The organism is Streptacidiphilus pinicola (assembly GCF_003258295.1).
Lineage (GTDB): Bacteria > Actinomycetota > Actinomycetes > Streptomycetales > Streptomycetaceae > Streptacidiphilus > Streptacidiphilus pinicola.
On record NZ_QKYN01000021.1, the window covers coordinates 568 to 56,836 of the forward strand.

General features: G+C 73.0%; 48 protein-coding genes, 1 tRNA gene and 1 pseudogene (1 of these 50 cut by a window edge). 20 read left to right on the forward strand and 30 right to left on the reverse strand.

Annotation, left to right across the window (positions count from 1 at the left end; all coding sequences use genetic code 11):
* Positions 1-37 precede the first annotated feature (37 nt).
* From DN069_RS04795 to DN069_RS04815, 5 genes are all read right to left on the reverse strand, one after another.
* A complete protein-coding gene (locus DN069_RS04795; protein WP_111499556.1) occupies positions 38-388 on the reverse strand; it encodes a hypothetical protein in 351 nt (116 codons plus the stop codon).
* 145 nt (positions 389-533) lie between these two features.
* A complete protein-coding gene (locus tag DN069_RS04800) occupies positions 534-1,904 on the reverse strand; it encodes an AAA domain-containing protein (protein ID WP_207892046.1) in 1,371 nt (456 codons plus the stop codon).
* Positions 1,901-3,415 (reverse strand): hypothetical protein, encoded by a 1,515-nt coding sequence (locus DN069_RS39825; RefSeq protein ID WP_165845370.1) that lies wholly within the window; start codon positions 3,413-3,415, stop codon positions 1,901-1,903. The genes DN069_RS04800 and DN069_RS39825 overlap by 4 nt, the downstream gene beginning before the upstream one ends.
* On the reverse strand, positions 3,412-4,584 hold the full coding sequence (locus tag DN069_RS04810; RefSeq protein ID WP_111499557.1) for a hypothetical protein: 1,173 nt from the start codon (positions 4,582-4,584) through the stop codon (positions 3,412-3,414). Before DN069_RS04810 ends, DN069_RS39825 begins: the two co-directional genes overlap by 4 nt.
* 23 nt (positions 4,585-4,607) lie before the next feature.
* Entirely contained in the window at positions 4,608-5,471 is an 864-nt protein-coding gene (locus tag DN069_RS04815) for a phosphatase PAP2 family protein (RefSeq protein WP_111499558.1), read from the reverse strand.
* A gap of 154 nt (positions 5,472-5,625) precedes the next feature.
* Between DN069_RS04815 and DN069_RS04820 the strand changes: the two genes are divergently transcribed.
* Both DN069_RS04820 and DN069_RS04825 read left to right on the forward strand, forming a co-directional pair.
* On the forward strand, positions 5,626-6,336 hold the full coding sequence (locus DN069_RS04820) for a TetR/AcrR family transcriptional regulator (RefSeq protein ID WP_165845371.1): 711 nt from the start codon (positions 5,626-5,628) through the stop codon (positions 6,334-6,336).
* A gap of 156 nt (positions 6,337-6,492) precedes the next feature.
* Positions 6,493-7,134, forward strand: coding sequence for a histidine phosphatase family protein (locus tag DN069_RS04825; protein ID WP_111499605.1), 642 nt, complete (start codon positions 6,493-6,495; stop codon positions 7,132-7,134).
* Between the two features lie 82 nt (positions 7,135-7,216).
* Here DN069_RS04825 and DN069_RS04830 read toward each other — a convergent pair whose 3' ends face one another.
* Both DN069_RS04830 and DN069_RS04835 read right to left on the reverse strand, forming a co-directional pair.
* Positions 7,217-7,675 (reverse strand): heme-degrading domain-containing protein, encoded by a 459-nt coding sequence (locus DN069_RS04830; RefSeq protein WP_111499560.1) that lies wholly within the window; start codon positions 7,673-7,675, stop codon positions 7,217-7,219.
* Entirely contained in the window at positions 7,672-8,772 is a 1,101-nt protein-coding gene (locus tag DN069_RS04835; RefSeq protein ID WP_111499561.1) for a Gfo/Idh/MocA family oxidoreductase, read from the reverse strand. The genes DN069_RS04830 and DN069_RS04835 overlap by 4 nt, the downstream gene beginning before the upstream one ends.
* 56 nt (positions 8,773-8,828) lie before the next feature.
* Here DN069_RS04835 and DN069_RS04840 point away from each other — a divergent pair, with 56 nt between their 5' ends.
* Positions 8,829-9,956, forward strand: coding sequence for an ROK family transcriptional regulator (locus tag DN069_RS04840; protein WP_111499562.1), 1,128 nt, complete (start codon positions 8,829-8,831; stop codon positions 9,954-9,956).
* A 121-nt stretch (positions 9,957-10,077) separates the two neighbouring features.
* Here the strand turns inward: DN069_RS04840 and DN069_RS04845 are convergent, their stop codons facing one another.
* Entirely contained in the window at positions 10,078-11,445 is a 1,368-nt protein-coding gene (locus DN069_RS04845; RefSeq protein ID WP_341538436.1) for an NsdA family TPR-like regulatory protein, read from the reverse strand.
* A gap of 424 nt (positions 11,446-11,869) precedes the next feature.
* Here DN069_RS04845 and DN069_RS04850 point away from each other — a divergent pair, with 424 nt between their 5' ends.
* Both DN069_RS04850 and DN069_RS04855 read left to right on the forward strand, forming a co-directional pair.
* Positions 11,870-12,166, forward strand: a complete 297-nt coding sequence (locus DN069_RS04850) for a hypothetical protein (protein WP_341538437.1) — start codon at positions 11,870-11,872, stop codon at positions 12,164-12,166.
* An 86-nt stretch (positions 12,167-12,252) separates the two neighbouring features.
* Positions 12,253-13,194: a spermidine synthase gene (locus DN069_RS04855; RefSeq protein ID WP_165845372.1), complete on the forward strand. Its 942-nt coding sequence runs from the start codon at positions 12,253-12,255 to the stop codon at positions 13,192-13,194.
* 39 nt (positions 13,195-13,233) lie between these two features.
* On the opposite strand, the gene DN069_RS04860 is transcribed toward DN069_RS04855, so the two are convergent.
* The 3 genes from DN069_RS04860 to DN069_RS04865 all read right to left on the reverse strand — a co-directional run bounded on the left by DN069_RS04860 (position 13,234) and on the right by DN069_RS04865 (position 16,970).
* A complete protein-coding gene (locus DN069_RS04860; protein WP_111499566.1) occupies positions 13,234-14,961 on the reverse strand; it encodes an ABC transporter substrate-binding protein in 1,728 nt (575 codons plus the stop codon).
* Between the two features lie 325 nt (positions 14,962-15,286).
* Positions 15,287-15,463, reverse strand: coding sequence for a hypothetical protein (locus tag DN069_RS39830; RefSeq protein WP_165845373.1), 177 nt, complete (start codon positions 15,461-15,463; stop codon positions 15,287-15,289).
* Between the two features lie 37 nt (positions 15,464-15,500).
* Entirely contained in the window at positions 15,501-16,970 is a 1,470-nt protein-coding gene (locus DN069_RS04865) for a GH1 family beta-glucosidase (RefSeq protein ID WP_111499567.1), read from the reverse strand.
* A gap of 302 nt (positions 16,971-17,272) precedes the next feature.
* Between DN069_RS04865 and DN069_RS04870 the strand changes: the two genes are divergently transcribed.
* Together DN069_RS04870 and DN069_RS04875 are read left to right on the forward strand one after the other, a co-directional pair.
* Complete coding sequence (locus DN069_RS04870; protein ID WP_111499568.1) at positions 17,273-18,307, forward strand: LacI family DNA-binding transcriptional regulator; 1,035 nt, start codon at positions 17,273-17,275, stop codon at positions 18,305-18,307.
* 208 nt (positions 18,308-18,515) lie between these two features.
* A complete protein-coding gene (locus DN069_RS04875) occupies positions 18,516-19,460 on the forward strand; it encodes a slipin family protein (protein ID WP_424556252.1) in 945 nt (314 codons plus the stop codon).
* A 90-nt stretch (positions 19,461-19,550) separates the two neighbouring features.
* On the opposite strand, the gene DN069_RS04880 is transcribed toward DN069_RS04875, so the two are convergent.
* The 3 genes from DN069_RS04880 to DN069_RS04890 all read right to left on the reverse strand — a co-directional run bounded on the left by DN069_RS04880 (position 19,551) and on the right by DN069_RS04890 (position 21,926).
* Positions 19,551-19,626, reverse strand: a tRNA-His gene (locus tag DN069_RS04880).
* A 109-nt stretch (positions 19,627-19,735) separates the two neighbouring features.
* Entirely contained in the window at positions 19,736-20,338 is a 603-nt protein-coding gene (orn, locus tag DN069_RS04885; RefSeq protein WP_111499569.1) for an oligoribonuclease, read from the reverse strand.
* A 307-nt stretch (positions 20,339-20,645) separates the two neighbouring features.
* Positions 20,646-21,926 (reverse strand): helix-turn-helix domain-containing protein, encoded by a 1,281-nt coding sequence (locus DN069_RS04890; protein WP_243638918.1) that lies wholly within the window; start codon positions 21,924-21,926, stop codon positions 20,646-20,648.
* A gap of 738 nt (positions 21,927-22,664) precedes the next feature.
* Between DN069_RS04890 and DN069_RS04895 the strand changes: the two genes are divergently transcribed.
* Positions 22,665-23,516 carry a GNAT family N-acetyltransferase gene (locus DN069_RS04895; protein ID WP_111499571.1) on the forward strand — a complete coding sequence of 284 codons (852 nt, stop codon included), beginning with the start codon at positions 22,665-22,667 and terminating at the stop codon, positions 23,514-23,516.
* A 117-nt stretch (positions 23,517-23,633) separates the two neighbouring features.
* On the opposite strand, the gene DN069_RS04900 is transcribed toward DN069_RS04895, so the two are convergent.
* On the reverse strand, positions 23,634-24,347 hold the full coding sequence (locus DN069_RS04900; protein WP_111499572.1) for an HAD family hydrolase: 714 nt from the start codon (positions 24,345-24,347) through the stop codon (positions 23,634-23,636).
* Positions 24,348-24,690: 343 nt separating this feature from the next.
* Here DN069_RS04900 and DN069_RS04905 point away from each other — a divergent pair, with 343 nt between their 5' ends.
* Entirely contained in the window at positions 24,691-25,221 is a 531-nt protein-coding gene (locus tag DN069_RS04905; RefSeq protein ID WP_111499573.1) for a universal stress protein, read from the forward strand.
* On the opposite strand, the gene DN069_RS04910 is transcribed toward DN069_RS04905, so the two are convergent.
* The 4 genes from DN069_RS04910 to DN069_RS04925 all read right to left on the reverse strand — a co-directional run bounded on the left by DN069_RS04910 (position 25,222) and on the right by DN069_RS04925 (position 31,353).
* Positions 25,222-26,397 (reverse strand): acyl-CoA dehydrogenase family protein, encoded by a 1,176-nt coding sequence (locus DN069_RS04910; RefSeq protein ID WP_111499607.1) that lies wholly within the window; start codon positions 26,395-26,397, stop codon positions 25,222-25,224.
* A gap of 171 nt (positions 26,398-26,568) precedes the next feature.
* Positions 26,569-27,501, reverse strand: coding sequence for a hydroxymethylglutaryl-CoA lyase (locus DN069_RS04915; protein WP_424556255.1), 933 nt, complete (start codon positions 27,499-27,501; stop codon positions 26,569-26,571).
* A gap of 81 nt (positions 27,502-27,582) precedes the next feature.
* Complete coding sequence (locus DN069_RS04920) at positions 27,583-29,658, reverse strand: ATP-binding protein (protein ID WP_111499575.1); 2,076 nt, start codon at positions 29,656-29,658, stop codon at positions 27,583-27,585.
* 27 nt (positions 29,659-29,685) lie between these two features.
* Entirely contained in the window at positions 29,686-31,353 is a 1,668-nt protein-coding gene (locus DN069_RS04925; RefSeq protein WP_111499576.1) for a carboxyl transferase domain-containing protein, read from the reverse strand.
* 127 nt (positions 31,354-31,480) lie between these two features.
* Between DN069_RS04925 and DN069_RS04930 the strand changes: the two genes are divergently transcribed.
* From DN069_RS04930 to DN069_RS04940, 3 genes are all read left to right on the forward strand, one after another.
* On the forward strand, positions 31,481-32,119 hold the full coding sequence (locus tag DN069_RS04930; protein ID WP_111499577.1) for an SACE_7040 family transcriptional regulator: 639 nt from the start codon (positions 31,481-31,483) through the stop codon (positions 32,117-32,119).
* A 161-nt stretch (positions 32,120-32,280) separates the two neighbouring features.
* A complete protein-coding gene (locus DN069_RS04935) occupies positions 32,281-32,706 on the forward strand; it encodes a PPOX class F420-dependent oxidoreductase (protein ID WP_111499578.1) in 426 nt (141 codons plus the stop codon).
* A gap of 72 nt (positions 32,707-32,778) precedes the next feature.
* The gene (locus DN069_RS04940) at positions 32,779-36,927 is read left to right on the forward strand and encodes an ABC transporter ATP-binding protein (RefSeq protein ID WP_111499579.1); all 4,149 of its coding nucleotides are present in this window, start codon (positions 32,779-32,781) and stop codon (positions 36,925-36,927) included.
* A gap of 76 nt (positions 36,928-37,003) precedes the next feature.
* Here DN069_RS04940 and DN069_RS04945 read toward each other — a convergent pair whose 3' ends face one another.
* On the reverse strand, positions 37,004-37,855 hold the full coding sequence (locus DN069_RS04945; protein WP_111499580.1) for a hypothetical protein: 852 nt from the start codon (positions 37,853-37,855) through the stop codon (positions 37,004-37,006).
* A 120-nt stretch (positions 37,856-37,975) separates the two neighbouring features.
* Positions 37,976-39,277 carry an MFS transporter gene (locus tag DN069_RS04950; RefSeq protein ID WP_111499581.1) on the reverse strand — a complete coding sequence of 434 codons (1,302 nt, stop codon included), beginning with the start codon at positions 39,275-39,277 and terminating at the stop codon, positions 37,976-37,978.
* A gap of 62 nt (positions 39,278-39,339) precedes the next feature.
* Here DN069_RS04950 and DN069_RS04955 point away from each other — a divergent pair, with 62 nt between their 5' ends.
* The 4 genes from DN069_RS04955 to DN069_RS04970 all read left to right on the forward strand — a co-directional run bounded on the left by DN069_RS04955 (position 39,340) and on the right by DN069_RS04970 (position 43,006).
* Positions 39,340-39,936, forward strand: coding sequence for an ArsR/SmtB family transcription factor (locus tag DN069_RS04955; protein WP_111499582.1), 597 nt, complete (start codon positions 39,340-39,342; stop codon positions 39,934-39,936).
* Positions 39,937-40,061: 125 nt separating this feature from the next.
* Entirely contained in the window at positions 40,062-41,432 is a 1,371-nt protein-coding gene (locus tag DN069_RS04960) for a restriction endonuclease (RefSeq protein WP_133259828.1), read from the forward strand.
* A 103-nt stretch (positions 41,433-41,535) separates the two neighbouring features.
* Positions 41,536-41,979 carry a DUF6278 family protein gene (locus DN069_RS04965; protein ID WP_111499584.1) on the forward strand — a complete coding sequence of 148 codons (444 nt, stop codon included), beginning with the start codon at positions 41,536-41,538 and terminating at the stop codon, positions 41,977-41,979.
* Positions 41,980-42,220: 241 nt separating this feature from the next.
* A complete protein-coding gene (locus DN069_RS04970) occupies positions 42,221-43,006 on the forward strand; it encodes a ZIP family metal transporter (protein WP_111499585.1) in 786 nt (261 codons plus the stop codon).
* A 21-nt stretch (positions 43,007-43,027) separates the two neighbouring features.
* Here DN069_RS04970 and DN069_RS04975 read toward each other — a convergent pair whose 3' ends face one another.
* Together DN069_RS04975 and DN069_RS04980 are read right to left on the reverse strand one after the other, a co-directional pair.
* A complete protein-coding gene (locus tag DN069_RS04975; RefSeq protein WP_111499586.1) occupies positions 43,028-43,969 on the reverse strand; it encodes a LysR family transcriptional regulator in 942 nt (313 codons plus the stop codon).
* Between the two features lie 43 nt (positions 43,970-44,012).
* Positions 44,013-44,774, reverse strand: a complete 762-nt coding sequence (locus DN069_RS04980) for a trypsin-like serine peptidase (protein WP_165845375.1) — start codon at positions 44,772-44,774, stop codon at positions 44,013-44,015.
* Between the two features lie 162 nt (positions 44,775-44,936).
* Between DN069_RS04980 and DN069_RS04985 the strand changes: the two genes are divergently transcribed.
* The gene (locus DN069_RS04985; protein ID WP_111499588.1) at positions 44,937-45,944 is read left to right on the forward strand and encodes an EamA family transporter; all 1,008 of its coding nucleotides are present in this window, start codon (positions 44,937-44,939) and stop codon (positions 45,942-45,944) included.
* Between the two features lie 76 nt (positions 45,945-46,020).
* Here DN069_RS04985 and DN069_RS41310 read toward each other — a convergent pair.
* Positions 46,021-46,272, reverse strand: a pseudogene (locus DN069_RS41310) (MarR family winged helix-turn-helix transcriptional regulator); the annotation flags it as partial.
* A gap of 210 nt (positions 46,273-46,482) precedes the next feature.
* Here DN069_RS41310 and DN069_RS04995 point away from each other — a divergent pair.
* Complete coding sequence (locus tag DN069_RS04995; protein WP_111499589.1) at positions 46,483-46,827, forward strand: DUF2218 domain-containing protein; 345 nt, start codon at positions 46,483-46,485, stop codon at positions 46,825-46,827.
* On the opposite strand, the gene DN069_RS05000 is transcribed toward DN069_RS04995, so the two are convergent.
* From DN069_RS05000 to DN069_RS05010, 3 genes are all read right to left on the reverse strand, one after another.
* Positions 46,828-47,283 carry a GNAT family N-acetyltransferase gene (locus DN069_RS05000; RefSeq protein ID WP_111499609.1) on the reverse strand — a complete coding sequence of 152 codons (456 nt, stop codon included), beginning with the start codon at positions 47,281-47,283 and terminating at the stop codon, positions 46,828-46,830. It abuts the gene before it with no gap.
* Positions 47,284-47,324: 41 nt separating this feature from the next.
* Complete coding sequence (locus tag DN069_RS05005; RefSeq protein WP_111499590.1) at positions 47,325-47,813, reverse strand: glutathione peroxidase; 489 nt, start codon at positions 47,811-47,813, stop codon at positions 47,325-47,327.
* A 108-nt stretch (positions 47,814-47,921) separates the two neighbouring features.
* On the reverse strand, positions 47,922-48,692 hold the full coding sequence (locus tag DN069_RS05010) for a VOC family protein (RefSeq protein ID WP_111499591.1): 771 nt from the start codon (positions 48,690-48,692) through the stop codon (positions 47,922-47,924).
* Positions 48,693-48,870: 178 nt separating this feature from the next.
* Here DN069_RS05010 and recD2 point away from each other — a divergent pair, with 178 nt between their 5' ends.
* Positions 48,871-51,090, forward strand: a complete 2,220-nt coding sequence (recD2, locus tag DN069_RS05015) for an SF1B family DNA helicase RecD2 (protein ID WP_111499592.1) — start codon at positions 48,871-48,873, stop codon at positions 51,088-51,090.
* A gap of 167 nt (positions 51,091-51,257) precedes the next feature.
* Positions 51,258-52,547, forward strand: a complete 1,290-nt coding sequence (locus tag DN069_RS05020; protein ID WP_207892050.1) for a citrate synthase — start codon at positions 51,258-51,260, stop codon at positions 52,545-52,547.
* A 561-nt stretch (positions 52,548-53,108) separates the two neighbouring features.
* Here the strand turns inward: DN069_RS05020 and DN069_RS05025 are convergent.
* The 3 genes from DN069_RS05025 to DN069_RS05035 all read right to left on the reverse strand — a co-directional run.
* Complete coding sequence (locus DN069_RS05025; protein ID WP_111499593.1) at positions 53,109-55,385, reverse strand: heavy metal translocating P-type ATPase; 2,277 nt, start codon at positions 55,383-55,385, stop codon at positions 53,109-53,111.
* A gap of 33 nt (positions 55,386-55,418) precedes the next feature.
* A complete protein-coding gene (locus DN069_RS05030) occupies positions 55,419-55,634 on the reverse strand; it encodes a heavy-metal-associated domain-containing protein (protein ID WP_111499594.1) in 216 nt (71 codons plus the stop codon).
* 213 nt (positions 55,635-55,847) lie between these two features.
* Positions 55,848-56,269 carry the 3' portion of an SGNH/GDSL hydrolase family protein gene (locus DN069_RS05035; protein ID WP_111499595.1) on the reverse strand. It continues 382 nt past the right edge of the window, so 422 of the gene's 804 nt are visible here — the last part of the coding sequence; its start codon lies beyond the right edge, outside the window; its stop codon occupies positions 55,848-55,850.

Here is a 56,269-nt window from a genome sequence, read left to right on the forward strand (position 1 = left end):
CGCTTTGGCATATGCCAAAGCGCGCGGGGCGCCCGCCTCAGTCCACCGGCCGACGCTGCTGCAGGCTGCGGCCGTATTCGACCATCTTCGCGGCATAGTCGGGCGTCCAGTCCGCCGACTCGGCGATCTGCTCCAGGCTCAGGTTGTCGAACCGCCGAGTGTCCGCGAGCTGGGCCGCGGCCAGCGCCTGGAAGTCGCTCGCCCGCTCGGCGGCGGCGCGGAACGCGAGGGTCAGCTCAGTCGCCCGCGCGAGCAGCTCGCGGGGGTCCTCGATCGACTCCAGATCGAAGAAGTGCTCCGCCTCCGGCTCCGCGAGACCCGGCTCGAAGAGCAGCGGCGCGGGCCGAAGCCGCCGCTGCGGCGCGGGATCGACCGGGGAGTCGGACATCGGGAACCTCCTGGAGCGACGAGGGGGACAGGTGCGTGCCGACACTCCATTGTCCGGCCACGCCAACGCGTGAGGAACAGGGCCTTGCGCTGTGCGTATTCCCGGGCGGCCGGGCGGCGGCCCGGGCGAGCGGCCGGCGCGGCCCTCATCCGACCGGCACCCGGTGCCGCCGCAGGTGCTCCAGCACGGCGTGGTTGGCCTCCCAGCCGTCCGGGAACTTGGAGACCACGCCGAGCTGGACCGGCTCCGTGGCGGGGTGGGCGTCGAGCAGCTCCGGGATGCCGGCGCGGGTCACGACGACGCACGCGTGCCGGTGCCGGGAGGCGAGCACGCACAGGCGACCGGTCTCCAGATGGAACGCCGTCGCGTCCGGGCGCCCGGACAGCGGGTGGAGCACCACCGTGACGTCGTACTCCCGGCCCTGCAGACGGTTCGCGGTGTCGACGGTGACGCCCGTGACACCCAGCGCGGCCAGCGCCGCGCGGACCGCCGCGGCCTGGTCCCGGTGCGCGGTGCCCACGGCGATCCGCTCCGCGTCGACGGGCGCCGTGCCGCGCTCGGAACGGGCCTCGCCGCCCCGGGCCAGCAGCCGGGCGACCACCGCGGCGACCGCGGCCACCGCCTCCGGATCGGTGCGCACGGTCAGCCGCGCGGGCAGCTCCAGCAGCCCCCAGCCGGACTCCGCCGCCACGTCCAGCACCTCGTCCGCCGCGCGCGCCAGGCCCGGCGCGAGGCCGGCGGGTGGGGGAGGCGTCGCGGGGCCCAACCCCAGCAGCCGGTCACCCGACTCCGTGCCCGCGCGGAACGGGGTGAAGGGGTAGAACGCGTCGGAGATCAGCGGCGCGGCCGAGGCGGGCAGGCGCCAGGAGACCGGCAGCCGGTGCGGCACGATCCCCGGGTTGTGGGCGAGCAGCGTCACGACCGCGCTCTGCGACGGATCGTGGTGCAGGCCGGCCCAGTCGTCCGTGCCGACGATGCTGAACGGGTCCAACTGGCCCGGGTCGCCGACGAACAGCGCACGCTCGAAGAGCCGGGCCACAGCCAGCAGCGCGTCCGAGCGCATCTGGTACGCCTCGTCGACGATGGCGTGGTGCCACGGGTCGGTGTCCCTGACCCACTGCCACTTGGCCGCCGTGGCCACCACGACCGGCAGTTCGCGCAGGTCCGCCGCCTTGGTGGAGGCGACCACGCCCGCGTGCCGCGTCGCGATCTCGGACGGCAGCGCGTCACTGCCGTGCAGTCGGCCCACGGCCAGCCCGGCATCGGCCTGGGCCAGCCGGTCCACCAGGTCGTCGACCTGGCTGTTGGTCTGCGCGACGATCATCAACCGCTCGCCGGTGGCGACCAGTTCGCGCGCGGCCCGCACGACCAGCGTCGACTTTCCGGCGCCGGGGGGCGAGTCGACGACCGTGCCGCGCTCGCCGCCGTGCAGCGCGGAGGCGAGGATCGCGGCGACGGCGGCGTCGGCCTGCTCGCCGGGCGTCGGGGCCGCGGCGGGGGAGGGGTGCGTGCTCACTGGGGCGGCCCCCCGTGGGTCCAGGGCGTGTCCTCGGGATCGGGCAGCGGAGCGGACTGACGGGCCGACAACTCGAACAGGGTGAAGCAGACCTGCTCGCCCTGCTCCGGCACCGAGCCCGGCTCCGGCTCCTTCTTGCGACCCATGCCGCTGAGCAGACGGAGCGTCAGCAGGCCCGCCTCCGCGTCGAGCCACGCCAGCTCGGCCCGCTGCGTCGACGGCCCGCCCGCGCGGTGCACCTCCCCGCCCGGGTCGAGATGCGGTCGGTCCTCCGTGCGAACGGTGACCAGCGGGCGCGGCTTCGGGCTGCGCCCGCTCGTGTCGTAGTCGGGCTGCACCTCCACGACCTCCCCCGCGAACGCCTGACCGGCGAGCCGGTGCTCGGCCATGGCCAGCGGGTCGTCCAGAGCCTCCTCCAGATCCACGCGGACCTGCTCGCGCTCGCGCTGCGCGAGCTTGCGCGCGGCCGTGACCGCGTCGTCGTGCAGCGGCTGTGGCGGCTCGCCCGCGGCGACGCGGTCCCGGTGGCCGGTGTAAGACCAGCGGTCGCCCTCCCAGCGCTCCACGACGTGGGCGGCGGGCGGGAGTTCACGCAGCAGGTCGATGCCCTGCCAGACCTGGTGCCAGACCGGGAGCAGCACCGACCTCAGCAGCGCCTCGATCTCCTCGGCGCGCGCCCGCGTCAGCGGCTCGTCCTGCGCGGAGCGGGCCGCGTCGTAGCGGGTGACGGCCGGGGCGAGCAGCAGGCTGTCGAAATCCGGATCGGTGGCCGGACCGGCCGGCGGCACCAGCAACTGGCCGCGCTCGTCCCTGCCGTTCTCGGCGCGCGACGCGGCCTGCTCGCCGCGCGAGCCCTCCGGCGGGGCGATCCACGCCAGCAGCGCGCCCAGGTGCGCGTCCTCCAGGGAGCTCTGGCCGGTGGCCCAGTGGCGCGCGAGCGTGCTGGTCAGCGGCAGCAGCATCGACGATCCCGGCACGTTCGCCCGCTCGGACAGATGCGTCAGCCAGCGGCCGAGCAGCGGCACCCGCGCGGGCGCCGGATAGGGGCCGGGATCGGGATCCTCGGCCGTGCGCCGGAAGCGCGTCGAGCGACCGAACAGCCCCAGCAGCTCCACCCCGCCCGGGTTCGGCACGATCAACTGCGGCGCGTCCGCGCAGAGCTCGCGCACCTCGACGGTCTTCTCGCCCGACTCCGGATCCTTGACGTTCCGTTCGAGCAGCTCCACGTCGCCGCCGAAGCTCTCCAGATAGGGGAGCAACTCGTCGCCGAGCCGGGCCAGGAAGGCGAACCGCAGGTCGCGGTCGAGCGGCTGCGGAACGGTGAGCAGCCGCGGGTGTTCGCGGTCGGAGCCGAGCAGCATCGCCAGCGGCGCCCCCGTCTCGCCTGCCGCCGCGAGCGGCACCAGCGCGAACGGCCGCTCGGAGACGTGCCGGTGACGCACCGTCGCGAGCGGCTGGGCGACGCCCGCGCGGACCGCCTCCAGCCGCGCCAGGGTGGTGAGCAGGCTCATCGCGCGAGCGCCTCCTCGCGCAGCCGGGCGGCGCGCGCCAGCGCCTCGCCCTCGCCGGTCGCGGCCAGCGCGGCCTCGACGGTGGTCAGGCTGCCCAACTCGCCGCGCACCCCTCGCCCGAGCGTCTCCACCGCGCCCGCGGCCCGGGCCTGCGTCCGACAGTGGAAGGACAGCTCGCACGCCGCCAGGCAGTCCGGCGTGTACGCGTGCGCGAGCGCGTCCACCGCCTCCGGCGCCTCGTCCAGCCGCGCCGTCTCCGGCAGCGCGGCCAGCAGCGTCTCGATCCGCGTCATCCGCACCAACTGCCGCCGCGTCACCGCGAGCTGCTTCCGCAGATCCAACGGCGCGGCGACGGCGACGTTCGAGAAGTCCCGCGGACAGACCAGCAGCCCCGTGGTCCGCACCGCCCCGGCAAGCCCCTCGGGCTCGACGTAGGGCGAGCCGGGCTTCCCGGCGCCGGAAGCGCCGGCGGGCCTGACCGCGCTTGGGGCCGCTGCGTCCAGCGCGGACGCCGTGGCGCGCAGCGCCAGGACGTAGACGGCGGCCTGGCGGGCGGCGGCGCCGACCTTGGTGGGGTCGGCGCTGCCGTCGAGGATCGGGAAGGACTTGATCTCCACGACCGTCCAGCGCCCGTCCGGGCCGACCACGATGGCGTCGGGCTCCAGGGAGACCGAGGAGCCCGCGACGTCGAGGCGCAGCAGGGGGCGGTCCAGCAGCGTCCAGGCCCGGCCCGCCGAAGCGGCGGCCGCGGCCTCGGACAGGGCCACCCGGGTCCGCGCCGCGCGCACCGCGGGGCCCTCGGACGGGAGCAGGTCCGGCACCTCGACCGGGGTCTGCGCCGACGCCTCGGGCAGCAGCTCCGACCGGAGCAGCGCGACCAGCTCCGCGCACCGGTCGGCACGCAGCCGCCGTTCGAAGACGAGACCGCGGGTGATCGCGAACGGCGACTGGCCGAACGCGGCGGGACTGCCCAACCGGGCTGCCAGGGACGCCTTGTCGACGCCCGCGGCGTCGAGCACGGCGCGCCGGTCGCACCCCGGATTGGCCGCGAGCGCGGCCAGCGCCCGGGCGTCCATGCTGCGCGCGGCGGCGTCCCCGCGCAGCGCGGCGAGTCGCGCTTCGAGGGGGGTGAGGGGCTGATCGACCCGAGGATGCGTGCTGTGGTTCATGGTGCCCGCCAGTGTTGCACCTGCTACTGACATCCGTCCCGAAACCCCGTCCCACCCGGGCCGCGTGGAGAACGCTCCCGAGGCGACCGGGTCGTCCAGTCCGCGGTGGTGAGGCCGTCGGCGCGGGTCGTGCGGAGGGCGCTGCGGTCCCAGAGGCGTAGGGCCGGGCCGGTCAGGGCGCGGCCCAGGAGGATCACGCCCACCCCGGCCAGCACGTCCAGCAGGTAGTGGTTGCCGGTGCCCATCACCACCAGCGCGATGATCACCGGGTAGAGCGCGCCGAGCGCCCGCACCGTCGTGTCCCGTGCGTGGGTGACCAGCATCAGGCCGCACCACAGGGCCCAGCCCACGTGCAGGCTCGGCATCGCCGCGAACTCGTTGGTCATCGAGCCCAGCCCGTTCGGCACGCTCGCGCTGCCGCCCCACCAGCCGACCGCGGCGTGCTGGGCCATGGTGTCCGTGAACCCGAACGCCGTCGGCAGCAGGCGCGGCGGCGCCGCCGGGAAGAGCACGAAGCCGACAAGGGCCAGCACCGTCGAGATCCCGAGCCAGGTCCGGGCGCGGCGGTAGACGTCACGGTGGTGGCGCCAGAGCCAGATCAGGACCGCGGGCGTGACGACGTAGTGCAGGGACGCGTAGGCGAAGTCGGCCGGTATGCCGAGCCAGCGGTGGCTGGTGAAGTCCGCGTTCAGCCGGCGCTCGGGGTCCAGGTGCAGCCACTGCTCGACGTCGACGAGGCGCGCGGCGTCCCGCTGCGCCCGCTGCACGCCGCCGCGCACGAGCAGCCGGCTGCCGTCGTAGGCGAAGTAGACGACCGCGACCAGCAGCACCTCCCGCAGCCACGTCGTCCCCCGCGCCGGGCTGGTGGGGGTGGCAGGTGTGGACATGGCTGGGCTCCGCGCGGGTCTGGCCTGTCCGAGGAGCGGACAGGAAGAACGTACACGCTACCGTACGCTGTACGTTAGACCGACGGACAACCGCCCCTCCGAGCCTCCGGGGACAATCAAGGTGGCCCTTACCAGGCCTGTGTACGCTCCAGACATGCCCTCCGAGCAGTCGACCGCCACTGCCGCGCCGTCCCGGCCGGCCCGTCGGTCGCGCGCGCCAAGAGGGTCGCTCAACCCCGACCTGATCCTCGAGCACGCGCTGCGGCTGCTGGACGAGCGAGGCCTGGAGGCCTTCTCGATGCGCGCGCTCGCCGAGGACCTCGGCGTCGGCACGATGGCGCTCTACACCTACTTCCGGGGCAAGGACGAGCTGTTCCGCGCCGCCCGCGACCGGGTCCTCGCCGGCTACACCCCGCCCAGCACCGAGGGCAGCTGGGACCAGCGCCTGCGCGCCGCCTGCGTCGCGGTGCACGACCTCTTCACCGGCCGACCGGCCGTGCTCCGGCTGCTCGCCGAGTCCACCGCCAACGACGACTTCCTCGACGCCGCCACCTCCGCGATGGACCGGATGCTCGCGCTGCTGCGCGAGGGCGGGTTGGGGCGCGAGGACGCGGCGCGCGCGTACGGCACGCTCTCCCGCTTCACCATCGGCTCCGCGCTGCGCGAGATCCGCGTCTGCGCCCGCCCCGAGGCGCTGGAGCTGTTCCGCTCCCGCATCGCCGCCCTGCCGCCGGAGCGCTTCCCGGTGTTGGCCGATCTCGCCCCCGAGCTCCTGCTGAGCACGGAGAACGGCCGCGAGCAGTACGAGTACGGCCTCGACCTGATCCTCTGCGGCATCCGCGACCTCGCCTCCCGCTCGGCCTGACCGGCGAACCGGCCCGGCCTGGTGCGGACCGGCCCCGGTGCGCGGGCCGCGACGGGGTCCGGGATCATGGAGGCACTTGTTCGTTCCCCTTCCGGGACGCACCGGAGTGCGCAGCGCGGCGCGCCCCGGCCCCCGGCGATGCCCGAGGAGGCCCGCATGCCCGCGCGGATCCTGCTGGTCCGGCACGGCGAGACCGGTTGGTCGGCCACCGGCCGCCACACCGGCCGCACCGACGTCCCGCTCACCGACGAGGGCCGCGAGATGGGCCGCCGCCTGGGCGCTCGCCTCGCTGCCGGGCCGTGGCACGGTCTCGCGGACGCCGAGATCGTCAGCAGCCCGCTCTCCCGCGCCCGGGAGACCGCCGAGCTGGCCGGTTTCGGCGGGCGGATCCGCACCGACGAGCGGCTGCTGGAGTGGGACTACGGCGGCTACGAGGGCCTGACCGGCCCGGAGGTCCGCGCGGAGCGCCAGCCGGGGTGGCTGATCTGGCGCGACGGCGTGCCCGGCGGCGAGAAGCTCGCCGAGGTGGGCGCGCGGGTCGACGCCTTCCTCGCCGAGGTGGACGCCCGCGCGGGCGTGCCGGACCCGGACACGACCGTGATGCACGCCGCCGACCGCGACCTCGTCGTCTTCGCCCACGGCCACCTGCTGCGCATCATGGCCGCGCGCTGGCTCGGGCTGCCGCCCGAGGGAGGCCAGCAGTTCAAGCTCGGCCCCGCCGCGCTGTCCGTGCTGACCTGGGAATACGGGGCGCGCGCCGTCGAACGCTGGAACGACGCCGCGCACCTCGCCTCCTGAGCGGCCCCTCCGGGCTGCTACCCGTCCAAGCTGCTGCCCCGCCAGGCTGTTAGCCCTCCAGGGCTGCTACCCCTCCAAGCTGTTACCCCTCCAAGAACTGCTCCAGCGCCTCGACCACCAGCTTGTGGTCGTCGACCTGCGGCAACCCGGAGACCGCGACGGTGCCGACCAGGCCGACGTCCGCGACCACGATCGGGAACGCCCCGCCGTGGGCCGCGTACCGGTCGGGGTCGAGGCGGGACTTCTCCTCGAAGCTGCTGCCCTGCTCCCGGAAGCGCTGGCCCACCAGGTAGGAGCTGGCCGCGTACCGTCGCACCACGCGGATCTTGCGTTCGATCCAGGCGTCGTTGTCGGCGCTGCTCCCGGGGGCGGCGAAGTGGAAGAGCTGCTGCTCGCCGCGGCGGATGTCGACGGCGACCGGCAGGGCGCGCTCGCGGACCAGGTCCACCAGCAGGCAGCCGAGCCGCCAGGCGTCGTCGTTGGTGAACCGGGAGAACTGCAGGCGGCGCTCCTGCTCGACGAGCTCGGCCGTCGTGGTCACAGCGACACCGTCCGGGCCTCGGCGGCGGACTGCCGCGCTGCTTCCAGCACCTTCAGCGCGGCGACGGCGTCGCGCGGCTCGACCGGCACCGGGGCCTGGCCGCGCAGCGCGGCCGCGACCCCGGCGTAGTAGCGCTCGTAGGCGCCGTGCAGGGTCGGGTGGGCGACGTAGTCGTCCACCGCGCCGAGCTGTCCGAACATCGCCGCGGGTGTCACGCCCCAGCCCTCGTCGGCCGGGGTGCGGCCGGCCCGCAGCGCGTCCTCCTGGCCGTCGAGGCCCCAGCTGGTGTAGGCGGCCTCGCTGCCCAGCACCCGGAAACGCGGCCCGAGTTCGGCCGCGGTGGCGCTCATCCACAGGTGGGAGCGGGTGCCGTTCGCGTGGGTGAGCGCGACGAACGTGTCGTCGTCGGCCGCCGCGCCCCCGCGGCGGACGTCGAGCTCGGCGTAGACGCTGGTGGCCGGGCCGAAGAGGGTGAGCGCCTGGTCGACCAGGTGGCTGCCCAGGTCGTAGAGGAGACCGCCGGCCTCGGCCGGGTCGCCCAGCTCCCGCCAGCCGCCCTTGAGCTGGGGCCGCCAGCGCTCGAACCGGGACTCGAAGCGATGCACCCGACCGAGCCGCCCGGACCGGACCAGCTCGCTGACGGTCAGGAAGTCCCCGTCCCAGCGCCGGTTCTGGAAGACGCTCAGCGGCAGGCCGCGCGACTCCGCCAGCCCGGCCAGCTCCGCGCCCTCGGCGGCCGTCGCCGCCAGCGGCTTGTCGACCACGACCGGCATACCCGCCTGCAGGGCTGCGGTGGCCAGCGGGATGTGGGTGCGGTTCGGTGACGCGATCACCACCAGATCCAGGCCGAGCGGCCACAGCTCCTCGGGCGAGGAGAGCAGGCGCGCCTGCGGATGCCGGGCGGCGGCCTGTTCCCGTCGTTCCGGGTTCGCCGTGACGACGGCGTCCAGCCGCAGGCCGGGAGTGGTCGTGATCAGGGGTGCGTGGAAGACCGCGCCCGCGAGGCCGTAGCCGATCAGGCCCACGCGGAGCGGCGCGGGGCCGTCCTGCGTGCCGGCCGCGGGGGCCGGGGTGGGGTTGGGAGTGCTGTTCGCCATGGAACCAGTTAAACAACAGTGTGGATTAAGTGGCAAGCATCCCGCATAATCGACTCGTGTCCACCCCCGGATCCTCAACATCCCCAGGCGACTCGGCCGTCACACCGGCGTCCACCCCGCCGGTCCGGCCGACCGTCCCCGGCGCGAACCTGTCGGCGTTGCGGGACCACAACGCGGCGGCCGTGCTGACCCTCGTCAGGGTCGCCGGCGAGGGCGGGATCAGCCGGGTGGAGCTCGCCCGGCAGTCCGGGCTGACCGCGCAGGCGATCAGCAAGATCGTGCAGCGGCTCGTCGAGGACGGCCTGCTGGCCGAGACCGGACGCGGCGCCTCCACCGGCGGCAAGCCGCGCACGCTGCTCACCCTGGTGCCCGAGGCGCGCTGGGCCGTGGGCGCACAACTCGGTCGCGACGCGCTGACGGTGCTGCGCGCCGATCTCACCGGGCGGGTGGTCGCCGACCGGCGGGTTCCGATCGACCTCGCCGGCTGGGGCCCCGCCCGTGTACTGGATCTCCTCGCCGAGGAGGTCGGCCGGCTCCTCGCCGACGTGCCGCGCGAGCGCGTCCTCGGTGTGGGCGTGGCCTCGCCCGGCCCGTTGGACCAACTCGCCGGGGTCCTGCACCAGGTGACCGGCGCGCCCTCCTGGGACGGCCTCCCGCTGCGCGACGAGGTGGCCGGTCGGCTCGGCCTGCCCGCGCTCATCGAGAAGGACAGCACGGCCGGTGTGCTGAGCGGACTGGGCTCGCCCAACCGCGCCTTCGTCCACCTGGACCGGGGCTTGGGCGCGGGCCTCGTCCTCGGCGGCGCCGTCCAGCGCGGCGCCCGCACCAACGCGGGCGAGTTCGGTCACCAGACCCTCGACCCGAACGGCCCGCGCTGCCGCTGCGGCAACACCGGTTGCGTCGAGGCGCTGTGGGCCGCCGCCCCCACGCCCCAGGCGGCCGCCGCGGTGCTCGGCGAGGCCGTCGCCAACCTCGTCCGGCTGCTCGACCTCGACGAGGTCGTCCTCGGCGGCCGCGAGGTGCTCGCCGCCCCGGACGTCTACCCCGCCGAGATCCTCCGCGTCCTCGCCGCCCGCCTCCCGGACCCGGCCTGGCAGCCCGTCACGGTCTCCCTCGCCCCGTCCGGCCCCAACGCCGTCGCCCTCGGCGCGGCGGGGCTCGTCCTGTCCCGGCTCTTCGGCTGACGGGCCGACAAGCCGACGGGTCGACAAGCCGGCCCGGGAGCGGGAAAGGACCGCTCCCGGCCGATGCGCGGCCCGCGAGGGAGCCCCACCCCGCAGGCCGCGCAGCTCTTGTGGCGCGCGATCAGCTCGCGATCGCCAGTTCGTACCGCTCCAGGAAGTCGGAGACCTCCGGCACCGAACGGTGCTGCCTCATCCGCTCCGCCGTCGCGGACACCATGCCGCGGATGCGGGTGGAGCGGACCTGGGAGAGCAGTGCCACCGCGGACGAGCCGCTGTGCGCGGCCTCGACCACGGCGCCGCGGCCGAGTTGGTCGTGGGCCAGCTCCGCCGTGTAGAGGGTGCGGTTGCGGACGAAGTGCGCCGGCTGCAGCGCTATCGCCCGCTCGGCCCACTCCGCCGCCGCCTCGAACTCACCCAGCGCGGCCCAGCACTGGGCCGTCAGACCGGCCAGCTCGGCCTCGTTGAAGAAGGACATCCACTCGGGGTCCGCCTCCGCGGGGCCCTGCTCGAAGGCGGAACGGGACTCGCCCAGCGCCTTGAGGCAGGAGCCGCGGTCCCGCAGCAGCGCCCAGCCGCCGGCCTCACGCAGCGCCAGCAGGGACTGCAACCGGGCCGAGCCGAGGTCCGCCGCCGCGCTCCGCGCGGCCTGGGCGGCGCGGACCGCCTCTCGCGGGCGTCCCGCGTCCCGGGCCAGGAAGGCGGTGTTGCAGAACGCGTGGGCCTCCAGAGCGGAGTCCCCCGCCATCCGGGCCGTGGCCAGCGCCTCGGCGTAGAGGGAGCGCGCCTCGGCCAGCCGGCCGGAGTCGTGGGCCAGCCAGCCGACGGAGATGGCCAGCTCGCCGGCGGACGCCTGTAGCCGTTGCTCCACCTGCGCCGTGTACGTGCCGCAGTTGAGCAGTTGGTAGGTCGAGCGCAGGGTGTGGCCCGCCCGCTCGAACAGGGTGTCGGCGCCGTGGACGTCGTCCAGCAGCCGGATCTGACGGACCGCCGACTCGACCTCGCCGACCTCGCGCAGGCCCACCCGGACGTTCGGCTGCGGGAGCGTCCCGGGATCCGGGACCGCCCCGGATCCCGGGCCGACCGCGGACGGCGCCGCCCCCAGGGGATGGACGGCGGCGTCCTGGGCCGCCGGGGAACTCTGAGCGTGGGCGGGACCGTCCCAGCTCAGTGCGGTGACCACGGCCAGGGGGCCGCCGGCCAGGAACGTGCGTCGCTGCACGTCGTCGTTCTCCTCGTCGCGTGGTGCCGGGAGCACGGCCGCACGCCGGGACTCCCCTCGCGGCGTGAAACCGAGATCGGCCAGGCTGGCGCCGGGGAACATGTGGCGGAAGACGCGCTCGTAGGCGTAGTTGGGACGCCGGATCTCCCCCGACTCGACCCGGCCGACGTATCGGGCGTCGCAGGAGACGTGCTCCCCGATCTCGCGCGCCGCGCGTCGGACCGACGCGGCGAACTCGCGAGGGGAGAGGTCTCCGCGACGTTCGCGCATCCGCACGTTGGGAGAGGCGGGAGAAGGGAGAGAGACGTGAGCCATGCGGCACCCCCTGATACGGAATTGCAGGAGCGACATTACTCTGAGCGAGAATTCGAACACGCTCGGTTTTCCGACATTTCCGGACCAGTCGGACCTGATCGCGGCGGTCTGCCATGAAATGCCATGGCTCGCGGGTTTGGGACGCCGTGGCCGGAGCCGGTTCCACGCGTTGTAGGGGATAGAGAGCGCCTGTACCCGGGGTGCGAGCGAGGAGGCGGCCGTGCAGATGAAGGCGGACAGCGAATCAGGATGCGGCGATCCAGCCCGCGCCGAGTCGGGCCGTGGCGAGTCGGGCCGCGCCGGGTGCGCGGAGTCGGCCCGGCGAGCGGCCGTCGGCGGAGGCAGGCGGGCGCTCCGGCCGGGGTGCGAGGTGGTCACCGTGCCCGAGCGCGAGGGCCTGGAGACCGTCGACATCCTGCGGCTGCGCGGCGGCTGCGGAGCCGTGCTCCTGGGGGACGCCGAGTCAACGCTCTCCTTCCTCGTCCCCTTCGGCACCGCCGCCCAGTGGCAGTTGCCCGGCAGTTCCTGTCGCCCCGTGCCCACGCCCGGCGCCGAGTCGCACTGGCTGCTGCCGCCGACGGCGGGCGGCCCCGGCCCGGTGCTCACCGATCCCGCCGAGCTCCGTGCCGCCCTCGGCGAGGCGGCGCGTACCCTCGCCGCGAGCGAGAGGCTCTGAGCGCTCGCCCGGCTGGTCCGCTGGTCCGGGTTGCTCGTTCTCGCCGTCCGTTCGAGCCGTGCGGGTGGATCACGGATACTGGACCGATGGCGAGAAAGCGGAAGGGCCAGGTCAGCGAAGCCGAGGCGGAGCGTGCGAGTGGGCCGAGGCGCGGTGGCGCGGCTCGATCCGGTGCTGCCCGCGGCGGCGCGGCCGTGGCGTCGATCTCCGCCCAGGTGGCCTCCGGCACCGCCGAGCTGGTGCCGGACCGGGACCGCCCCAAGGCCTGGACGCTGCTGCTGGACGGCGCCCCGCAGTCGCACGTCGACCTCGACGACCCGGGGCGGCTGACCTTCGAGTACCAGCGCCGCCTCGGGCGGGTCACGGATCTGGCCGCCGCGCCGGGCCGGCCGCTGAACGCCCTCCACCTCGGCGGCGGGGGGCTGACCCTGCCCCGCTACATCGCCGCGACGCGTCCCCGCTCCCGCCAGCAGGTGGCCGAGATCGACACCGCCCTGACCGAGCTCGTGCGCCGCGAACTTCCCTTGGAGCGCACCTGGCAGATCCGGGTCCGTGGCGGTGACGCCCGCGAGGTGCTGACCCGCACCCCCGAGGGCTGGGCGGACCTGGTGATCGCCGACGTGTTCAGCGGCGCCCGCGTGCCCGCCCACTGCGCCACCGTCGAGTTCGCCGAGGCCGCCGCGCGCGCCCTGGCGCCCGGCGGCCACTACACGGCCAATATCGCCGACGGCGGTCGGCTGCCGTTCGCCCGACGTCAGGTCGCGACCCTGCGCGCGGTCTTCCCCGAGGTCGCCATGGTCGCCGACCCGGCCGTGCTGCGCGGCAAGCGCTTCGGCAACCTCATCCTGCTGGCCTCCACCGCCCCGCTGGCCCTGACGGAGCTCGGGCGCGCCATGGCGGGCGATCCCGTCGTCGCGCGCATCGTGCACGGCGCCGACCTGGACGACTTCCAAGCCGGCGCCGCTGTGGCCCGCGACGCCGAGGCGGAGGCCTCCCCAGCGCCGCCGGACACGGTCTTCGCCCACTGACGGGGCGTCATCGCGAGGGCGGTTCCGGTCGGCGAGGCCTCACTTGACCGGGGTCAGGTGCAGGATCATGTACTCGTACGACTGGTCCTGCGGGGTCGGGTTGACGTAGGCGTTGTCCTTCGTCGGCCAGCCGGTGAAGTTGGCGGTGCTGAACTCGTACCAGGACGCTCCGTAGAGCACCGGCACCGCGGGAACGTTCGTGGAGAGTTCCTGCTGCAGGGCGTTGAGTGCCGTCTGCTGGTCGGCCGGGGTGGTCGCGTTCTGGTACTGCTTCACCGCGGCGTCGGCCGCGGTGCTCTGGTAGCGGCTGAAGTCACCGGCGGACGGCTGGCCGACCGGGGAGGTCAGGGTGGAGTCCAGGATGAACTGCAGCCGCTGGAAGGCCGTGGTGCCCTGGCCCCAGTGCAGCGCCACGTCGTACTTGCCGGTGGTGATGGCGGTGTTCCAGCCGTTGTAGTCCATGTCGCCGTTGACCTTCACGTCGAAGCCGAGGCCGTTCAGCGTCTGCTGCATCGCCTTGGCGTCGCACCAGTAGTCCGTGAAGGAGTTCGGGTCGATGATCGTGAACGAGATCGTCTTGCCGCCCTTGGTCCACTTGCCGGCGACCTTGGCGTAGCCGTCCGCGCTCAGCAGGCTCTGCACCGCGGACGCGTCCGAACCCGACTTCAGGTCCTTGGCGGTCGCCGGGTTGAGCGAGCTCTGGTCCAGCGGCAGCGTCAGGCCCCCGGAGGAGGAGGCGGGCAGCTCGTAGTTCGTCTCGCACTGGCTGGCCATGGAGGCGCGGTCGATGCCCGCGCTGACCGCCTTGCGGACCGCCACGTCGGCCAGCGCCGGCGCGGTGGGGCTCTTGGTGTTGAGCAGCAGCGCGACGGTGTTGCCGGCCGGGAAGTACGGCGCGTCGGTCTGGAACAGGTGGTTGTGCTGCGTGTCCTTGGCGACGAAGGAGGTCAGCACGTTGTTGATGTCGTTGCCGGCCAGGTCGAGCTGGCCCTGGGCGAGCGCGGTGGTGGCCGCGTCGTTGCTCGCGTAGTTGGCCACGGCGACCTCGGGGACCTTGGGCTTGCCGCCCCAGTAGGCCGGGTTGGCCTTGTAGCTGACCTTCTGCGCGGCGAAGGCGTCGACGAGGTAGGGGCCGGTGCCTATCGCCTGCGAGGCCTTGATGACCGCGGTGGCCGGACCGGAGACTGCGGACCACTGCTTCTTCTGCACGATCAGCTGGTTGCCGATCGCCTGGGCGCTCGCCATCTCGGGCGAGGCGAAGGTGAGCACCACGGTGCTGGTGTCGGGCGTGGTGATCGAGGCGGCCTTGGGCACGCCCTGGGTGTTCGCCGCCGCGTTGTCCGTCACCAGCTGGTAGGTGAAGGCCACGTCCGCGGAGGTGAGCGGGGAGCCGTCGGACCACTTGACGCCGGAGTGCAGGTGGATCGTGGCGGTCTTGCCGTCGCTCGACCAGTCGATCTTGTCGGCCAGCCACGGGGTGGGCGCCTGGGTCGGGTTGAGGGTGTTGTACTGCAGCAGCGGCTCGTAGATCAGCGAGTCGGTGTTCTGCGTCCGGCCGAAGGAGTTGCCGTCGAACGGGTTGAAGTCCTCGGTGAACGCGGTCGCGCCGGTGTTGTCCTCCAAGTAGAGGGTCTCGGCCGCGGTCTTCCCGCCGCCGGCTCCGCCGCCCTTCGGGGAGGAGCTCGAGCAGGCCGTCAGGCCCAGTCCGAGGGCCGCCAGAACGGCCACGCTCCTGATGACGGTGCTGCGTCTCGCGATGGGTCTCATTGTCGTACGCTCCTTGGGTCCGACCGGCGCGCGCCGGCCAGTGGTGAACGACCATGTCCAGGTCTGTGAACGGTGGTGCGGTGCTTGGCGGGACCGGCCGGTGACTGCCGGACGGCTCGCGATCGTCGAGGCGGACGTCGCCCCGGGCGAGTTGGCGCTCGCCCGGGGCTCCGCCCGCTCAGGGGGTGGGCAGGTCGGATGCCGCTGACGTCGTTTCCTGCGACGCCTGCTCGGCGCAGCGCGGCATGGCGAAAGACCTGAACGGCATCTGCACGTTGATGTGCAGGGCTGCCCGTGGGTGGGCGGTGGGCGGTGCCGGCTGCGGTCAGTGGCCGCCGGGCAGACCCCGGTGCTTGTAGCAGGCGATCGCGGTCAGCAGCAGGCCCAGCAGGACGGGAAAGAGCCAGGCCATCGTCCCGGCGTGATCCGCCGCTGCCGAGCCGGGCCCGGGGGCGGGCGCCGGCGTGGGTGCGGGAGCGATCAGGACGACGAACATGTGCACGCCGGGTCCAACGATCGGGAGCTACGCAGCGTTACTGTCAGGGCTTGGGTATCGCCCCCCTGTGTGCGGCCTCGCCGTACCAGTGGGCGCTGGACTTGGGGATACGCCGCTGGGTGGCGAAGTCGACGTAGACCATGCCGAATCGCTTGGAGTAGCCGTAGCTCCACTCGAAGTTGTCCAGCAGTGACCACAGGAAGTAGCCGCGGACGTCGATGCCTGCGGAGAGTGCGCGGTGCACGGCGGCGAGATGGTCCTGCAGGTAGGCGACCCGCTCCGGATCCCGCACCTCGCCCTCGGGGTTCGGGTAGTCGTCGCAGGCCATGCCGTTCTCGGTGATCAGCAGCGGCAGATCGGGCCGCTCCTCGTGTACCCGGGAGAGCAGGTCGAAGAGCCCGGTGGCGTCGATCGGCCAGCCCATGTTGGTGGCCGGACCCTCCGGCTGGCGGAAGGCGACCGACTCGGAGCCCGGCCAGGGGGAGGCCCCTCCGGTGCCGTGCGGGTCGCTGCTGCTGGGGCCCTCGGCGCAGACCCAGGTGGGGGTGTAGTAGTTGATGCCGATCAGGTCGAGCGGGGCGTGGGCGGCCGCGAGATCGCCGGGCTGGACCAACTGCTCCCACTCGACCAGGCGCGCGGTGTCGGCGAGCAGGTCGTCGTCGTAACGGCCGTGCAGCATGGGCCCGGTGAAGATCCGGTTGCCGACCGCGTCGATCCGGCGTGCGGCCTCGGCGTCCGCCGCGCTGTCACTGACCGGGCGGACCTGGTGCAGGTTGAGGCTGACGGACAGGTTGGCGTCGGGCACCGCCGCCCGGACCGCGGCGGCGGCCCGGCCGTGGCCGAGGTTCAGATGGTGCGCCGCCCGCAGCGCGTCGCCGGGATCCCTCCGCCCGGGGGCGTGGACGCCCGAGGCGTAGCCCAGGAACGCCGAGCACCAGGGCTCGTTCAGCGTGGTCCAGTGCTTCAGCCGGTCGCCCAGCCCCTCGGCGACCAGGGACGCGTAGTCGCCGAACCGCTCGGCGGTCTCACGGGCCGGCCAGCCGCCCGCGTCCTCCAACTCCTGTGGCAGATCCCAGTGGTAGAGCGTGGCCACCGGGGTGATCCCGGCCTCGAGCAGGGCGTCGACCAGGCTGCGGTAGAAGTCGAGCCCGCGCTCGACGGCGGGGCCGCGACCCGTCGGCTGGACCCGGGACCAGGAGACCGAGAACCGGTAGGCGGTCAGCCCGAGCTCGCGCATCAGGGCCACGTCCTCGCGGAAGCGGTGGTAGTGGTCCACGGCGACGGCCCCGGTGTCCCCGTGGTGGGTCTTCCCGGGTGTGGCGCTGAAGGTGTCCCAGATGGAGGGTGTGCGCCCGCCCTCGGCGGCCGCGCCCTCCACCTGGTAGGACGAGGTGGCCGTGCCCCACAGGAAGTCGGCGGGGAAGCGCAGCAGGCCGTCGTCGGCCGGCGAGGATCGGGTCTGGGTGGGAAGGCCGGTGGTCCGGCGGGACGGTGAGGCGTCGACGGAGGTCATCGCGGCAGACTCCCGGGAGTCCGAGGCGGATGGCGGCAAGAGGCGGCAAGAGGTGGCAAGCGGCGGTGAGGTGCTCCGTCGGGCCGTCGAAGGCACCGGATCCAGGCGCGGATCTGGGAGCGCTCCCAGCCGCTTGCTGATTGGAAGCCTGGATCCCGTCGCGCGCGACTGTCAAGGAGTCTGCGGAGACTTTCCCTCGAAAGTTGGGAGCGCTCCCAGACATTGCGTGGACACGCTACGGTGTTCCCGTGATCGTCGGCGCATCGCGCGCGAACGGCGAACGAGGGCAGCGAGGGAGCGCCATGAGCAGCAGGGCAGCCGGTCGCGGGGAGGGCAAGCCCACGTTGGAGGCCGTCGCCGCGCTGGCCGGGGTCGGGCGCGGCACGGTGTCGCGCGTGGTCAACGGCGCGGCCGGGGTCAGCCCGCGGGCGCGCACGGCGGTGGAGCAGGCCATCGCCGAGCTCGGCTACGTGCCGAACCGCGCCGCCCGCTCGCTGGCCACGAGCCGGGCCGACGCCATCGCCCTGATCGTGCCGGAGACCGAGACCCGGCTCGCCTCCGAGCCCTTCTTCGCCTCGATCATCCGCGGCGTCGCCAGCGAGATCTCCGACACCGAGCTGCAGCTGCTGCTGATCCTGGTCAGCACGGAGCGGGAGCGGCGCCGGCTGGCCGGCTTCCTCGACGGACGGCGCGTCGACGGGGTGCTGCTGGTCTCCGTCCACGACGACGATCCCGTGGTCGAACTGCTGGAGCGCACCGGGCTGCCCACCGTGCTCGGCGGTCGTCGCTCCGAGCTGGAGCCGCTCAGCTACGTCAACCCGGACAACCTCGGGGGCGCCTGGGCGGCGGTGCGCCACCTGCTCGGTCTCGGCCGGCGCCGGGTGGCCACGATCACCGGTCCGATGGACATGGAGGCGTCCTGCGTCCGTCTCGACGGCTACCGGCGCGCCATGGAGGAGGCCGGCGTGGCCGTCGAGGCCGGGCTGATCGCCCACGGGGACTTCTCCGAGGAGTCCGGGGAGCGGACCATGACGGAGCTGCTCGACCGCGAGCCCGCCGTCGACGCGGTCTTCTGCGCCTCCGACCTGATGGCGGCGGGTGCCATGCGCGCGCTGCGCCGGGCCGGCCGCCGGATACCGGAGGACGTCGCCGTGGTCGGCTTCGACGACTCGCCCGTCGCCCGGCACACCGAGCCGCCGCTGACCTCGGTCCGCCAGCCCAGCGAGGAGATGGGCCGCGCCATGGCCCGGTTGTTGCTGGAGGAGATCGCCACCCCGGGCCGCAGCCACCGGCAGATCATCCTCTCCACGGAGCTGGTGGTACGCGAGTCCGCCTGAGGCCCGGACGTCCGCTCCGGCGGGGCCGTCGCGTGGGTGATCCATGCCGATACGGGGTATGCGCGCCTGTGCGGAGCCCAGGGCAGCGCTGTCGAACGGCTGATCACCGGTTCCGCACGACCGTTCCTCCTGGCCTGACCCACGAGTAGCGTGGAACGTGGCGGGGTGGCTGCCGGGTGTCCTTCTTGGACGAGATCGGGTGATGGCGATGCTGGCTGTGGATGTCGTCCTGGGGGTGCTCGGCGCGGGTGCCCTGTGGCTGGCGACGGGGGTGCGCGTCGTCCAGCAGTTCGAGAAGGGTGTGGTGTTCCGCTTCGGCCGGGTCCGCAGCGGGATCCGGGGTCCCGGCCTGACGCTGCTGCTGCCGGTCGCGGACCGGCTGCGCAAGGTGAATGTCCAGATCATCACCATGCCGGTGCCGGCCCAGGAGGGCATCACCCGTGACAACGTGACCGTCCGGGTCGACGCCGTCGTCTACTTCCGGGTCGAGGATCCGGTCCTCGCCACGGTCAACGTGCAGAACTACACCTTCGCGATGTCCCAGGTCGCGCAGACCTCGCTCCGCTCGATCATCGGCAAGAGCGAGCTGGACGACCTGCTGACCAACCGCGAGCCGCTGAACCAGGGGCTCGAGCTGATGATCGACAGCCCGGCGGTCGGCTGGGGCATCCACATCGACCGGGTGGAGATCAAGGACGTCGCGCTGCCGGAGTCGATGAAGCGGTCGATGTCCCGGCAGGCCGAGGCGGAGCGTGAGCGTCGTGCCCGCATCATCACCGCGGACGGTGAGTTCCAGGCCTCGCGCAAGCTCTCCGAGGCCGCGACGATCATGTCGGACACTCCGGCCGCACTCCAGCTGCGTCTGCTGCAGACCGTCGTCGAGGTGGCCGCGGAGAAGAACTCCACGCTGGTGCTGCCCTTCCCGGTGGAGCTGCTCCGCTTCCTCGACGGGATGACGCCCAAGCCGGACAGCAACGGGGGTGCTCCGGCCGCGGCGGCCCGAGCCGGTGCGGCGGCGGTCGCCCCGAGCGCCCCGGAGCCGCCGAGCGTCGAGCCGGTGCCGAGCGTGCCCGAGCTGGAGGCGGAGGCCGACGCGGAGCTGGAGGCGGGTGGGCTGCTCTTCCCGGAGTCCGAGGAGCACCCGGAGGCCTGATCCGCCGGATCCCCTGATCCGGGCTCAGAGCCCGGAAGCCGAGAACGACTTCGGGCCCGACCGTCGAACGGTCGGGCCCGAAGCCTTCGATGGGGTGAGTGACGGGGCTCGAACCCGCGACACCTGGGATCACAACCCAGTGCTCTACCAGCTGAGCTACACCCACCATCTGTCCGCTGCGCTCTCGCGCGCTGACGGAGATAACTCTACAGGATCCGGCGGGGTGCTCTCGACCACGTTTCCCATGGCCGGAGGCGGTCCGGTTCGACCCGGTATCAGGCCGGCGGCTGCTCGAAACGTGCGGCGATCGCGCGTGCGGCCTCGGTGTCCGGGCCCGGCTTCGGCACGAAGACGGCCTCGCGGTAGTACTTCAACTCCGCGATGCTCTCCCGGATGTCCGCGAGGGCACGGTGGTTGCCCTGCTTCTTGGGGCTGTTGTAGTAGGCGCGCGGGTACCACCGGCGGGCCAGCTCCTTGATCGACGACACGTCGACGATCCGGTAGTGCAGGTGGTTCTCCAGCGCGGGCATGTCCCGGGAGAGGAAGCCGCGGTCCGTCGCCACCGAGTTCCCGCACAGCGGGGCCTTGCCGGCCTCCGGGACGTGGGCCCGCACGTAGGCGAGCACCTGGGCCTCGGCCTCGGCCAGGGTGATGCCGCCGGCCAGCTCCTCCAGCAGGCCCGAGGCGGTGTGCATCTCCCGCACCACGTCCGGCATCTGCTCGATGGCCGCGTCCGGGGGGCGGACCACGATGTCGACGCCCTCACCCAGAATGTTGAGCTCGGAGTCGGTCACCAGGGCGGCGACCTCCACCAGGGCGTCTCGTTCGAGGTCGAGTCCCGTCATCTCGCAGTCGATCCACACCATGCGGTCGTTCATCCCGCTCACCGTCCCGGGGCTTGTGCGCGTCCTGCTTACGACGTCAACCGCGAACCACGCCACGGACCCGGGCGGGGGATCGGCTGACCCGTCATGGTCGATCATCGCCCTTCACCCGTGCAAGTCGACACGTCGACCCGGGTGCGCGGGGGTCCGGTCGAGACCCGCCGTCGTCGCCCCGATGGAGTCGCCACGACGGTGTCGCCTCAGTGGTGTCGGGCCAGGGACGGGGTGATGAGGGCGTGCGGCATGCGCCCACCCTCGGCACCCTGTCCCGGGTGGTCGCCTCGGGCCCGTGCGCCGGTCGCTACCGGCGTTCCGCGCCGCGGCGGCGGAGGGCGGCGGTGGCGCTGTCGGGGTGGCTCAGCGCCTGGGCCGGGCCGGGACGGCTGTCCTCGGTGGGGGAGGAGTGGTCGGCCGACGCCGGACGGCCCGAACCGGCCTGGCGCGAACGTCCGCCGACGCGGGGCGTGGGACGGCCGCGTCCCGGTCCGCCCTGCGGCGGCACCGTGGGCTGCGAGCCGCCCGACTGGTCGCCGCCACCCGCGCCGGATGCCGCCCCGCTCTGCTGCGGAACCGCGATGGCGGCTCCGTTGGTCACTCCACCCGCACCGGCGCTCCCGTTCGGTGCGCCGGGCTCCGGGCGGCGGGCCCGGAAGGTGCTGCGGTAGACCGCCGGGGAGACGCCGAGCTGCCGCCGGAAGTGGCCGCGCAGCGCCACCGGCGAGCGGAAGCCGCAGCGGCGTGCGACCTCGTCGACGGAGAGCTCCGTGGTCTCCAGCAGTCGCTGCGCCTGCAGCACCCGCTGCGAGATGAGCCACTGCAGGGGCGCGCTGCCGGTCAGCGCCCGGAAGCGCCGGTCGAACGTGCGCCGGCTCATGTACGCGCGAGCGGCCAGCACCTCCACGTCGAACTGCTTGGAGAGGTTGTCCAGCGCCCAGGTGACGACCTCGGCGAGCGGGTCGTTGCCGATCTCCTCGGGTAAAGACCGATCGACGTACGGCGCCTGTCCGCCGGACCGGCGCACCGGAACGACGAGGCGGCGGGCCAGGGCCGCGGCGGCCTCCGCGCCGTGGTCGGTGCGGACCACGTGCAGGCACAGGTCGATGCCGGCCGCCGTGCCGGCGCTGGTCAGCACGTCGCCCTCGTCGATGAAGAGCTCCCGCGGGTCGACCTGGATCTGCGGGTACCGCTTGGCCAGGGTCGGCGCGTACATCCAGTGCGTGGTCGCGGGGCGGCCGTCGAGCAGTCCGGCGGCGGCGAGCACGAAGGCGCCGGTGCACAGGCCGATGATCCGCGCGCCTTCGGCGTGGGCCTTGCGCAGGGCGGCGAGCGCCTCGGCGGGCGGGGTCTGCCCGGCCGAGCGCCAGGCGGGGACGACAACGGTGCCGGCGCGGGCCAGGCCCTCGAGTCCGTAGGGGGCCGTCATGGTCAGGCCGCCGGTCGTCGCGAGCGGACCGTTCTCGCCGGCGCACACCAGCAGCCGGTAGTGCGGGAGCCCGGTGTCCTGGCGGTCGATGCCGAAGACGGAGAGCGGGATTGAACTCTCGAAGATCGGGCCGCCGCTGAAGAGCAGCACGGCCACGATCTCGGACCGGCGGCGGCCCGAGAGCTTGCGGGGAGCTGCGACGGCGAGGCCGGTTGATCCACTGGCGAGACTGCCGGAACCGGTGGCGCCGACCGGGACGCCGGCGGTCGCCTCGTCCCCGGTGACGGTAGTCCTGCTGACCCTGCTCAAGGCGCTCCGGCCCCCCTCGCTGTCATGGTCGTCCCGGTCCCTGTGATTCCACGGTGCCGTCCGCACCCGTCCTGAGATGGCGCTTGCCGAGCCCCCCGCCTCTCGCGTGCTCCCATCAAGATCGAATCTACTGGCTCGGGCGCGGCTGTTGCGACTAGTTCACCATCAGACGCTATGTCGACATGGCAATTTGGCGTGAAGCATTCGATCTCGAAGCGTGGCACCCATCACCCCGTCAGGGAAGGGGGCATGCCGTGCCGTGGCCAGTTGTGGCGCGGTTCCCGCACGCTCGACGAGCGGACCGCGGCCCGTGCGAGGGGCCTGGGCTGGGCGTATGGCCAACCACGTGGATGTGTCCTGAAGTTGACCGAAAAGAGGCGTCCTGGAGCGCGGGGGGCGCACGAACCGCGCACATTTCCTCCCGCACTCCACCGCGAGCCAATCCGCTCGGCGCCTGATCAGCAGACGAACCGGGGTGTGCCCGCGGTGCGCATCGCTCCCCGTGAGGGGAGTGCCGGGCAGGCGCGGCCGGTGCCCGCGCCGCCCCTGGCCGCCCGGCCGGACGGCGTCAGGCTTTAGGGTGAACGGATGGGAGTCGAACTCGCTGTCGGCAACGCCGCAAGCCACTGGACGGCCATGGCGAGGGCGCGCGGGTGGGAGTGGGTCGACGGCCCGGGCTTCACCGCCGTCCGGTCCGAGCTGGCGCACCGCGTGCTGCTGGCGGCGGGGCCGATCTCCGACGTCGACGAACTGCGACGTGAACTGCTGGCGGTCTTCCGGGAGTGGGGCTCCCGGCAGCTCTGCCTGGAGGACCCGACCCAGTCCCTCGACCTCGGCGACCTGGGCTTCGAGGCGGCGCTGGCCATGCCGATGATGGTGCGCGACCCCGATGCCACCGAGAGGCCGAGCCTCCGCCGCCGCGTCCCCACCGACCGGCCCGGCACCGCCGCGACGGGCGCTTCGACGGGCGAGGTCGAGGCGGGCGGGATCGAGGCGGGCGCGGTCGATGCGGGTCGGGTCTGCGCAGGTGAGGCCGTGGACGAGGAGGACCTCGCCGCGGTCGAGCGCGTCGTGGTCGAGGGCTTTCCGATCCTGCACCGACTGCCCTGGCAGCGTGGGCAGCAGTTTCCGGCCGCGGCCGTGGTGCCGGGACAGCGCAGCTGGCTCGCGCGGGTGGACGGACATCCGGCCGCGGCGTGCGTGACGTACGACGACGGTACGGCGGTCGGCTTCTACTGGGTGGCCACTCTCCCGGAACTCCGCTCGCAGGGGGCGGCGCGGGCGGTGGTCCGCGCCGGGCTCGACGCGCACCCGGGTCGGCCGGCGACCCTGACCGCCACGCTGCTCGGCGAACCGCTCTATCGCCGCCTCGGTTTCACCGAGCGCGGCATCGCCCGCTGGTGGCAGTTTCCGGCCACCCCCGCAGAGCTGCGCCGCTGACCGGTCGCTGATCGCGGACCCTCCTCCTCTGTATCTCCCCTACCTCTACATCTCCGAGGTCCCTGCTGCGTCCCTGACCTCTCCGCGCGCTCCCGCATCTCCGCGCGCTCGGGCGCGTCAGGCGACCAGCGGTGCGCTCAACACCTCGTCGACCGCCTCCGGGATCCCGCTCGCGGTGATCGTGGGCCGATAGCCGAGCTCGGGCCAGGGGCGCCCGTGGTCGAGCCAGACGCTGCGCAGACCGGCCACGGCGGCGCCCGCGATGTCGGCGGGGGCGTGGTCGCCGACCATCCAGGTGGTGCGGGTCCAGTCGTCCGAGGGGGTCGGGAGCTCGCAGAACTCGACCGGGCCGGCCGAAACGCCACGTCTGCACCGGTCGGCCGCCAGCTGGAAGATCAGCGGATCGGGCTTGGCGCAGTTGGCCTCCTCCGAGATGATCCAGCCGTCGACCAGACCGTCCAGCCCGGTGCGCTCGATCTTGGCCCGCTGCTGCTTGGTCGAGCCGTTACTGACGATGCCGAGCGTCCAGCCGGCCTCCCGGGCCCTCCGCAGCGCCGCCCGGTGCTCCTCGGGGCAGTCGATCAGCTCGATCATGGTCTCCGCGTAGTCGTCGAGCAGCTTCTCCAGGGAGACGTGCAGGCCGTAGCGGGACATCGTGGCCCGCAACAGCGCCTCGCGGGGGAAGTACCCGCCGCAGTCCAGGGTGGCCAACCAGCCGAGGTCCTCCAGGGGGAGCGCCCGTGCGCTGAGGAAGCGCTGGGCCCAGCCTCGGAAGGCCTGGTTCCGATCGATGAGGGTGTTGTCAAGATCGAAGAGGAGGAGAGGCGGCATGGGCGCATGGTTTCAGTCTGTTGGCATATGCGATAGGCGGATCGAATGCTTTTGTCCGAAAGTGAATCGGCCGCCGAGGCCACCTGACCGCGCCTGCACCGTTGCACATGGCCCGGCGCTCAGGCATGCTCCATGCACGCCCCGGGCGTGCGCATCCTCCGTTAGCGGGAACTGCGCGGCCTGTGCGCTCCGCGTCTGGGCGCGGACAGAATGTCGCCGTACCCTGAAGGGAAGGGGAAAACCGGCCGCTCAGGCCCACCACGCCACGACCGCAGCCCTCTTCCCCCCGCTCAGCCCCGCGTACCACCATCTCGTATCCCACCTCGCGAAACGTCCTCAAGCCATGGCCGGTTACGAGCACCGAGAGCCCCGCGACCCCAAACAGACGACGGGACCCCACCTGCCGATGCCTAGTTTTGAAGTCAAGTCACAACGGGTTCGCCCCTGCGACCCCGCGTTCCTCCACGGTGTCGTGGTTGGCTTCGACGGATCCGTGTCGAGCGAGCGCGCGCTCGCCTACGCGGTGGGCATGGCACGGCGATCAGGTTCAGGGCTGGTGCTGGTGCACGTGGCCAACCGCCTCCCGGCGACGGTCTGGGCCGGCTGCGAGCCGCCCGTCTTCGTCGACGTGCCGGACCACCGCACCGAGGTGCTGGGCCTGGAGCTGGCCTGCGCCGACTACCTCTCCGACGTGCCCTGGGTGCTCGTCGAGCGTGGCGGGGACATCTGCCACGAGCTGGAGGAGGTCGCGAAGGAGTACGCCGCGGACGCCATCGTCGTCGGCGGCTCCCACGGCTGGGTCGGCCGGCTCTTCGGTTCCGTCGCCGGACGGCTGGCGAAGCGCGCCAACCGCCCGGTCGTCGTCATCCCCTGACTAGGCCGGCATCCCGAGCTCCCGCGCGATCAGCATGCGCTGCACCTCCGAGGTGCCCTCGCCGATCTCGAGGATCTTGCAGTCGCGCCAGAAGCGGGCCACCGGGAACTCGTTCATGAAGCCGTAGCCACCGTGGATCTGCGTGGCCTCACGCGCGTTGTCGACGGCGGCCTCGGAGGAGTACAGCTTGGCGATCGCCGCCTCCTTCTTGAACGGCTCGCCCGCCACCATCCTGCTGGCCGCGTGGTACCAGGCCAGCCGGGCCATGTGCGCCCGCGTCTCCATGTCCGCGACCTTGAACTGGATCGCCTGGTTGGCGCCGATCGCACGGCCGAAGGCGTGCCGCTCGGCGGAGTAGCGCAGCGACTCGTCGACGCAGCCCTGGGCCAGACCGGTGGCCAGTGCGGCGATGGCGATCCGCCCCTCGTCGAGGATCCGCAGGAACTGCGCGTAGCCACGGCCCGGCTTTCCGACCAGGTTGGCCGCGGGCACGCGGCAGTCGCTGAAGGAGAGCTCCCGGGTGTCCGAGGCGTTCCAACCGACCTTCGAGTACTTCTTGGAGACCGTGAAGCCCGGGGTCCCCGTGGGCACGAGGATGCTCGAGATCGAGCGCGTCGGCGAGGTCTTTCCCGCATCCTCACCCGAATCGGTGAGGGCGGTGACGGTCACCAGCCCGGTGATGTCGGTGCCCGAGTTGGTGATGAAGCACTTCGTGCCGTTGATCACCCACTCGTCGGTGTCCTTGTCGTAGCGGGCGGTGGTGCGCGTGGCGCCCGCGTCGGAGCCACCCTCGGGCTCGGTCAGGCCGAAGGCGCCCAGCATCTCGCCGGAGCAGAGCTTCGGCAGCCAGGTGCGCTTCTGCTCCTCGGTGCCGAACAGGAAGATCGGCATGGCGCCGAGCGAGACGGCGGCCTCCAGGGTGATCGCCACGGAGGAGTCGACCCGGGCCAGCTCCTCCAGCGCGAGGCCCAGCGTGAAGTAGTCGCCGCCCATGCCCCCGTACTCCTCCGGGAAGGGCAGGCCGAACAGGCCCATCCGGCCCATCTCACGGACGATCTCGTAGGGGAACTCCTCGTGCTCGTAGAACTCCCCGATCTTCGGGGCGACCACGTCCTGGGCGAACTCCCGGACGGTACGGCGCAGTTCCTCGTGCTCGGGTTCCAGACGGTGGTCCAGCATGGTGGTCTCCTGAGGGTGCGGAGGCGGAAGGAGGGAAACGGGTGGCCGCCGTGCGGCCTTGTGGGCGCTTTCGGTGGCCGTCCGGTGGTGGTGCAGTGGTGCTGTGCAGTTGTGGTGGTGAGCGGCCGCTGGTCGGGCGGCCGCCCACCGCGTCGGTGGGTGCGAGACTCAGCCGGCTCCGACCAGGGCGCGCACGGCGCGGGACGGGCTCGGCCTGCCGAGGTGTCCGGCGAGCCACTGGCTGGTGGCGGCCAGCGCGGCGAGGTCGACGCCGGTCTCGATGCCGAGGCCGTCGAGCATCCAGACCAAGTCCTCGGTGGCGAGGTTTCCGGTGGCGCTCTTGGCGTACGGGCAGCCGCCCAGGCCGCCGGCCGAGGCGTCCACGACGGTGACGCCGCAGCGCAGCGCCGCCAGCGTGTTCACCAGGGCCTGGCCGTAGGTGTCGTGGAAGTGCACGGCCAGCCGTTCCGGGCCGACGCCCGCCGCGGCGAACGCACCGAGCAGCCCCTCGACCTGGCCCGGCGTGCCGGTGCCGATGGTGTCGCCGAGGCTCAACTCGGCGCAGCCGAGCTCCAGCAGGGCCTGCCCGACGGCGACGACCTGCTGGGCCGGGACGGGCCCCTCCCACGGGTCGCCGAAGCACATGGAGAGGTAGCCGCGCACGGTCACCCCGGCCTCGGCGGCGCGGCGGACGACGGGCGCGAACATCTCCAGTGACTCGGCGACGGTGCGGTTCAGGTTCCGCGCCGCGAAGGTCTCGGTGGCGCTGCCGAAGACGGCGATCTCGGTCGCGCCGAGGGCCAGCGCGCGGTCCAGCCCCCGCTCGTTGGGCACCAGGACCGGCAGCCGCAGCCCCGGGTACTGCTGCGGCAACTGCGCGACCTGAGGAAAGAGTTCCTCGGCGTCCGCCAACTGGGGGACCCATCTCGGGTGGACGAAGCTGGCCGCCTCCACGGTGCGCAGGCCCGCCCGCGCGAGCCGGGCGATGAACTCCGCCTTGACCTCGACCGGCAGCGAGACGGACTCGTTCTGCAGCCCGTCGCGCGGGCCGACCTCGTGGATCCGCACGCGCTGCGGCAGCCCGTCCGCACGGACCCGCATCGGCAGGCCGAGCTCGAGCACGGTCGGCTCGTGGGAGCCCCGCTGCTCGGTCGGCACAGTCTGATCGGTCATCACCACTCCTCAGGATTCCGACGTCTCGTCAGTCGAGGCCGGAGCGATCACGGCGAGCAGGTCGTCCATCGCCACGGTGACCCCGGGGACGACCTTGAGCTGTGCGACCGTGCCGTCGTGCGGCGCGGTGATGACGTGCTCCATCTTCATCGCCTCGAGCACCAGCACGGCCTGACCCCGCTTCACCGGGTCGCCGACGGAGGCCTTGACCAGCGTCACCGTGCCGGGCATGGGCGCGGTCAGGGTGCCGCCCTGGGCGCCGGCGCCACCGAGGGCCAGCTCGGCCAGCGGATCGTGGGCGTGGCAGGCCCAGCTGTCGCCGTCGCGGGAGAGCCAGACGGTGCCGTCGCCGTGTGCGGCCCCGTCGACGCCGCAGGCGAAGGCGTGGGTCACGCCGTCCACGGTGACGGCGAGGCGGCCCGCACCGCCGGGCGCCGTCTCGGCCCGGGCCTCGGCCCGGAGGATCTCGCTGTCGCCGATCCGCACCTCGTAGGCGCCCTCCGCGCCGCGCACCGGCCGGACCCGGACCAGGACCGGGTCGGCGCCGGGCAGGCGCAGGTGGTGCCCGGCCCAGGCGGGGGTGCCGCCGATCCGCCAGCCGGTGGGCCGGGCGAACGGGTCGGTCCAGCCGGCGCCGTCGGCGGCGGTCGTGGGCGCCAGCGCGAGCTGCCGGAGCAGGGCCGCGGCCAGCAGCGGGAAGTTGTCCACAGGCTGGGCGGTGCCCGCTTGGCCGATGTCGCCGGTCGGGACTAGCGTCAGCTCCGGGTGGCGCTCGACCAGTCCGGTGTCGAGGCGCCCCGCGACGACATCGGGATGAGAGATGAGCCGGCGCAGGTAGCCGGCGTTGGTGACGACCCCGAGGACGACGGTCTGCGCGAGGGCGGCGCGCAGCCTGCGCAGGGCGGTGTCCCGGTCGGGGCCGTAGGCGATGACCTTGGACACCATCGGGTCGTAGGTGCTGCCGACGACCAGCCCGGGGGCCAGTCCGGAGTCGACCCGGATCCCCTCCCCGTCGGGCTCCTGGAGCAGCAGGACCTGCCCACCGGAGGGGAGGAACCCGCGGCTCGGGTCCTCGGCGCAGATCCGCGCCTCGACAGCGTGTCCGGTGAGGGTGACGTCGGCCTGGGCGAACGGGAGCACCTCGCCGGCGGCCACGCGGAGCTGCCACTCCACCAGGTCCAGGCCGGTGACCAGTTCGGTCACCGGGTGCTCCACCTGGAGCCGGGTGTTCATCTCCATGAAGAAGTGGGAGGAGGGATCGGCCCCGGGGACGATGAACTCGACGGTGCCTGCGCCGGTGTAGCCGCAGGACTTCGCCGCACGCACGGCCGCCGCGCCCATCTCGGCGCGGGTGGCCTCGTCGAGGAGCACGGAGGGGGCTTCCTCGATCAGCTTCTGGTGCCGCCGCTGGAGGCTGCACTCACGCTCGCCCAGGTGGACGACGTTGCCGTGGGCGTCGGCGAGGATCTGGATCTCGATGTGGCGGGGGCGGTCGATCCACCGCTCCAGCAGCAGGGTGTCGTCGCCGAACGAGGTGCGGGCCTCGCGCCGCGCGGCGGCGATCTCCTCGGGCAGCCGGTCCGCCTCACGGACCAGCCGCATGCCCTTGCCTCCGCCACCGGCGGAGGGCTTGAGCAGCACCGGGAAGCCGATCTCGGCCGCGGCCGCGATCAGGGCGGCGTCGTCGAGGTCGTCGCCGCTGCTGCCCGGGACGACCGGGACGCCGGCGGCCTTGACGGCCTCCTTGGCGTTGATCTTGTCGCCCATCAGCTCGATCGCCCCGGCGGGCGGGCCGATGAAGACCAGACCGGCCTCGGCGCAGGCACGGGCGAAGCCCGTGTTCTCCGCGAGGAAGCCGTAGCCGGGGTGGACGGCCTGGGCGCCGGCCCGCCTGGCGGCGGCGACCAGCTCGGCTCCGTCGAGGTAACTGTCGATCAGGACCGCGGTGTCCGCGGCGCGCACGTGCGGCGCTGCGGCGTCGGCGGCGCTGTGCACGGCGACGGAGCGGACACCGAGCCGCTTCAGCGTGCGGATGACCCGGACCGCGATCTCGCCGCGGTTGGCCACCAGAACACTTTCGAACATAGGCACTGGAGGTGACCTCTCGTCATGTCACATGCGGAAGACGCCGTAAGGGCGCGGCTCGGGCAGGGGCGCGTTGGCACAGGCGCTCAGCGCGAGGCCGAGCACAGTGCGGGTGTCCATCGGGTCGATCACGCCGTCGTCCCACAGGCGGGCCGTCGCGTAGTAGGCGTTGCCCTGGCGCTCGTACTGCTCGCGCACCGGGCGGCGGAACTCCTCCTCCGCCTCGGCCGGCCAGTCGTCGCCGCGGGCCTCCATCTGGTCGCGGCGCACGGTGGCCAGCACCGAGGCGGCCTGCTCGCCGCCCATGACGGAGATCTTGGCGTTCGGCCACATCCACAGGAACCGGGGGGAGTAGGCCCGCCCGCACATCGAGTAGTTGCCGGCGCCGTAGGAGCCGCCGACGACGACGGTCAGCTTGGGCACCCGGGTGGTGGCCACGGCCGTCACCATCTTGGCGCCGTGCTTGGCGATGCCGCCCGCCTCGTACTTCTGGCCGACCATGAAGCCGGAGATGTTCTGCAGGAAGAGCAGCGGGATGCCGCGCTGGTCGCAGAGCTCGATGAAGTGCGCGCCCTTGAGTGCCGACTCGGCGAACAGGATCCCGTTGTTGGCCACGATCCCGACGGGGTGGCCCTGGATCCGCGCGAAGCCGGTGACCAGGGTCGAGCCGTACTCGGCCTTGAACTCCGCGAACCGGCTGCCGTCGACGATGCGGGCGATGATCTCGCGCACGTCGTAGGGGGTGCGCGAGTCGACCGGCACCGCGCCGTAGAGGCCGGCCGGGTCGACGGCGGGCTCCTCGACGGGCTCGACGGTCCACGGCCGCGGCGCGCGCGGGCCGAGCTCGCCGACGATGGTCCGCAGGATCGAGAGCGCGTGGCTGTCGTTCTCGGCGAGGTGGTCGGTGACACCGGAGGTGCGCGAGTGCAGCTCGCCGCCGCCCAGCTCCTCGGCGGTGACGACCTCGCCGGTCGCCGCCTTCACCAGCGGCGGTCCGCCCAGGAAGATCGTCCCCTGGTTGCGGACGATGACGGCCTGGTCGCTCATGGCCGGGACGTAGGCGCCGCCCGCGGTGCAGGAGCCGAGCACGGCGGCCAGCTGCGGCACGCCGGCCGCCGAGAGCCGGGCCTGGTTGTAGAAGATCCGGCCGAAGTGGTCCCGGTCCGGGAAGACCTCGTCCTGCATCGGCAGGAAGGCGCCGCCAGAGTCGACGAGATAGACGCAGGGCAGCCGGTTGTCGAGGGCGACCTCCTGGGCCCGGAGGTGCTTCTTGACCGTCATCGGGTAGTAGGTGCCGCCCTTGACGGTGGCGTCGTTCGCGACGATCACCACCTCACGGCCCGCGACCCGCCCGATGCCGGCGATCACGCCCGCGGCGGGGGCGTCCCCGTTGTAGAGGCCGTCGGCCGCGAGCGGCGCGAGTTCGAGGAAGGGGGAGCCGGCGTCGAGCAGCGTGTCCACTCGGTCCCGCGGCAGCAGTTTGCCGCGCGAGGTGTGCCGCTCGCGGGCGCGGGCTCCGCCGCCGGCCGCGGCCGCGGCGAGCTTGGCCCGCAGCTCCTCGGCCAGGGCCTGGTGCCCCTCGGTGTTGCTCCGGTAGGAGTCCGAGGTCGGATCCACCGCGCTCTCCAGCCGCGGGGCGGCGGCCCGGGCCTGTGGGCTCGGGGGAAAACCGGTGGGGAGTGGAGCGGGTGCCATCGCCGAGAGCTCCTTTGCTCCTGTGAACGAGCGGTGTGAACGAGCGGTGTGAACGAGCGGTGTGAACGAGCGTTAACTTATACGGCTCAGGTTAACGCCGCCTAACAGGTCTGTCTACGATGGCCTGATGGTCAAGCCATCCTCGAGTCCCTCCCATGCTGCGACGGCGACGGAGAATCCGCGTCGCGCGCAGATCCGCCGCGAGGCCGCCCGGCTCTTCGCCGAGCGCGGATTCCTCGGCGTGGGCGTGGACGAGATCGGCCGGGCCGTCGGCATCAGCGGGCCGGGCCTGTACCGGCACTTCGCCGGCAAGGACGCGATGCTGGCCGATCTGCTGATCGGCATCAGCGAGCGGCTGCTGGAGCAGGGGCGCCGCCGCGTCGACGCGTCGGCCGACCCGAGGGAGGCCCTGGAGTCGCTGCTTCTGTGCCACATCGACTTCGCCCTCGACGAGAGCGCGCTGATCACCCTGCACGACCGGGAGCTGCTCAACCTGCCGGACAAGGAGCGCCGCCAGGTCCGCAGTCTGCAGCGCCAGTACGTGGAGCTGTGGGTCGGGGTCGCCCGGGACGTCTTCCCGGGCCTCGGCGAGGAGGCGCGCCCCGCCGTCCACGCGGTCTTCGGGCTGCTGAACTCCACTCCGCACAGCGCTGCCGTCGGCCCCACCGGCGCGGGTCACCCGGACGGACGCGCGGCGATGGCCGCGCTGCTGCACCGCCTCGCCCTCGGCGCCCTCGGTGCGGCCGCGGAGCAGGGCGGTCGGTAGCGCGCGGCGGGTAGCGCGCGCCGGTGGAGTGCGCCTCCGTCCGAAGTCCTACGACCATCGCGGAGCCGCGTCCCGCCTCTCGCCCGGTGTGCGACGGGAACACCCGACGGCACTCTGGTGCTGATCCCAGGGGGCGGCATCAGGGGCACGGAGGGCGAACGATGGCTGACAAGGATCTGTTGGAGCTGGTCGCGCGGTCGCGCAACGGTGCGGTGGTCACGCTCAAGCGGGACGGCAGGCCGCAGCTCTCCAATGTGAGCATCACCTTCGACCCCGGCGCGCAGGTGATCCGCTTCTCCACGACCGCTGACCGGGCCAAGGTGGCCAACCTGCGCCGGGATGCGCGGGTGAGTGTCTACGTCACCCGTCCTGACTACCGCGGCTACGCCGTGGTCGAGGGGATGGCCCAGCTCACGCCGGTCGCGGCCGAAGCCGACGACGCGACCGTGGAGGAGCTGGTCGACGTCTACCGGCGGATCGCGGGCGAGCACCCCGACTGGGACGAGTACCGGACGGCGATGGTCGCCGACCGACGGCTCGTGGTGCGCATTCCGGTCGAGCGCGTCTACGGCATGGGTGGATGGTGAGTCGCGTGCGGGTATGTAAGCCCCTAAAGGGGCATGGACAGCTGACCGACGAGAAGATTAGTATCCCTAAATATGTCTCAGGCTCATAAGTCTCCGGGGGAAGTCGCAGCCCCCTCCGCCGGTTCGGGCGCTCCGCGCCGCGCCGGTTGGGTGCGTCGGCTGAGCGGGTACGCCTGGCGCTACCGCACCAATGTGCTGCTGTCCTTCGGCGCGTCGCTGCTCGGCATGGCCATCAGCGCCCTCGTGCCGCTCATCCCGCGCCACATCATCGACGACGTCATCACCACCCACCGCAGCGCGCTCGCCCCCTGGGCGATCGCGCTGGTCGGCGCCGCGGTCGCGGTCTTCGTCCTGACGCTGGTCCGTCGCTACTGGGGCGGCCGGCTCGCGATGGACGTCCAGCACGACATGCGGCAGGACCTCTTCGACTCGCTGACCAGGCTCGACGGCGTCAAGCAGGACGGGCTCGACACCGGCCAGGTGGTCGGCCGGGCCACGTCCGACCTGCAAATGATCGTCGGGCTGCTCTCGATGCTGCCGATGATGACCGGCAACGTCCTGATGTTCCTGCTCTCGATCGTGGTGATGCTCTTCCTGTCGCCGCTGCTGACGCTGATCGCGCTGGCGATGGCCCCCGCCCTGTGGTGGATCGCCTCGCTCAGCCGCAAGAAGCTCTTCCCGGCGACCTGGTCCGCGCAGCAGGAGGCCGGCCGGGTGGCCGGCGTCGTGGACGGAGCCGTCTCCGGCGTCCGCGTCGTCAAGGGCTTCGGGCAGGAGGAGCAGGAGCTCGCCCGACTGGAGTCCGCCAGCCGCCGCCTCTACGCGAGGCGCCTGCGCGGCATCCGGCTGAGCGCCCGTTACAGCCCGGCGATGCAGGCCATCCCGGCGCTGGCGCAGGTGGCGGTGCTGGCTCTCGGCGGCTGGCTGGCCGTGCGCGGCCAGGTGACGCTCGGCACCTTCGTCGCCTTCTCCACCTACGTCGCCCAGATGACCGGCCCGGTCCGGATGCTCACCATGCTGCTGACGGTCGGGCAGCAGGCCCGCGCCAGCGTGGAGCGCGTGCTGCAGCTGATCGACGAGCGGCCGGTGATCAAGGAGCGCGCCTCCGCGGTCGACCTCGAACTCGACGAGCTCACCGAGCTCGAGGGCGCGGACGGCGTGGACGCGCTGGAGCGTCTCGACGAGATCGACGGCGGCCAGGGCCTGGCCGACGCGGGCGTGCCCGCCGTCTCGTTCGAGGACGTCGACTTCGCCTACGCCTCCTCCGCCGAGCCGGTGCTGCGCGGGCTGAACCTCAGCCTGCGGGCCGGTGAGACGGTCGCGCTGGTCGGCGCGTCCGGCTCCGGCAAGTCCACGGTCGGCATGCTCGTGCCGCGCTTCTACGACGCGACCAGCGGCACGGTCCGCGTCCACGGCCACGACGTGCGCGACCTGACGCTGCGCTCGCTGCGCGCGGCGATAGGCATCGTCCCGGAGGACAGCTTCCTCTTCTCCGAGTCGGTGCGCACCAACATCGCCTACGGCCGGCCGGACGCCACCGACGACGAGGTGGTCGCCGCCGCCCGCGCCGCCCAGGCGGACGGCTTCATCGGCGAGCTGCCCGACGGCTACGAGACGGTCGTCGGCGAGCAGGGGCTCACCCTCTCCGGCGGTCAGCGTCAGCGCGTCGCCCTGGCCCGCGCGATCCTGGCCGACCCGCACATCCTGCTGCTCGACGACGCGACCTCCGCTGTCGACGCCCAGGTCGAGGCGGAGATCCACGAGGCCCTGCGCACCGTGATGGCCGGCCGCACCACGCTGCTGGTCGCACACCGCCGCTCGACGCTGCAGCTGGCCGACCGGATCGGCGTGCTGGACCAGGGCCACCTGGTCGACCTCGGCACCCACGAGGAGCTGGACGCCCGCTGTCCGCTCTACCGCTCGCTGCTGACCGACCCGGACGCGATGGCGGGCGACATCCGCGAGGCCGACCCCGCCGCCCAGATCCTCACCGACTCGCTGCTGGCGGCCGAGCTGGCCGACGCCGGAGCCCTGACCGACGCCGGAGCCCCGGCCGACGCCGCGTCGCCGGCCCACGCCGGGCCGGCCGACGCCGACGCGTCGCTGTCCGCGTACGTCGCCCAGGCCCACCCCGACGGCCGGGGCCGCACCGGCGGTGTGACGCCGGAGCTGTGGGACCGCGAGCGGTACCCGGAGCCCGACCCCGACGCGCCCCCGACCGCCAACCGGTCCGGGGCGGGCGCCGGGCACATGGGTGGTCCCGGCGCCATGGGCGCGGCGATGGGCGCCATGTCCGCCACCCCGGAACTGCTGGCCAAGGTGGCCGCGCTGCCGCCGGCCGACGAGACCCCGGCGATCCCGCTCGACGAGGCGCGCCGCCCCGACCCGGGGTTCAACGTGCGCCGGATGCTGGCGCCGTTCCGGCGTCCGCTGCTGCTGGCCCTGCTGCTGGTGGCCCTGGACGCGGTCGCCTCGCTGGTGCTGCCGATCCTGATCCGGCGCGGCATCGACGACGGTGTCAGCAAGGGAGCGGCCGGCGCGGTCGGCGTGGTCTCGCTGATCGCCCTCGCCGTGGTCCTCGTCGACTGGGCCGTGCAGACCGCCGAGACGCAGGTCAGCGGTCGCACCGGCGAGCGGGTGCTCTACGGGCTGCGGGTGAAGATCTTCGCGCACCTGCAGCGGCTCGGCCTCGACTACTACGAGCGCGAGCTCGGCGGCCGGATCATGACCCGCATGACGACCGACGTCGACGCGCTGACCTCGTTCCTGCAGACGGGCGTCGTCACCGCGGTGGTCAGCCTGCTCACCTTCTTCGGCATCTTCTTCGTGCTGCTCGTGCTCGACGCGGGGCTGGCGCTCTACGTCTTCGCGGTGCTGCCGGTGCTGATCGTGGCGACGCTGGTCTTCCGCGCCAAGTCGTCGAAGATCTACCAGCTCGGCCGCGAGAAGGTCAGCACCGTCAACGCGGACCTGCAGGAGAACGTCGCCGGCATGCGGATCGTGCAGGCCTTCCTGCGCGAGGAGCACAACCGCACCCGCTTCGCCGAGCGCAGCGACGACTACCGCCGCACCCGGGTCCGGGCGCAGCTGTACATATCGCTCTACTTCCCGTTCGTGCAGATGCTCTCCAGCATCGCGGCGGCCCTGGTGCTGATCGTGGGCGCGAACCGGGTCAACGCGGGCACGCTGACCACCGGCGCGCTGGTGGCCTACCTGCTCTACATCGACCTGTTCTTCTCCCCGGTGCAGCAGCTCTCCCAGGTCTTCGACGGCTACCAGCAGGCGGCCGTGGGTCTCAGCCGGATCCGGGAGCTGCTCCGCACGCCGACCTCGACCCCGCAGGCCGCGCGGCCGGAGTCGGTCGGCCGGCTCACCGGCGAGATCCACTTCGACGACGTCCACTTCGCCTACAACGCGCTGACCCCGGACGTGAACCTCGACGCGACCGTCGCCGGCACCACCCCGGCCGTCGCGGGTGCCGTCGCCGCGAAGGTGCCGGGGCGCAAGCCCGAGGTGATCACCGGCGTCGAGCTGCGCATCCCGGCGGGTCAGACCGTGGCGCTGGTCGGCGAGACCGGCGCGGGCAAGTCGACGCTGGTCAAGCTGCTGGCCCGGTTCTACGACGTCACCGGCGGCGCGGTGCGGGTGGACGGGCAGGACGTGCGGGAGCTCGACCTGGCCGAGTTCCGGCACCGCCTCGGCGTCGTCCCGCAGGAGGCCTACCTCTTCGCGGGCACGATCCGTGACGCGATCGCCTACGGGCGGCCGGGCGCGAGCGACGCCGAGGTCGAGGCGGCGGCACGGGCCGTCGGCGCGCACGAGATGATCGCGCGGCTCGACGGCGGCTACCTCTACCAGGTCACCGAGCGCGGCCGGAACCTGTCGGCGGGTCAGCGGCAGCTGATCGCCCTGGCCCGTGCCGAACTGGTCGACCCGGACCTGCTGCTGCTCGACGAGGCGACCGCGGCGCTGGACCTGGCCACCGAGGCCGCGGTCAACCGCGCCGCCGACCGCCTGGCCCGCCACGGCGGCAAGCGCCGTACCACCGTGGTCATCGCCCACCGCCTCAGCACGGCCGCCCGGGCCGACCGGGTGGTGGTCATGGACCACGGCCGCGTCGTCGAGGACGGCACCCACGCCGAGCTGGTGGCCGCGAACGGGGCCTACGCCCGCCTGTGGCGCGCCTTCGTCGGCGAGGAGGAGACGGCCACCGTCGGCTGACCGGAACCACGGCCGACACCCGCTCCCTGACGCCTGCCCGCTGACCCCGCCGCCCGGCGGGGTCAGCGGGCAGCGGTCACTCGGGGAGCTGCAGCACCTCGATACGGCGGTGCCGGGTCGCCGCCGGCGCGGCCGAGAAGGTGCCGTCCGCGGAACGCGGCGGGATCACCTTCTCCGCGGCGTCCACGCGGGCCGTCACCGCGCGCCACCACAGGGCGAACGGGACGCCCCCGTTCTCCTGCTCGACCCGCAGCCGGGCGGGCTCGTCCCAGACGATGCGGCGGACCGTCCACTCGGCGCGCAGGCGTAGCAGTTCCCGGTCGAGGTCCGGGGCGCCGAAGCGGTCGGGGGAGACGAGGTCGGCCGGGCCCGCGGGCGGGTCGCCGTCCCAGCGGAAGACGGTCAGCTCGACCAGGCCGGGCGTCTCCTCGGGGTCGATCTCGCGCAGCGACCAGCCCCAGACCGGTTCGGTGCCGCGGCCGGCGAAACGGGACCGGATCTCCACCCAACGCCCGGCCGCGGTCTGGGAGTCGAGGCGGCGCCGGATCTCGCAGTGGATCGGCCAGTAGCCGGTGGTGGCCGAGCGGACGGCCGCCGCGTACTGGACGGCCGCGGTTTCCACGCCGCTCTCGGCGGCGCGGGCGGCGCGGCGGCGGGCACCGGGGAGCAGGCGCGCCGCGGCGCGATGGGCACGGCGTTCCGCGAGGGTGAGCAGACGGCCCGCGTCGGCGATCGTGGCCTGGTAGGCCGCCGCGGCGGCGCGCCAGGCGTCCCACTCGACCCGGTCGACCGGGACCAGGCCGTCGACGCGGTCCGCTTCCGCGGTCTCCGCCTCGGTCAGCGCGAGCATGCGCGGTTCCTCGACCGGGGCCCCCTCGCGGGCCGGGGTCTCCAGCAGCGTCACCAGCACCCAGAGATCGCCGATCATCCAGTCACCCGTCCGTCGGCCCGTCCTTTCGCAGGGTGGAATACCCACGGACCTCGATCGCTAGGCACTGCGGGGCGTGGGTGACGGTCGTAGGGCGGTCCTCGGGCGGCGGGCCCCCGGTCAGGCGGCGGCGGACGGCCAGACCGCGCGGCGCAGCTCGGGAGTGGCGGCCGCCCACAGCGCGGCCGTGCCGAGGACGCCCGCGAGCAGCCACAGGGTGCCGACACCGCCCAGGAGTTGGAGCAGCAGGCCGACGGCGCCGGTGCCCAGCGGGATGCCCAGGCCGACCACGGTCATGGTCGCCGCGATGGCCCGCCCCCGGTGCGCGTCGGGGACCTGGCGGAAGATCAGCACGTCGAGCAGCACGCTGAGGGCCGGCACGCCGAGTCCGCCCGCGATCAGCAGCAGGCCGGTCGCCCACGGGCCCCGGGTGAGGGCCAGCGCGGCGAAGACCGGGACCTCCAGGGCGATGAGGCCGATGAGCAGGGTGCCCGGACGGAAGCTCCGGTGCAGCAGGCCGACGAGGGAGGCGCCGATCAGGCTGCCGACGGCCGAGCCGGCCAGCGCCGCGCCGATGCCCCATGCCGGGGTGGCCTGCTGGTGCAGCCGGAAGATGACGACGAGCGAGATCGGCGCCCCGCACGCGTTCAGGGCGGTCACCAGCAGCAGGGCCATGCGGAGGGTGGGCGCCTGCCACAGCGTGCGGATCCCGTGGAAGACGGTGCGCAGGGACGCGGCCGGATCGCCTGCGCTGTGCTGCTGCGGGCGGACGAACAGGGCGCACACCAGCGAGACCGCGAAGCCGACGGTGCTGAGCACGAACGGCACCGCGCGCCCCAGGGCGTAGAGCGCGCCGCCCAGCGGCGGACCGGCCAGCTCGGCCAGGCTGAGCCGGAGTTGGTCCTGCGTGAGCGCGGCGGTCAGCTGCTCGGGGGCGACCACCGTCCGCACCAGCAGCATCCGTGCCGCCCCGCCCAGCGGCTGCGCGGCGCCCAGGGTGGCGGCGACCGCCAGCAGGTGGGGGAGCGTCAGCGCGCCGAACAGCGCGGCGAGGACGACGGAGCCGCTCGCCGCGACGCGCAGCGCCTCGGCGGCGATCAGCACGCGGCGCCGGTCGCAGCGGTCGAGCAGGACGCCTGCGGGCAGCCCGCACAGCACGGTCGCGGCGGCCTGGATCACCCCGAAGAGGCCGGCCCAGGCGGGCGATCCGGTGAGCGCCAGGATGACGAGCGGGTACGCGACGTCGGCGGCGTTGAGGCCGGTCATCGCGGAGGCGGAGCCGAGCCACAACAGCTGGAACCGCCAGTTGCGGCGCAGCGGGGGCAGCGCGGGTGCCGGCGCCCCGGCGGTTTGCGTGTCCGTGCTGGTGCGTGCGTCATGGCAGGACCTCCCCTTCCTGGGTGGCGTGAACGTTCTCGCAATCGATGACGTTCACTATGACGTGAATGATGGCGTACGGGTGAGCGCCTGGCAAGATAGGGGCCATGGACGGAGCTCGGGACCTGCGCATCGTGGAGGACGTGGAGACGCTGAAGGCGCTCGCCGATCCCCTCCGGATCGCCATCCTGCAGACGATGAGCGGGGCGGACCGGCGGTCCTGGACGGCCAAGGAGCTGGCCGCCGAACTCGGGGAACCGCAGACCAAGCTGTACCGGCATCTCAAGCACCTGGAGGAGGCCGGGTTGATCCTCGTCGCCGAGACCCGCGTCGTCTCCGGGATCCTGGAACAGCGCTATGCCGTCGCCCAGCGCCGCATCCAGCTCGGCGCGGACTTCATCGCCGGGACCGTGACGGGTTCGAGCGAAGGGCAGCAGGCGACGCTGGACGTCGTGCAGGCCGCGCTCAGCTCCTACGAACAGGAGTTGGTGAAAGCCCTGCGCTCCGGCCGGATCCACCTGGACGACGTCGACGAGAGCCGCCGGCCGCTGCTGATGGTCGCCGACTACCGGATGTCCCCCGACCGCGCGGAGTCCTACCGGCGCCGGCTGCGGCAGCTGGCCGACGAGCTCGAGGCCGAGCCCCACGACCCGGACGGGGTGCCGGTCAACGTGCTCCTCACCCTCTACCGCCTGGACGAATGAGGCGGTCCGACCGGTGGCGGTTCGCCGGTCGGGTGGTGGTGTGGCGGTTCGGGGACATGGACACACTTGCCGATGAGATGCTTGGCCCCTTGTGGCGTGAGCGGCGCGGTGGAGGGGAAGGCGAAGTGACGGGGCGTCGGCGCGCGGTGCTCGCGCAGCAGTACACCGAGGTGGCCGAGGCGGCCGAGCAGCGGCTCGGCGAGCTGCTGGACCTGGCGGCGGAACCCTCGCCCGCCGTGGACTTCGACGCGCTGCGCCGCGACTACGCGCCGCGCCCACTGCCGCCCACCGCCGTCTCCGAGCCGCCGCGCTGGGCCGACTTCGAGCCCGAGCCCGGCCAACCGCCCGCCGGGCGCTCCGGTCAGCCGCTGCTCGACCCCGGCTACCAGCAGAAGCTCGCCTCGGCGCGGCTGGCCCACCAGCGGTCGCTGCGCGAGTACCGCGAGCAGGAACGGACGCTGCGTGACCGCGCCGAGGAGGTCCGGCTCGCCTACGAGCGCGAGGAGCGCGAGCGCGCGGACGCGGTGCGCGCCTACAACGAGCGCCTGGTCGAGTACCGGCATGCCTACGAGGACGGTGAGCCCGCCGCGGTCGAGTCCGTGCTGGAGCGGGCGCTGGCCGCCGCCGGGCGGCTGCCCGGCCTGGAGGTCCCGGCCCGCGTCGGCTACCGCCCGCTCACCAGGACCGCCGTCATCGACCTGGTCCTGCCCGGCGTGGGTGTCGTGCCCCCCGCGCTCGACTTCCGGGTCTCGCCGGACGAGGCCACAGGCGGAGTCGACCCGGTGCCGCGCCCCCGCGAGGAGTGCGTCGAGCGCTACCTGCTGCTCGTCGCCCGGCTGGCGCTGCGTGCGCTGGACGCCGTGGTCGCGGCGGACACCGAGTCGCACCTGGACGGCATCGTGCTGAACGGACGGGTCGTCACCGCCGAGGCGGGCGAGACGACGCTGCTCAGCATCGACGCGCGCCGGACCGACCTGTACGCGCGGACCCTGCTGCCCGTGGACCACGCCGAGGCGCTGCGCCGCCTGCGCGAGCTGCCCTGCCGCCTCACCACCGACCCGTACGGCCCCGCGCCGGTCAACCCCTTCGGCGTCGGCAGCCCCATGGCGCCGCTGCCGGAGGAGCTCTCCCCGGGCGAGTTCGCGGGCCTGGCCTCGGAGCTCTTCGCCGCCATGGGCCTGCCCGACTGGGACGCCCGCCTGGTCGGCCGCGACGGCCTGCTCGCCATCGCCCACGGCGACGGCGCGGGCTTCGCCGAACACCCGCACGTGGTCTGCCTCGCGCGCCGCCCGGCCGTGGTCGGCGCGGAGGCGGTCCGCAACGTCGCGGAGGTGATGGAGGAGGAGCGGGCGGAGTCGGCCATCTGGGCCACCACCGGCAGCTTCCACCCGCTCGCGGTGCTGGCCGCCGCGGAGTACACCGGTCTGCGCCTGATCGACGGCGGTGAACTGCGCGCGCTGATCCGGGAACACCTCGGCGCCGAGCTCGGCGGCTGAGCCGGCCCGCCACCCCACCGCCCCGGTGGATCCGCGGACTCGGCGAGGGAAGTTTCCCGCGCCCCTGAGGCCCGCGGGGCGGTTCCGGTGTCACCCTTGAGGCATGGGCTTCCCGTTCTTGGATCGATGGCGGTCGCGCAGGGATGACGCGGAGGCGCGCGCCGGGTTGTACCCCGGGGGAGTGGGCGACCCCGGGAGCCTCGCCGAGATGCTCGGCGAGTGCGCGCTGCTGCGGGGCCGGGTCGCCGACCAGGGGCTCGAGCTCGACGACACCCCCGAGTCGCTGTCCACGCTGGACCAGCTGCCGCCGCGTTGGCGCGACGACCCCCAGGAGGCGGCCGAGTTGGGGCACGACGCGGGCCTGTACCTCGGCTCGGTCATCGTCGCGTCCGTCCCGGGTGCCAACTGGGAACTGCTGCGGGACGGGCGGCCGTTCGTCCGCCTGTCGAGCGGACGCGAGGTCGACGTGGCGGCGGTGGGCCGCGACTGGGCGGCGCAGGGCGCGCCCTCGCTCTGGCAGGTCTACTCCGAGGCCGACGAGGGCTGACAAGGGCTGACGAGGGCCGGGGAGGGCTGAAGCTGCCGGCTGAGGACGCGGTCCCTCCGGGCGCGGTGGCGGGCTGTCGCCCGTGCGGAGCAGTGGGCGCGCGGGTGGACGGGGCGTCAGTGAGGATGGTGCCGAGGGCACCGAGGGTGGGCCCGTAAGGAGGGCGGCGGCGACTGGGCAGGGCGCCGCCGCCCTCGCCTGTCCGCAAGCCCTGCCTGCCCCATGGTCCTCGGGAGCGCCGATGCCGGTACTGGTGGCCGCTGGGGCCTTCGTGATGACCCTCCTCGGCGGGTTCGTCGCCGGGCGGTTCGGCGACCGCAGGCACCTGCTGCTCGGACTGGCCGCCGGGCTGATGCTCGGCGTCGTCTCCTTCGACCTGCTGCCCGAGGCGCTGGACGCCGCGGGCCGGCACCTGTGGGGCGTGCCGCAGGCGCTGCTGATGTTCGTGGTCGGCTTCCTGGTCCTGCACATCGCCGAGCGCTCGGTCGCGATCCACCGCGCGCACGAGGGCGAGTACGCGGCCCACGAACACGGCGGTCACGGTCACGCCCACGGCCTCGCAGGCGCGGTGGCGCCGGACGGGCGGAGCGAGAAGCTCGGCATCGCGGCCGCCTCCGGTCTCTGCGTGCACAGCCTGATGGACGGCTTCGCGATCGGCGCCGCCTTCCAGGTCGACAGCGGCTTCGGCGCCGTGGTGGCCGTCGCGGTGCTGGCCCACGACTTCGCCGACGGCTACAACACCTTCACCATCACCCGCCTGTACGGGAACGACCTGCGCCGCGCGGTGACCCTGCTGGCGCTCGACGCGATCGCCCCGGTCGCCGGCGCGGCGATCACGCTGGCGTTCACCATCCCCGAGCACGTCGTCGGGCTCTACCTGGGCTTCTTCGGCGGCTTCCTGATGTACCTGGCGACCTCGGACATCCTCCCCGAGGCGCACAGCCCGCACCCATCGCGCTCGACGCTGCTGTGCACCGTGGCCGGGGCAGGCTTCATGTGGCTGGTCATCGGCCTCGCCAACAGCTGACCGCCCACCTGGCCCGGCCCCTCAGCTGCGCTGGGCGGCGATCAGGGCCGGCTCGGGGGCCGCGGCGCGCTCCGGCCAGTGCCGGCGCAGCGCCTCCAGGGCCGCGATGATCGCCGGGCGGCGCGAGGCGTGCTCCCGCCACAGCACCGAGACGCGGCGGGTCGGCTCCGGCACGATCGGCCGGGCGACGACGCCCGCCGGCAGCGGCGCGCGCCCGAGCCGCGGGACCAGGCCGAGGCAGAGACCGGCGCCGATCAGCGCGATCTGCGTGTCGAACTCGCTGGCCTGGAACCGGATGTCCGGCTCCTCCCCGGCCTCGCGGAGGGTGCGGATCAGCCAGTCGTGGCAGATGGTCCCGGCCGGGGTGTTCACCCAGCGCTGTCCGAGCAGGTCGCCGACGCTGAGCAGCTCGCGTGCGCCGAGCGGATGGTCGACCGGCAGGACGGCGTCGACGACGTCCAGGCCCAGATGACGGCGGGCGACGCCCTCCGGCGTGGCCAGCGGCGTGTTGGGCCAGTCCTGCACCACCGCCAGGTCGATCTCGCCGCGGGCGACCAGATCGGCCATCAGATACGGGTCGCTCTCCAGCACCCGCAGTTCCAGCTCCGGGTAGCCCGCGGTCAGCTCGGCGAGGACCGGCGGCAGCAGGCCGCGCGCGGCGGTGGCGAACGCGGCCAGCGAGAGCCGCCCGCCCACCTGCCCGCGCCGGGCCTCCAGGCCCACCTCGGCCTGCTCCACCAGTGCCAGGACGGTCTGCGCGGTGCGCACGAGCTCCTGCGCGGCGTCGGTCAGCACGACGCCCCGGCCGCGCTTCTCCAGCAGCGGGGTCCGCGTCTCCCGCTCCAGCTTGCTGATCTGCTGCGAGACGGCCGACGGTGTGAACCCCAGCGCGGTCGCCGCACGCCCCACGGAACCGTGCACGGCCACGGCGTGGAGCGCGCGGAGTCGTCCCAGATCCATCATGCAGGGAAGCCTACGTCTCCGATTCGGGATGACCCGTGGTTCCTCACCCGCGTGACACGGCCGCCCGGTACACCGCGGCGACGGCGGGGCCGAAGTACGAGGAGTACGAGACGTCGTCCGTGTCGCCGCCCTCCTGGTAGCCGCCGATCACGCCGGCGACCGCGCCGTGGTTGTGGGCGTCGCGGGCGGTGCCGACGAGGAGGGGGCCGCCGCTGGTGCCGCCGGGGAGGCCGGGGCAGTCGAACTCGAGCTGGTGAGCGTTGAAGCGCCGCAGGTGGGAGGCGCAGTAGACGGGGCGGTCGGTGCGGCTCGGGTAGCCGACGGCGACGGCGGGCGTGCCGGCGACGGGGTTGAACGCGAGGGACTCCGCGCCCGCCGCGTCCTGGATCCGGCGGCCGGAGGAGTCCGGACGCATGATCAGGAAGGCGACGTCGGCGTTCTGACTGCCGTGGACGGTCCAGTCGCTGGCGGCCACGACCGTGGCGACGGACCAGGTGCCGAACGGGCGAACGCCGTCGTGGTAGCCGGGCGCGAAGGTCAGGCCGCCACGGGCGCGACCGGTGCCGGGGGCGATCACGCAGTGGGCCGCCGTCACCACGATGTCGCGGGTGGGGCTGGCGACCACGGAGCCGCTGCAGAAGTGGTGGTTGGGGCGGTCCGCGGAGGAGCCGAAGATGGCGCCCACGCGGGAGGCGCCGTGGAACGCCGTCGAGTCCGGCGCTCCGGCGGCCGCGACCTGGGTCTGGGGTGCGGTGATCAGCAGGGCGAGCAGCGCGCCGGCGGCCGACAACGAACGAAGCGTCATATTCCGCATTTTTTGGGAGAACCAGTACGGCTGCCACCGTTGTGGGCAAGCGGGTGACGGGCCGTCGGATCGGGGCCGGTGCAGACGGTTCAGCATCCGTGAACGGTTCACTGAAGGACAATTTGCTGGTGCTGAAGAGACCGGCCGCGTGATCCTCGATGCATGACTGGTCGCCACCTCGGACTCGCCGTCCTCGTCGCCGCCATCTGGGGCGTGAACTTCGTCGCCATCGATGCCGGGCTGAGCCACTATCCGCCGCTGCTCTTCACCGCGTTGCGTTTCCTGGTCGCGGCCGTGCCGGCGGTGTTCCTGGTCGGCCGGCCGGGCGTGCCCTGGCGCTACGTGCTGGCGGGCGGCGTGGTGCTGGGGGCGCTGCAGTTCGGACTGCTCTTCGAGGGGATGAAGGCGGGCATGCCGGCGGGGCTGAGCTCGCTCGTCCAGCAGGGGCAGGCGATCTTCACGGCGGGGTTCGCCGCGGTGCTGCTGCGGGAGCGGATCGGCGGGCGCCGGCTGCTCGGGCTGGGCGTCGCGGTCGCCGGCATGGTCGTCGCCGCACTCGACCAGGCCTCACGCGGCGGGGCCGCGCCGCTGACCGCGTTCGCGCTGGTGGTGGGTGCTGCGGCGGCCTTCGGTTTCTCCAACATCATCACCAGGAAGGCGGCGCCGCCGGACGCGCTGCGCTGGATGGTCTGGGTCAGCGTCGTGCCGCCGCTGCCGTTGGCGGTGCTGTCGCTGCTCACCGAGGGGCCGCGGGCGGATCTGCGGGCACTGACCACCTTCAGCCCGAGCGCGGTGGGGTCGCTCCTCTATGTCGCGTGGGGTGCGACGCTGGTCGGCTTCGGGCTCTGGGGGCACCTGTTGCGGCGTCACGACGCCTCCGTGGTGGCGCCGTTCTCGCTGCTGGTGCCGGTCTTCGGGATGTCCTCGGCCTGGCTGCTCCGCGGTGAGGCGCTGACCTGGCTCTCGGGTGCGGCGGCGGCGCTGGTGATCTCCGGGATCGCGGTCGCGTCGCTCAGCCGGCTGCGGTGGCCGGGGAGCCGTGCGGCCGGTGGTGGCCGTGCTGGTCGTGCGGACCGCGTCCGTGTGGCCCGTGGTGGGGATGGGCCTGCTCGTACGCCTCCTCCGCCACGCGCAGCAGACGCAGCAGCGTCACCCGTTCGGCCGAGCTGACCGGCCCGAAGTACTCGGCCGCCACCTCGCGGCGCACGGTCGCGATCCGGTCCACCGCCTCCTCGCCCTGCGTGGTCAGGTGGAGCAGGGTGGCGCGGCGGTCGTCCGGGTCGGGGGAGCGGGTGACCAGCCCGGCCGCCTCCAGGGCGTCGACGACGGTGGTGGCCGAGCGTGGGGCGATGCGCAGCCGCTCGGCGAGCTGGTTCAGCCGGATGCCGCGACCGCCGCTCCAGGCGAGGGTGTCCAGCGCGCGACCCTGGGACGGGGTGAGCCCGTGCGGAGCCAGTCGGTGGAACGTGGCCTTCCGCATGCGCTTGCTCGCGCGCATCACTGCGTCGGCGAGCTCCACTTCGGTGGGGGGCGGCTCGGGTGCGGCGGCGGTCACGGAAGGGCTCCTGCGTCGGGGGGAGGCCAGGATATCGAGTGGGTCCGGGGAGACCGGTGAGGGAAATCAATAGAGAGCCAAGCTCATTATGCCTTAGGCTCGCCTAAGCAGCCAGGGGTCCGCCGTGGCTGCCACCCGTTCTGGAGGATTCCCATGGCCCGCTCCCACGCCCGCGTCGCCACCGACCGCCCCGGCCGCTATGCCAAGCAGCTCGCCTCCCACTTCAGCCGCAAGATCGAGACCCACTGGGACGAGGAGACCGGCCAGGGCTCGCTCAGCTTCGGCTTCGGCACCGCCGCGATGACGGCCACCCCGGACGCGCTGCTGCTCGTCGTCGAGGGCGCCGCCGAGGATCTGGAGCGACTGGAGGGTGTCGTCGGGCGCCATCTGGTCCGGTTCGGCACCAAGGACGAGCTGGTCGCCGAGTGGCACCGGGCCGACGGCACCGCCGGCACCGTGCAGCGCAACGAGGAGGAGCCCGCGGCCGAGCAGGCCTGATCAGCTCAGCGGGAGCTTGAAGCCGATGTGCGAGCCGGTGAAGCCCAGCCGCTCGTAGAAGCGGTGCGCGTCCGCCCGAGTGTTGTCGCTGGTCAGCTGGACCAGCGAGGCGCCGAGGCGGCGCGACTCCGCGACGGCGTGCTCCATCAGCGCCGTACCCAGCCCGCTGCCGCGTTGGTCGCCGCGCACGCGGACCGCCTCGATGATCGTCCGCACCGCCCCGCGCCGCGACAGGCCGGGGATGACGGTGAGCTGCAGCGTGCCGACCACCTCGCCCGCCCGCTCGGCCACGATCTGATGCTGGTTCGGATCGGCGTCGACCCGGGCGAAGGCCTCCTCGTAGGGAGTCAGATCGTCCGGCGACTCGCGGCCGACGCCGAGCGAGTCGGCGGCGAGCATGGCGACGATCGCGGGTAGATCCGCGGTGGTGGCCCGCCGGAAGATGACGTCGGTCATGATCATCACCCTACGCGGCGGGTGTCACCCGGGACAGGCGTTCAGGCCTGCAGCTGGGCCTCGATCGCCGCGATGAGCTCCGGCGCCTCCGGCTCGGTGCGCGGGCGGAACCGGCCCACGACCTCGCCCTTGGGGGAGAGCAGGAACTTCTCGAAGTTCCAGGTGATGTCGCCCGCCTCGCCGGCCGCGTCCTGCGTCGTGGTCAGCTCGGTGTAGAGCGGGTGCCGCTCGGCGCCGTTGACGTCCGCCTTCTCCAGCAGCGGGAAGGTCACCCCGTAGCTGGTGGAGCAGAAGGTCTGGATCTCCTCCGCCGAACCGGGCTCCTGGCCGGCGAACTGGTTGCACGGCACCCCCAGCACCGTGAAGCCGCGCTTGGCATAGGCCTGCTGCAGCCGCTCCAGACCGGCGTACTGCGGGGTGAGGCCGCACTTGGACGCGACGTTGACCAGCAGCACGGCCTTGCCCGCGTAGTCGGCCAGGCTGGTGGCCTCGCCGTTCAGGGTCTTCAGCGGGATGTCGGACAGGCTCATGCGATCCTCCGGGGCTTTCGATCAGGGCGCGGTGTTGCCGTGGCCGAGGGTAGTCCTCGGCCATCGACCACAACCGCGCCGCCCGACCGCTTCTTCCCGGAGGGAGCGTCAGCTCGGCTGCTCGCCCTTGATCACGGAGAACATCGCGCCGTGCGGGTCCCGCAGGGAGGACATCCGGCCGACACCCTCGAGCGAGGCCGGGCCCATCAGCACCGTGGCGCCGAGCTCGGTGGCCTTGGCCGTCGTGGCGTCGACGTCCGCGACCTCGAAGTAGGGCAGCCAGAAGGTGACCGTCTCGCCGGGGAAGTGGCCCATCAGGCCGCCGAAGGAGGACTCCTCACTGCCCATCGAGGTGACGGTGTAGGTGAACTCGCCCATGTCGTTGTCGGTCAGCGTCCAGCCGAGGACGCCGGTGTAGAAGCCGCGCGCCGCCTCGGCGTCGGCCGTGTGCAGCTCCGCCCAGGAGACGGAGACCGGGACGTTGACGATCTCGAAGCCCTTGGTCTCCAGCGGCTGCCAGACGGCGAACTCGCCGCCCTGCGGGTCGGTGAACTGGGCCATCCGCCCGAAGCCCATGACGTCCATGGCGGGCACGCGGACCGTGCCGCCGGCCTGCTCGACCGCCTTGACCGTGGCCTCGGCGTCGTCGCTGCCGAAGTAGATCGTCCAGGCCGGGGAGGCGCTCGGGTCCATCAGCGGGCCGACGCCGCCGACGCGCTTGCCCCCGCTGCGGTAGAAGCCGTACCCGCCGGCCTCGGGCCCGGCCTCCTCCTTCTCCCAGCCGAAGAGGGACGTGTAGAAGGCATCGGTGGCCTTGACGTCCGGGCTGCCGAGGTCGATCCAGCGCGGGGTGCCCGGGGTGTACTCGGTGCTCAGCATGGAGTGCTCCTGTGGGTTGTGTCCGGTGAGCCGTTCCACAGTCTTCCGCGCACCACTGACAATTCGACCCCCTCGGGGCGGCCCGGTCGCAAAGAATTTATACCGGTCGCTTTCGAGCAGATTCGAACAGATTTGGGCGCCTCCCACACTGTCAGTCCCAGCCGCTACGGTGCTGCTCATGAACCAACTGGCCGTGGTCGAGGGGGTGCTGGAGCGCATCACCTTCGCCAGCGAGGAGACCGGCTGGACGGTCGCCCGCGTCGACACCGGCCGCGGCGGGGGCGAGCTCCTCACCGTCGTGGGCGCGCTGCTCGGCGCCCAGCCGGGGGAGAGCCTGCGGATGCACGGCCGCTGGGGCAGCCACCCCCAGTACGGCAAGCAGTTCACCGTCGAGAACTACACCACCGTGCTGCCCGCCACGGTCCAGGGCATCCGGCGCTACCTGGGCTCCGGGCTGATCAAGGGCATCGGGCCGCGGCTGGCCGAGCGGATCGTCGACCACTTCGGCGAGCGGACCCTGGAGGTGATCGAGGCCGAGCCCGCCCGGCTGATCGAGGTGCCCAAGCTCGGTCCCAAGCGCACCAAGCTGATCGCCGCCGCCTGGGAGGAGCAGAAGGCGATCAAGGAGGTCATGGTCTTCCTCCAGGGCGTCGGGGTCTCCACCTCCCTCGCCGTGCGCATCTACAAGAACTACGGGGACTCCTCCATCTCCGTGGTGAAGAACGAGCCCTACCGCCTCGCTGCCGACGTGTGGGGCATCGGCTTCCTGACCGCCGACCGGCTCGCGCAGGCCGTCGGCATCCCGCAGGACAGCCCGCAACGGGTCAAGGCGGGGCTGCAGTACGCCCTGTCGCAGTCCTCCGACCAGGGCCACTGCTACCTCCCCGAGGAGCAGCTGATCTCCGAGGCGGTCAAGCTGCTCGCCGTCGACACCGGCCTGGTCATCGAGTGCCTGGCGGAGCTGGTCGCGGAGGAGGGCCTGGTCCGCGAGCAGGTGCCGGGGGACGAGCGGGACGAGGCCGGGCGCGCCGTCCCGGTCAGCGCGATCTACCTGGTCCCGTTCCACCGCGCCGAGGTCTCGCTCGCCGCCCAGCTGGGCCGGCTGCTGCGCGCGCCCGACGACCGGCTGGGCGCCTTCGCCGACGTCGACTGGACCCGGGCGCTCGGCTGGCTGCGCGGGCAGACGGGGGTGGACCTGGCGCCCGAGCAGGAGGCCGCCGTCAAGCTCGCGCTGACCAACAAGGTCGCGGTGCTCACCGGCGGGCCCGGCTGCGGCAAGTCCTTCACGGTGCGTTCGATCGTCACCCTCGCGCTGGCCCGCAAGGCCAAGGTGGTGTTGGCCGCGCCGACGGGCCGGGCCGCCAAGCGCCTCGCCGAGCTGACCGGCGGCGAGGCCGCCACCGTGCACCGGCTGCTGGAGCTCAGGCCGGGCGGCGACGCCGCCTACGACCGGGACCGGCCGCTCGACGCCGACCTGGTGGTGGTCGACGAGGCCTCCATGCTCGACCTGCTGCTGGCCAACAAGCTCGCCAAGGCCGTCGCGCCCGGCGCCCACCTGCTGCTCGTGGGCGACGTGGACCAGCTCCCCTCCGTCGGCGCGGGCGAGGTGCTGCGCGACCTGCTGGCGACCGGCAGCCCGATCCCGTCCGTCCGGCTGACCAGGATCTTCCGGCAGGCGCAGCAGTCCGGAGTGGTCACCAACGCGCACCGGATCAACGAGGGCGTCCCGCCGATCACCGAGGGCCTGGCCGACTTCTTCCTCTTCGCCGAGGAGGACACCGAGCGCACCGCCGACCTCACCGTCGACGTCGTGGCCCGCCGCATCCCGCGGCGGTTCGGCCTCGACCCGGGCCGCGACGTACAGGTGCTGGCCCCGATGCACCGCGGTCCCGCGGGCGCGGGCAACCTGAACACGCTGCTGCAGGCGGCGATCACCCCCTCCCACCCGGACCGTCCCGAGCGGCGCTTCGGCGGCCGCACCTTCCGGGTCGGCGACAAGGTCACCCAGATCCGCAACAACTACGACAAGGGCAGTAACGGCGTCTTCAACGGCGCCGTGGGCGTGGTCACCGCCCTCAACCCGGAGGACCAGAAGCTCACCGTCCGCACCGACGAGGACGAGGACGTCGACTACGACTTCGACGAGCTCGACGAACTGGCCCACGCGTACGCCGTGACCATCCACCGGTCCCAGGGCAGCGAGTACCCGTGCGTTGTGATCCCGATCACCACCAGTGCCTGGATGATGCTCCAGCGGAACCTGCTCTACACGGCCGTCACCCGGGCCAGGAAGCTGGTGGTGCTGGTGGGCTCCCGTCGTGCCCTTGGCCAGGCCGTTCGTGCGGTCTCCGCAGGTCGCCGACACACGGCTTTGGACCATAGGCTGACTCGGGGGTAGGTTCCGCTGTCAGAACTTGAAAGCGAATGGCCCGATTCTTTGTGACCTTAGGCTCTTTTGGGCCACCCCGCCTGCACAGGTGTAACCCGCCTGGGGGAAGGTAGGAGGGAGTCAGGGCACCCCTTGAACCCTTGAACGGGGTCATTCCGCTGGTGATGAGGGAAGACGTGAGCGACAACTCTGTAGTACTCCGCTACCAGGGCGGCGAGTACGAGTACCCGGTGACCGAGGCCACCGTCGGCAACGACGGCTTCGACATCTCGAAGCTTCTCGGCCAGACCGGCCTGACCACCCTGGACAACGGCTTCGGCAACACCGCCGCCTGCAAGTCCGCGATCACCTACATCGACGGTGACGCCGGCATCCTCCGCTACCGCGGATACCCGATCGAGCAGTTGGCCGAGCAGGGCACCTTCCTGGAGACCGCCTACCTGCTGATCAACGGTGAGCTCCCGAACGCGGAGCAGCTGCGCATCTTCCAGCACGACATCTCCCAGCACACGCTGCTGCACGAGGACGTCAAGCGCTTCTTCCAGGGCTTCCCGCGCGACGCCCACCCGATGGCCATGCTGTCCTCCGTCGTCAGCGCGCTGTCGACCTTCTACCAGGACAGCCACAACCCGTTCGACGCCGAGCAGCGCTACCTCTCGGCCGTCCGCCTGCTGGCCAAGCTGCCGACGATCGCGGCCTACGCGTTCAAGAAGGCCCAGGGCCACCCCTTCGTCTACCCGAAGAACGACCTCGGGTACGTCGAGAACTTCCTGCGGATGACCTTCGCCGTCCCGGCCGAGGAGTACGAGCTCAACCCGGTCGTGGTCAGCGCGCTGGAGAAGCTGCTGATCCTGCACGCGGACCACGAGCAGAACTGCTCCACCTCCACGGTGCGCCTGGTCGGTTCCTCGCACGCCAACCTCTTCGCCTCCATCTCGGCCGGCATCAACGCCCTGTGGGGTCCCCTGCACGGCGGCGCCAACCAGGCCGTGCTGGAGATGCTGCAGGGCATCAAGGCCGACGGCGGCGACGTGGACGCCTTCATCCGCAAGGTGAAGAACAAGGAGGACGGCGTCCGCCTGATGGGCTTCGGCCACCGCGTCTACAAGAGCTTCGACCCGCGTGCCCAGATCATCAAGGTCGCGGCGCACGACGTGCTCTCGCAGCTGGGCAAGGCCGACGAGCTGCTCGACATCGCGCTGAAGCTGGAGCAGCACGCGCTGACGGACGACTACTTCGTCTCCCGCAAGCTGTACCCCAACGTGGACTTCTACACCGGCCTGATCTACCGGGCCATGGGCTTCCCGACCAGCATGTTCACCGTGCTGTTCGCGCTGGGCCGGCTGCCCGGCTGGATCGCCCACTGGCAGGAGATGATCACCGACCCGACCAACAAGATCGGCCGTCCGCGCCAGATCTACACCGGCCAGGTCATCCGGGACTACGTCCCGATCGAGGCGCGGTAACGCCCCGCCCCGCCCTGGAAGCGTCGAACGGGCCCCTGCAGCCGCCGTGTGCGGCCGCGGGGGCCCGTTCGTTCGTGTCATGGGAGCGCGTGCGCGCACGGCGGGGCGCGGGGGAGGCCGCTCAACCACCCTGATCACGCCCGCGCCGTGCGCTTGTCGGCCGCCCAGCGACGGCGGCCGTCCACCGGGATCCGCCGGAACCCCGGCTCTGGAGTTCTAACACAAAGTTGGCCTGACGAAGTTACGGTCCGCCTATGTGACGCCACTCTCACCACCTCCGAATATGCCGGTCGGGAGCGGTCCCATCGCCGTTCGTGGTCGTGCGTGCGCCCGCAGTCCCGCCCCGCGCCGGGGCGGGGTGGGGCGACCCGGTGCGAAGCGGTCGAAAGGGCGCGTGGCAGGAATCACGTGAAGTCAGATTCGGTGTGGGGGGCACAGATGGCCAGAACTGTCGTCGTCACGCCCGACGGTCCGCCCGCTCGCGGGTCCTGCTCACCGAGTCCGTCCGGGACCGGCTGACGCAGGGTCAGGGCCGCGTCGTCACCATCAGGTCGTGCAACCTCAGGCCTCGGCCTGGAAGCGGCGGAGCCGCAGGCTGTTGGTGACGACGAAGACCGAGGAGAAGGCCATCGCCGCGCCCGCGATCATCGGGTTGAGCAGGCCGAGCGCGGCCAGCGGCAGCGCCGCGACGTTGTAGCCGAAGGCCCAGAACAGGTTGCCCTTGATGGTGCCGAGCGTCCGACGCGACAAGCGGATCGCGTCCGCCGCCGACCGCAGGTCCCCGCGGACGAGGGTGAGGTCCGCAGCCTCGATCGCCGCGTCCGTGCCGGTGCCCATGGCGAGGCCGAGGTCGGCCTGGGCTAGGGCCGCGGCGTCGTTGACGCCGTCGCCGACCATGGCGACCACGCGACCCTCGGACTGGAGCTTGGCGACCACCCCGGCCTTGTCCTCCGGGAGGACCTCGGCGATGACCCGGTCGGCGTCGATGCCGACCTCCGCCGCGACCGAGCGGGCCACGGCCGCGTTGTCGCCGGTCAGCAGGACCGGGGTGAGGCCCAGGGTCCGCAGCCGGGCGATCGCCTCGGCGCTGGTGGGCTTCGGGCGGTCGGCGACCTCCAGGACGGCGCGGGCCGCGCCGTCCCAGCCGACGAGGACGGCCGTGCGGCCGTCGGCCTCCGCCGCGCGCTTGGCCTCGGCCAGGGAGGCCGGCAGGTGCATCGCCCGGTCGGCCAGCAGGCGTTCGCGTCCGGCGATGACCGCGTGGCCGTCGACGACGCCCTGCACGCCGAGTCCGGGGATGTTGGCGAAGTCCGCGACCGGCGCGGGCTCGTCGACCGCCGCGGCGATCGCCGCCGCGATCGGGTGCTCGGAGGCGTGTTCCACCGCGGCCGCCAGGCGCAGCGCCTCGTCCTTGTCCACGCCGTCGGCGACGTGCACGCCGACCAGGGCCATCCTGCCGGTGGTGACGGTGCCGGTCTTGTCCAGCACGACGGTGTCGACGCGGCGGGTGTTCTCCAGCACCTCGGGGCCGCGGATCAGGATGCCGAGCTGCGCGCCGCGGCCGGTGCCGACCATGAGCGCGGTCGGGGTCGCGAGACCGAGGGCGCACGGGCAGGCGATGATCAGCACCGCGACCGCGGCCGTGAAGGCGTCGGTGGCGCCGTGACCGATGGCGAGCCAGGTGAGCAGGGTGCCGAGGGCGATCAGCAGCACGACGGGGACGAAGACGGCGGAGATCCGGTCCGCGAGGCGCTGGGCCGCCGCCTTGCCGGTCTGGGCCTGCTCGACCAGGGCCGCCATCCGGGCGAGTTGGGTGTCGGCGCCGACCCGGGTCGCCTCGACGACGAGCCGGCCGCCGGAGTTGACGGTGGCTCCGGTGACCGCGTCACCGGGGCCGACCTCGACCGGGACGGACTCGCCGGTCAGCATCGAGGCGTCGACCGCCGAGCTGCCCTCGACGACCTCGCCGTCCGTGGCGATCTTCTCGCCGGGGCGGACCACGAAGCGGTCGCCGATGACGAGCCGACTGACGGGGATGCGCTGTTCGCGGCCCCCGCGCAGCACGGCCACGTCCTTGGCGCCGAGCTCCAGGAGGGCGCGCAGGGCCGAGCCGGCCCGCCGCTTGGCGCGGGCCTCCAGATAGCGGCCGAGCAGGATGAAGGCGGTGACACCGGCGGCCGTCTCCAGGTAGAGGGCCTGGGAGGCGTTCTGCCCGGAGAGACTGAAGTCGAAGCCGTGGCGCATGCCGGGCATGCCGGCGTCACCGAAGAAGAGCGCCCAGAGGGACCAGCCGAAGGCGGCCAGGGTGCCGACCGAGACAAGGGTGTCCATCGTGGCCGCGCCGTGCCGGGCGTTGGTCCAGGCGGCACGGTGGAACGGCCATCCGCCCCAGACCACGACCGGCGCGGCCAGAGTCAGCGAGAGCCACTGCCAGTTGCGGAACTGCCAGGCCGGAACCATGGCGAGCAGGATGACCGGGATGCTGAGCGCCACAGTGACCAGCAGGCGCTGCCGTAGCCGGGAGGTCTCCTCGTCCCGGGCGTCCTCGGTGGAGGGGACCTCGGCGCCTTCCGCCCCGTCGGCCGCGGGGGCCGGCGGGGGCGGGGGCTCGGCGGTGTAGCCGGCCTTCTCCACCGTGGCGATCAGGTCGGCGACGGCCACGTCCCCGGCGTAGTCGACGCTGGCCTTCTCGGTCGCGAAGTTCACCGTGGCGGAGACACCCTCCAGCCGGTTGAGTTTCTTCTCGATCCTGGCCGCGCAGGATGCACAGGTCATCCCGCCGATGGCGAGCTCGATCCGCTGGGCGGCCGGTTCTATGCCGGGCGTGGCCGTGGTCATGCCGTTCCCTTCGGTGGGCGCGTGGGACGTCGCTCAGGCGTGGCGACCGGTGAGCTCGTAGCCGGCCTCGTCGACGGCGGCGCGGACCGCGTCCTCGTCGAGCGGCTGCTCCGACTCGACGGTGACCTGGCCCAACTTGGCGTCGGCGGAGACCTGGAGGACGCCCGGCAGGGCGCCGACCTCCTCGGAGACGGACTTCTCGCAGTGGCCGCAGGTCATCCCGGAAACGGTGAAGACGGCGGTGGTCATGGCTGCCTCCTGAAGGCGTGCTCGCTCGTTGGATCGTTCAATGATGACAACACCATACCCCCCTAGGGTATACCTGAGTACAGGGGGCAGGCCGAAGAAAATCCCATCCGCACCGAGAGTAACGATCCGTCGCTCCAGGTAGCAGAAAGCCCGCCGTCCCCACCCGAAGGTGTGGCGGCGGGCATGCCGAACGAGCGGGCAGGACCCCTGGGCTCAGAGCAGTTCCAGCTCCGGGCGCTTCGCGACGACGTGGTCGCCGGAGGACTCGCCGCGCAGCCGGCGGCCGACCCAGGGCAGCAGGAACTCGCGGGCCCACTGGATGTTCTCCCGGCGCAGCTCCGCGGGGGTGTGCGGGGCGACCGGCGGCCAGTCCGCCTCCGGGTCGCCGGCGGGGACGCCGAGCGCGCGGGCGGCGAGCTGGGCGACGCGCTCGTGGCCCTCGGGGGAGAGGTGCAGCCGGTCCTCGCTCCACGCGCGCCGGTCCCGCACCGAGCGCAGTGCCCAGACGTCCGCGACGGCGAGGTCGTGCCGGTCCGCGATCGCGCGCAGGTGCGCGTTGTAGGTAGCGATCTTGCCGCGCAGGTGCTTGAGCACCGGGGTGTCCCGGGTGTCGAAGCCGGTGAAGATCAGCACGT

Coding starts and splice junctions, on each gene's coding strand:
- DN069_RS05005 (WP_111499590.1), bottom strand. CDS start 47,813: ATGAGCCTGTCCGACATCCCGCTGAAGACCCTGAACGGCGAGGCCACC.
- DN069_RS39825 (WP_165845370.1), bottom strand. CDS start 3,415: ATGAGCCTGCTCACCACCCTGGCGCGGCTGGAGGCGGTCCGCGCGGGC.
- DN069_RS04935 (WP_111499578.1), top strand. CDS start 32,281: ATGGCTGACAAGGATCTGTTGGAGCTGGTCGCGCGGTCGCGCAACGGT.
- DN069_RS04795 (WP_111499556.1), bottom strand. CDS start 388: ATGTCCGACTCCCCGGTCGATCCCGCGCCGCAGCGGCGGCTTCGGCCC.
- DN069_RS04815 (WP_111499558.1), bottom strand. CDS start 5,471: ATGTCCACACCTGCCACCCCCACCAGCCCGGCGCGGGGGACGACGTGG.
- DN069_RS04980 (WP_165845375.1), bottom strand. CDS start 44,774: ATGACGCTTCGTTCGTTGTCGGCCGCCGGCGCGCTGCTCGCCCTGCTG.
- DN069_RS04940 (WP_111499579.1), top strand. CDS start 32,779: ATGTCTCAGGCTCATAAGTCTCCGGGGGAAGTCGCAGCCCCCTCCGCC.
- DN069_RS04895 (WP_111499571.1), top strand. CDS start 22,665: ATGGGAGTCGAACTCGCTGTCGGCAACGCCGCAAGCCACTGGACGGCC.
- DN069_RS04995 (WP_111499589.1), top strand. CDS start 46,483: ATGGCCCGCTCCCACGCCCGCGTCGCCACCGACCGCCCCGGCCGCTAT.
- DN069_RS04820 (WP_165845371.1), top strand. CDS start 5,626: ATGCCCTCCGAGCAGTCGACCGCCACTGCCGCGCCGTCCCGGCCGGCC.
- DN069_RS04865 (WP_111499567.1), bottom strand. CDS start 16,970: ATGACCTCCGTCGACGCCTCACCGTCCCGCCGGACCACCGGCCTTCCC.
- DN069_RS05025 (WP_111499593.1), bottom strand. CDS start 55,385: ATGACCACGGCCACGCCCGGCATAGAACCGGCCGCCCAGCGGATCGAG.
- orn (WP_111499569.1), bottom strand. CDS start 20,338: ATGAACGACCGCATGGTGTGGATCGACTGCGAGATGACGGGACTCGAC.
- DN069_RS04970 (WP_111499585.1), top strand. CDS start 42,221: ATGCCGGTACTGGTGGCCGCTGGGGCCTTCGTGATGACCCTCCTCGGC.
- DN069_RS04810 (WP_111499557.1), bottom strand. CDS start 4,584: ATGAACCACAGCACGCATCCTCGGGTCGATCAGCCCCTCACCCCCCTC.
- DN069_RS05000 (WP_111499609.1), bottom strand. CDS start 47,283: ATGACCGACGTCATCTTCCGGCGGGCCACCACCGCGGATCTACCCGCG.
- DN069_RS04915 (WP_424556255.1), bottom strand. CDS start 27,501: ATGCGGGTCCGTGCGGACGGGCTGCCGCAGCGCGTGCGGATCCACGAG.
- DN069_RS04975 (WP_111499586.1), bottom strand. CDS start 43,969: ATGATGGATCTGGGACGACTCCGCGCGCTCCACGCCGTGGCCGTGCAC.
- DN069_RS04920 (WP_111499575.1), bottom strand. CDS start 29,658: ATGTTCGAAAGTGTTCTGGTGGCCAACCGCGGCGAGATCGCGGTCCGG.
- DN069_RS04870 (WP_111499568.1), top strand. CDS start 17,273: ATGAGCAGCAGGGCAGCCGGTCGCGGGGAGGGCAAGCCCACGTTGGAG.
- DN069_RS04955 (WP_111499582.1), top strand. CDS start 39,340: ATGGACGGAGCTCGGGACCTGCGCATCGTGGAGGACGTGGAGACGCTG.
- DN069_RS05010 (WP_111499591.1), bottom strand. CDS start 48,692: ATGCTGAGCACCGAGTACACCCCGGGCACCCCGCGCTGGATCGACCTC.
- recD2 (WP_111499592.1), top strand. CDS start 48,871: ATGAACCAACTGGCCGTGGTCGAGGGGGTGCTGGAGCGCATCACCTTC.
- DN069_RS04835 (WP_111499561.1), bottom strand. CDS start 8,772: ATGGCGAACAGCACTCCCAACCCCACCCCGGCCCCCGCGGCCGGCACG.
- DN069_RS04925 (WP_111499576.1), bottom strand. CDS start 31,353: ATGGCACCCGCTCCACTCCCCACCGGTTTTCCCCCGAGCCCACAGGCC.
- DN069_RS04965 (WP_111499584.1), top strand. CDS start 41,536: ATGGGCTTCCCGTTCTTGGATCGATGGCGGTCGCGCAGGGATGACGCG.
- DN069_RS05030 (WP_111499594.1), bottom strand. CDS start 55,634: ATGACCACCGCCGTCTTCACCGTTTCCGGGATGACCTGCGGCCACTGC.
- DN069_RS04930 (WP_111499577.1), top strand. CDS start 31,481: ATGGTCAAGCCATCCTCGAGTCCCTCCCATGCTGCGACGGCGACGGAG.
- DN069_RS04875 (WP_424556252.1), top strand. CDS start 18,516: ATGCTGGCTGTGGATGTCGTCCTGGGGGTGCTCGGCGCGGGTGCCCTG.
- DN069_RS04855 (WP_165845372.1), top strand. CDS start 12,253: ATGGCGAGAAAGCGGAAGGGCCAGGTCAGCGAAGCCGAGGCGGAGCGT.
- DN069_RS04860 (WP_111499566.1), bottom strand. CDS start 14,961: ATGAGACCCATCGCGAGACGCAGCACCGTCATCAGGAGCGTGGCCGTT.
- DN069_RS04845 (WP_341538436.1), bottom strand. CDS start 11,445: ATGCGCGAACGTCGCGGAGACCTCTCCCCTCGCGAGTTCGCCGCGTCG.
- DN069_RS04985 (WP_111499588.1), top strand. CDS start 44,937: ATGACTGGTCGCCACCTCGGACTCGCCGTCCTCGTCGCCGCCATCTGG.
- DN069_RS04900 (WP_111499572.1), bottom strand. CDS start 24,347: ATGCCGCCTCTCCTCCTCTTCGATCTTGACAACACCCTCATCGATCGG.
- DN069_RS04945 (WP_111499580.1), bottom strand. CDS start 37,855: ATGATCGGCGATCTCTGGGTGCTGGTGACGCTGCTGGAGACCCCGGCC.
- DN069_RS04825 (WP_111499605.1), top strand. CDS start 6,493: ATGCCCGCGCGGATCCTGCTGGTCCGGCACGGCGAGACCGGTTGGTCG.
- DN069_RS04905 (WP_111499573.1), top strand. CDS start 24,691: ATGGCCGGTTACGAGCACCGAGAGCCCCGCGACCCCAAACAGACGACG.